This window comes from Pseudomonas sp. P9_2, from assembly GCF_034008255.1.
GTDB classification, from domain to species: Bacteria; Pseudomonadota; Gammaproteobacteria; order Pseudomonadales; family Pseudomonadaceae; genus Aquipseudomonas; species Aquipseudomonas synxantha_A.
Window position 1 is genome coordinate 342,957 of the sequence record NZ_CP125376.1, and the last position, 57,671, is coordinate 400,627.

The 57,671-nt window shown below is 58.7% G+C and carries 21 protein-coding genes (2 of these 21 cut by a window edge); 12 read left to right on the plus strand and 9 right to left on the minus strand.

Annotated elements, in window-relative coordinates; translation table 11 throughout:
• The 4 genes from QMK52_RS01615 to QMK52_RS01630 all read left to right on the plus strand — a co-directional run.
• Nucleotides 1–574, plus strand: partial view of an FMN-binding glutamate synthase family protein gene (locus QMK52_RS01615; protein WP_320403743.1) — the end only. The gene continues 1,046 nt to the left of window position 1, outside the view; the window shows 574 of its 1,620 coding nt (coding positions 1,047–1,620); the start codon falls outside the window, past its left edge; its stop codon occupies nucleotides 572–574.
• Nucleotides 575–586: 12 nt separating this feature from the next.
• Complete coding sequence (locus tag QMK52_RS01620; RefSeq protein ID WP_005785198.1) at nucleotides 587–871, plus strand: putative quinol monooxygenase; 285 nt, start codon at nucleotides 587–589, stop codon at nucleotides 869–871.
• Between the two features lie 60 nt (nucleotides 872–931).
• Nucleotides 932–1,228: a cupin domain-containing protein gene (locus QMK52_RS01625; RefSeq protein ID WP_005785196.1), complete on the plus strand. Its 297-nt coding sequence runs from the start codon at nucleotides 932–934 to the stop codon at nucleotides 1,226–1,228.
• Between the two features lie 132 nt (nucleotides 1,229–1,360).
• Nucleotides 1,361–2,500, plus strand: coding sequence for an OpgC domain-containing protein (locus QMK52_RS01630; protein WP_005785195.1), 1,140 nt, complete (start codon nucleotides 1,361–1,363; stop codon nucleotides 2,498–2,500).
• A gap of 54 nt (nucleotides 2,501–2,554) precedes the next feature.
• Here the strand turns inward: QMK52_RS01630 and QMK52_RS01635 are convergent, their stop codons facing one another.
• The 3 genes from QMK52_RS01635 to QMK52_RS01645 all read right to left on the minus strand — a co-directional run bounded on the left by QMK52_RS01635 (nucleotide 2,555) and on the right by QMK52_RS01645 (nucleotide 11,519).
• Nucleotides 2,555–7,729 (minus strand): dermonecrotic toxin domain-containing protein, encoded by a 5,175-nt coding sequence (locus QMK52_RS01635; protein WP_320403744.1) that lies wholly within the window; start codon nucleotides 7,727–7,729, stop codon nucleotides 2,555–2,557.
• 85 nt (nucleotides 7,730–7,814) lie between these two features.
• Entirely contained in the window at nucleotides 7,815–9,839 is a 2,025-nt protein-coding gene (locus QMK52_RS01640; protein ID WP_320403745.1) for a M3 family metallopeptidase, read from the minus strand.
• A 258-nt stretch (nucleotides 9,840–10,097) separates the two neighbouring features.
• A complete protein-coding gene (locus QMK52_RS01645) occupies nucleotides 10,098–11,519 on the minus strand; it encodes an amino acid permease (protein WP_005785190.1) in 1,422 nt (473 codons plus the stop codon).
• Nucleotides 11,520–11,968: 449 nt separating this feature from the next.
• Between QMK52_RS01645 and QMK52_RS01650 the strand changes: the two genes are divergently transcribed.
• The 4 genes from QMK52_RS01650 (at nucleotide 11,969) to QMK52_RS01660 (ending at nucleotide 26,579) form a co-directional block, all read left to right on the plus strand.
• A complete protein-coding gene (locus QMK52_RS01650; protein WP_320403746.1) occupies nucleotides 11,969–17,359 on the plus strand; it encodes a hypothetical protein in 5,391 nt (1,796 codons plus the stop codon).
• 119 nt (nucleotides 17,360–17,478) lie between these two features.
• Nucleotides 17,479–22,515 carry a hypothetical protein gene (locus tag QMK52_RS01655; RefSeq protein ID WP_320403747.1) on the plus strand — a complete coding sequence of 1,679 codons (5,037 nt, stop codon included), beginning with the start codon at nucleotides 17,479–17,481 and terminating at the stop codon, nucleotides 22,513–22,515.
• A gap of 269 nt (nucleotides 22,516–22,784) precedes the next feature.
• The gene (locus QMK52_RS27295; RefSeq protein WP_413817829.1) at nucleotides 22,785–23,297 is read left to right on the plus strand and encodes an ecotin family protein; all 513 of its coding nucleotides are present in this window, start codon (nucleotides 22,785–22,787) and stop codon (nucleotides 23,295–23,297) included.
• A gap of 183 nt (nucleotides 23,298–23,480) precedes the next feature.
• Complete coding sequence (locus QMK52_RS01660; RefSeq protein ID WP_320403748.1) at nucleotides 23,481–26,579, plus strand: transglycosylase domain-containing protein; 3,099 nt, start codon at nucleotides 23,481–23,483, stop codon at nucleotides 26,577–26,579.
• Here the strand turns inward: QMK52_RS01660 and QMK52_RS01665 are convergent.
• The gene (locus QMK52_RS01665) at nucleotides 26,566–31,203 is read right to left on the minus strand and encodes a hypothetical protein (protein WP_320403749.1); all 4,638 of its coding nucleotides are present in this window, start codon (nucleotides 31,201–31,203) and stop codon (nucleotides 26,566–26,568) included. The two genes, QMK52_RS01660 and QMK52_RS01665, sit on opposite strands and share 14 nt — an antisense overlap.
• Before the next feature lie 133 nt (nucleotides 31,204–31,336).
• On the opposite strand from QMK52_RS01665, the gene QMK52_RS01670 reads away from it, so the two are divergent.
• The 4 genes from QMK52_RS01670 (at nucleotide 31,337) to QMK52_RS01685 (ending at nucleotide 53,211) form a co-directional block, all read left to right on the plus strand.
• Nucleotides 31,337–36,415: a dermonecrotic toxin domain-containing protein gene (locus QMK52_RS01670; RefSeq protein WP_320403750.1), complete on the plus strand. Its 5,079-nt coding sequence runs from the start codon at nucleotides 31,337–31,339 to the stop codon at nucleotides 36,413–36,415.
• A 198-nt stretch (nucleotides 36,416–36,613) separates the two neighbouring features.
• Nucleotides 36,614–41,509: a hypothetical protein gene (locus QMK52_RS01675; protein WP_320403751.1), complete on the plus strand. Its 4,896-nt coding sequence runs from the start codon at nucleotides 36,614–36,616 to the stop codon at nucleotides 41,507–41,509.
• Nucleotides 41,510–41,554: 45 nt separating this feature from the next.
• Complete coding sequence (locus QMK52_RS01680; RefSeq protein ID WP_320403752.1) at nucleotides 41,555–47,800, plus strand: membrane-targeted effector domain-containing toxin; 6,246 nt, start codon at nucleotides 41,555–41,557, stop codon at nucleotides 47,798–47,800.
• 230 nt (nucleotides 47,801–48,030) lie between these two features.
• Entirely contained in the window at nucleotides 48,031–53,211 is a 5,181-nt protein-coding gene (locus QMK52_RS01685; protein ID WP_320403753.1) for a dermonecrotic toxin domain-containing protein, read from the plus strand.
• A gap of 99 nt (nucleotides 53,212–53,310) precedes the next feature.
• On the opposite strand, the gene QMK52_RS01690 is transcribed toward QMK52_RS01685, so the two are convergent.
• The 5 genes in view from QMK52_RS01690 to QMK52_RS01710 are tightly spaced (at most 59 nt apart) and all read right to left on the minus strand, a layout consistent with a single transcriptional unit that may run on beyond the window.
• A complete protein-coding gene (locus QMK52_RS01690) occupies nucleotides 53,311–54,546 on the minus strand; it encodes a hypothetical protein (protein WP_194440658.1) in 1,236 nt (411 codons plus the stop codon).
• Between the two features lie 36 nt (nucleotides 54,547–54,582).
• Nucleotides 54,583–55,065: a CS1 type fimbrial major subunit gene (locus tag QMK52_RS01695; RefSeq protein WP_065951769.1), complete on the minus strand. Its 483-nt coding sequence runs from the start codon at nucleotides 55,063–55,065 to the stop codon at nucleotides 54,583–54,585.
• Nucleotides 55,066–55,070: 5 nt separating this feature from the next.
• Complete coding sequence (locus QMK52_RS01700) at nucleotides 55,071–55,829, minus strand: molecular chaperone (RefSeq protein WP_194440176.1); 759 nt, start codon at nucleotides 55,827–55,829, stop codon at nucleotides 55,071–55,073.
• A gap of 59 nt (nucleotides 55,830–55,888) precedes the next feature.
• Nucleotides 55,889–57,115 carry a hypothetical protein gene (locus QMK52_RS01705; protein WP_242462647.1) on the minus strand — a complete coding sequence of 409 codons (1,227 nt, stop codon included), beginning with the start codon at nucleotides 57,113–57,115 and terminating at the stop codon, nucleotides 55,889–55,891.
• A 47-nt stretch (nucleotides 57,116–57,162) separates the two neighbouring features.
• On the minus strand, nucleotides 57,163–57,671 hold the final stretch of the coding sequence (locus tag QMK52_RS01710; protein WP_320403754.1) for a CS1-pili formation C-terminal domain-containing protein. It continues 2,014 nt past the right edge of the window; only the last 509 of its 2,523 coding nucleotides appear in the window; its start codon lies beyond the right edge, outside the window — the gene reads right to left on this strand; it ends in the stop codon at nucleotides 57,163–57,165.

A 57,671-nucleotide genomic window follows, 5' to 3' on the forward strand; every position in this document is an offset into this window, starting at 1 on the left:
CGCCCCCGTAGAGTTCACCGACCATATCGGCGTGCCGCTGCGTGAAGGCTTGCTGTTTGTGCACAACACCCTGGTGGGCCTGAACCTGCGCGACAAAATCAAACTCGGCGCCAGCGGCAAGATTGTCAGTGCGTTCGATATCGCCAGCGTCCTGGCCATCGGCGCCGATTGGGCCAACTCGGCACGCGGCTTCATGTTCGCCATTGGCTGCATCCAGTCGCAGTCATGCCACACCAACAAATGCCCGACCGGCGTGGCCACGCAAGACCCACTACGCCAACGAGCCCTGGTCGTGCCGGACAAGGCCCAGCGTGTGTTCAACTTCCACCGCAACACGCTGCACGCCCTGGCCGAAATGCTCGCCGCCGCAGGGCTCGATCACCCGTCGCAATTGTCGGCCAAGCACTTGGTGCGACGCATGTCGGCTACCGAGATCAAGCTGTTTTCGCAGTTGCATGTGTTCTTGAAGCCCGGCGAATTACTCACGGGAGACGTGAACGGCGAGTTCTATTCGCGCATGTGGCAGATGGCGCGGGCGGACAGTTTTGAGCCCCATGAAACGGCTGCTGCCTGAAGGACGCCCGCCATGTTGAAAGTCATTGCTGAAGACTTTATCAAGCCCGAGCATCTGGAGACCGTGCGCCCGTGGTACGCCGAACTGGTAGAAAAAACCCGCCAGGAACCGCTGTGCGTTGCCTACGATCTGTTTGTCGATCAAAAAGACCCAGGGCATTTTATTTTTATCGAACAATGGCCCGATCAGGCAGCGCTGGATGCGCACTGCCAGACCGAGCACTTCAAACGGTTGGTGCCGCAGATCAACGCGTATCAGGCCAAGCCGTGCAGTGTCGTGTTGATGGACGCTTTCTGAAAATACCCATTGCCTGCTGAACCGGACCACCGACGGCATCGTTGAAACAAGGAGATTCACATGCCGTTACTCGACTTCGCTGCAATCGCCGCGCAATTGCCCGACAGTTGGAAATCCACACGCTTGGGTCAGGTTGGCCCGGCGCGGATCAAAGTATTGCGCATGGATGAGCAGGCGTACGAGGAAGAAACCCACGACTACAACGAAGGGTTGTTGGTGATCAGTGGGTACTTGCACCTGTGCATCAGTGATCAAGTCATCAGGGTGGACGCCGGCCAGATGTACCTCGTGGAAGCCGGCACTGCCCACGGTGTGCTCACCGGCAGCCGGGGCATTCTGGTGATCATTGATGTCTAGAGACATTCAGTAATATCCAACCTTTGCAATTGCTTACAAATACCGCCAACCTGCGCCCGCTCGACGTGCGGCGTACGACAACGCGCGCGCTCACCTATCGTCATTCAACTACTTGTTCAAGAGCCCGCTGCCATGCTGAACGGACGCGACCCGCGCATCGATTTTTTTCGGGGCCTGGCGTTGATCTTCATTTTCTGGGATCACGTCCCCCACAACCCTCTCGGCCTGATCACTCTGCGCAACTTCGGCTTCAGCGACGCGGCGGAGGTCTTCGTGTTTCTCGCCGGGTTCGCCTCGGTGCTGGCCTACGGCAAGGTCATGCAGCGCGAAGGCTATTGGATGGCCTGCCTGAAAATCCTGCGCCGCACCTGGGTGTTGTATGTGGTGCATATTTTCCTGCTGGCCCTGCTGATGGGTATCGTGTTCTTCGCCAACAACCATGTAGAAACCCGCGACCTGGTGGCGGAGATGGGCCTGACGCACTTCGTCACCCACCCGCAACAGGCACTGACCGACGAACTGCTGTTGCGCTTCAAGCCCAACCTGATGGATCCGTTGCCGTTGTACATCGTCTTGCTGGCTGGTTTGTCCGTGGTGCTGCCGCTGATGGTGCGCGCGCCCTGGGCCGTGGTGAGTGTCTCGCTGGTGGTCTACCTGATGGCGCCGTGGATGGGCTGGAACTTGCGCGCCATTGCCGATGGCGTGTGGTATTTCAACCCTGTTACCTGGCAATTGCTGTTTGTGCTGGGGGGCGCCGCGGCGATTTACAGCCAGCGGCCCAGCACGCCCGAGACACGCCCCTTGCAGCGCCAGCCGCTGTTCGTTGCGGCGGCGCTGTATGTGGTGGTGGCCGGCGTGATCACGCTGTCGTGGCTCTGGCCAGAAATCCATGATGCGGTGATGCCCACCACGCTCAACAACCTGCTGTACCCCATCAGCAAGACCAATCTGTCACCGGTGCGCCTCGTGCACTTCCTGGCGCTGGCCTATGTCACCGCCAAGCTGTTGCCAAACCCGCAATGGACGCAAAACCGTCTGGCTGAACGGATTTGCCAGATGGGCCGTTATTCCCTGGAAGTGTTCTGCCTGGGCGTGGTGCTGGCGCCACTGGCGGACATGCTCAATGCCCTGGCGGATGACGACGTGGTCATGCAATTACTCACCGCCTTGCTCGGTGTGGTGCTGATGTCGGCCCTCGCGGCCTGGATGGAGTTCAACAAACACCTCAATCAGACGCCACGCCCCTTGAAGCGAGACAGGCCGAATAGTTAATGCCCGCCTCGCTGCGCAGGAGTAAACGGCCCGGGCGATGACCTGACGTTTTAGTCATAAGCCAACAGGTTTCTCTTTTCGACGCCCCAATTGTGCAATCAGGTAGGCAACGGAGTCGGCGTTGTTAAGTACCGTAAGGATGCGTTTAAGCGAATCGGTACGGAAAACTCGCCGCGCATCGGCGAGGGTTTTGGCACCTGTGACGCTGAGTAGCCTGTCGAGCACATGCTGTGTTGACGTGCCCTGGGTAGGGTCTGATTTGAAGCCCGTTGCAACATCGACAACCTGGAACAACTCATGAGTCGGCGTATTGAGCGACAGTCTTGAAAGATGGCGCTTTTCCAAGGCTGCTTTAGTGTTACTGCCCTCAGGGGTTTGCGGATCAATCAGGTCATCAAAGGGATGGCCTGAATGCACGTAAGCCAAGTCCAACGTCGCACAGACATGATGAGTGATTTCGTGAATGAGGGTGGTCGCACGGGCGTGGGCGCTGACATAGAACGGTTTTGTCAACAAATGACTGTATTTCAGACCCGGGTCGAAAAACGTCTCGGTCAAGTACACCAGTTGAAGGGGGTCGGGGACAATCGTAAAGGCCATCAACGTGTGTCCGCCCTGAATAGCCGGCAACCGCGAACGGCCTATGACAAATCGCGTTGAGTCCGAGGACGTCAGTGAGGGCTCCATTAACGCACTGCAGACCTTGTCGACGATCTCCTGAATTTTTTCAAGGTGTTCGACCTCGAGCGTCTGCAAGCCGAAAAACGTTTTGATCTGTTTGACCAGCTCAGGGGCAGCAAGGGGAGTTTGTGTGATCAGGCGCAAATTTTCCTGGGCGTTCTTTGCATAAAACGTCGCCAAGGCAAGTGCATCGGTGATAACCCAGGATTCTCGAGCGTAAAGCGCTCGTATCTCGCGCATTCCGCTGGCCAATACATTCATATTCGAGCGCGCAAATGGCTCGGAGTAGAAGCGATTAAGCAATCGTGCAATTGTCCGTCGCCCCGTCACCAATGGGCCAGCGCTACTGAGCATCCACTGTTGTCGAGGGTTGCGCTGTACCTCAGGGCCGACTTCGCCATCACCGATGATGCGCCAGCCCTGGCCATGCTTGATGACTTCGAACACTTTTCCTGCCACCGCCGCGTAGTAATGGTTGGAAGTCGATCGGTAAAGGTTGAGTGAGGTGTCTTTGATCAGGTTGGCCAAGCTCGGCTCAAGGACTTCGAAACGCTGGAGCCGGGTGCGCGAAGCAGCGGTAATGTCCAGCGCGGGCCAGGACACCACAGAGCTCGCAGATGTGGAAGGCGGCGGGATCGGCTCGGGTGCCGGGGGCACGCCGTCCTCTGATACGGGAGGCATGGAATCGCTCAACCCGGCAAGCGCAGCGACACCACCGATGAAATGACCCAGTGCCTCATGCCATTGGTGGCTTTGCAGCTCCTCGGCAGAAGCCTTGAACAGTTTATAGCTCTGCCAGATCACCAGGGGGTACGCCAGTTTGCCGGCAAAAAATACAGTGGCCGCCTGCACGCCCTCAGAGAACACGGCCTTGGCCGTATCCCAGGCAGTGCCTGCATCAGCGGCTTTTTGGCAGCCCAGCAGCGTTGTCAGCAGCTCGACATTGTCGGTGAACAGCTGTTTGAACAGCGCAGCGTTGATGGGGTTGCTTGCCAGCTGCAGGGTGGTGCTGGCCTGGGGTTGCTCCAGTGCGTTTGTCAGTGCTGCGAGGTCAATGGCCGGGACCACCTGCCGAACCCAACGCTGCAATGCGCCGGCGGCTGTCAACTCAGCACATAGTGCAGCCTCAACGGTATATTCCTTGAGGGTGTAGCATGGGCTATAGGGGGCATAAAGGACGTGAGGCCCCTTGTCACCGGAGGCGGATCCGATCAAATAAGCCCCGGGAATCTTGATGGTTTTCTTCCCGTCATCGACCAACAGTTCCAGAGGGCGGATCATGGCGTTGGCATCCACTACTGTCGCGCGGGCGATCGCATCGGGCATGTCCATGATCTGTTGAATGAGCCCGAAGGCCGTCGGTGAAAGCTGGTCTTGCAACTTCATGCCGTGAGCGTATTGCATCAATTGCCACGGCAGTTGCTTGGCGAAGCGCGTAGAGCGTTGCTCAAAGTCCGAGCTGGCAGGGCCCAGGAAGGATTTGATGTACGTTTGGTAAGCCGCGTTGATGTTCAACGCCTGTATCCGCGTTTTCAGCGTCTGCGCATCCAGGGTGGATGGCAACGGCGTTGTACCGGTGCTGGCGAAGAAGGGCACCTCATCGTTCCAATACGACTGATGACTCAAGGCGTAGTCCAGCAGGGACTGATTGCGGGCAGGCGTAGTGCCCTGCGCCGGCAGCCCGACTTCGATTTCATCAGGTGTGACGCTGTCCTGATCGTCAAGGTCCTTCAGTAAAGTGCTGAGCTTCTTGCGCGTGAACTGAACCAGGGAGTCGATCCCGTGCAGGTAATCCTGATTGTCGGTGACATTGTTTCGATACTGCTCCAGCAATTCGACGTACAGCTGTTGATCCTCAGCATGAGCTTTGCCCAACCATTGCAAACCCTGTTGCCGGATCATGGCCTGGACCATGTCCTTGGCACGCTGCACGTTGGTGGGCGCAAGGTCTTGTGTGGCTTGAACCTGCCAGAGCTTGCGCAGCTGTTCGACCGACAGCTGCATGGACAGGATTTGCGCCAGTTCATGGTCTTTTTGTTGCGCGTAGGTTCGTTGCAAGTGCTCGACGAGGTTGTCTTCGATCAGTTCAAGGGAACTGAATGCATAGCTCGGTTGTGCTTCCCAGTCCGGTGGCGCCAGGTTCGCCAGGAAAACCTGTCGCTCGTTCGGGATTGCCAGGCGTCGATTTATCTCTGCTTTGAAGTCATTCAATGAGGAGAAACTTTCCAGGCCCAACGCGGGTGTCCACAGCAGCGTGCGGCCGCAATATTGAGGATCAAGCCCGCCGCGCTCGGTCAGCACGAAACAGTTATTGAATACCAGCGGGGTATTCTGCCCAGTCGGTACGACCTGCAAAGAAAACGCATCAGGGCGGAACCCATTGACGCCAGGGCGTAAGTCTCTGGCGTAAATACCTAACACGGTCAAAAGCACTTCGTAGTCGAGGGGCAATAACGCATTGTTCCAAAGCCTGACTTGCACTTCCCCTGTCAAGCCCATCTCCATTGCCTTTCTCAGCAAGGGCTGCATGTTGGGGGACACGCTGTGGGTTCTACACAGGTACTGTTTAAACCCACCGACTGCACTGGTGATCAGCGTATTGAAGGCAGTGGCGTCCATACTTGAGACTTTAGTGGCGGGTTTGCCAGGAGCGGTTGAGTAGACATGAGTGTTAAGCGGATCAATGGGTGGACCCGCTTCGCCACATAAATGCGCCAAAAAATAGTCGACCATACTGCTCGATGAGAGCAGTTGAGGTTTGTCAGTGCCATTCGAAGGGTTGCTGTATTGGCGTACCGAGAGGCACGCAGCCTGCAAGTGTTGCTGCTTGATAGCGTACAGTCTGGTATTGAGATAGGTGATAACGGAACGCTCCAGCGAGGGGCGAAACGATAGGTGTTGTTCGATTTCGGCGGCGACATTTTCGAGTAAATGCACAGTTGTGCGCATTGCAGCAAGCGTTGGTGGAACCCTGGGTTCATTCACCGTCGCCGTCCAGGTCTCTGCCAACTGGGTACTCCAACGCCCCATGGGTTCGAAGGTCAGTAATGTTGGATCAATCATGCCACGTACATCCAGCACATGGTCGACCAGGGCGTCGAGGTCCATCGTGCCCTGGCTCAGGCGATACTGATCGAGGGCGTATTCAAGGTTGCGACCTTGTTTCTCAATGATGCCCTCCATGATGCGTTGGAAAATACCCCCGGTGATCGAGGCTGTGGTGACCTCGCAGGCCAACAGATCGACTTCGTTATAGCGTTCCGGCCTGGACAGGTGCTTTCTCCAGGCATCGGCATGTTGCCTGAAGTTGAGACCATCAAGAAGGTGGGTTTTGAGTGCTCCCAGTTCGGTAAACGATTGCAGGCCTTGTTGAGGGGTGTAGAGCAGCCAGGGCGAGCCATCGTCGCTTTTGTTACTGCTGATGATGAGTGTGCCTGCCAGCTCGGCGGGGGTCTGTTCAGGCTCACTCAGCAGTGCCTTTTCAACATTGATCGCAGGAGCAAGCGTTGTCGCGGGCAGCGCAGCCTTGAGCGGCAAGGCCTGTAGTTGCAGACGCTGCTCAACCGTAATCGTAGTTTGCTGTTGTTGCTCCAGCGCCACCGTGAAAAAGGCATTGGCCATGGCATTGGTAAAAAGTTGTAGCCGTGAGAACCCTGCGGCGGCCGGCAGCGCCCAAAATGCCTTGGGCTGTTGCTTCATATAGGCTTTCAAGCCCCGGGCCAATCCTTGGACTGATACGTCCCAACGCAACTGATCATCAGCGTCCTGAGTAGGCTGCTGGGGGTTGTAGTAGTGCCGGGTTTCACCCGCAGGCCAGCTATTGGCAACGAAATACCTGAGGACAGTTTCGCTCAAGGAGCGGGTGGTTGTGTGTCGGGACGTTGGCGAATCAGAATTGCCTGATTCGCTGGATGCGTCGATAACATAACTCTGCACTTGGATCTGGCGCTGATCGACATCCGTAAAAGACTGCGCCAACTTGGAGGAAATGTATTCATCCAGCAGAGAAGTGAAACTGGGCAGTTTGAGCAGCTCCTCGCGCATCAAACGAGCATTTTCGAGCAGGTTATTGGAGAGGGTCGTATGTTGTGCTTCGAAGACAGCGCCAGCCACGGTATGTGCGGTAATCGTCAGGGCTGCCGTAGGCGTCAGGGTTACTTGCTGGGAGATGGAAAGGTAATCAAGCAACGCCTGGCGCTGCGACGAGTCTTTGAGCCACGACTTCATTTGCGTCTTGAGGATTTCATGGCTTTCCAGCTTTTCCAGACCACGAGCGGGTGTATAGAGAACAACCCCGCCTTCTGGGGCGGGGCTCATGACGAATGCACCCGCCAATTCAATAGCCGGTTGACCGAGCACATTCAGTTGCAGGGTTTGGACGTGCATCGGCGCTTTGTGTGCCCTGCGCAAAGCATCGGTGGCCAGATAGACCGAGTCGAACCAGTCAAGGTCCTTGAGGGTAAAGTTGCGTGTGCGTTGGCGCTCGCTTAGCTGCGTGCGATCGGTTTGGGTTTCGCTGAAAAAATACGGTGGGGTGTCAGTGCTCATTGAGTGCTCTCCATGCCGGATTGGCTGCTGAAGATCACTCTGGCGTTTCAGGTTTCAGCCGAGGGGCTACATATGCACCAGCGCTTCATGCCCCGGTGGAATGCCCGACACATCCCGCGCCGTCCCCCCGAAAAAGCGCAAGTGCGCTCAACAGCGTACCGGTATCGCCCTCAGTGATGAACGCGTCCCGGAAGGCTTTCCCGGTCTCCGGGTTGAACAAGCCATCACGCTCAAACTGTTCAAAAGCCTGGCGGGCCAAGACACCAGACCACTTGTAGGAATACATCCTGGCCCCATAGCTACCCATCGGTTGTTCGAAACTGTTGATCGGGCGGGTGCCATCTGGCCACTGCAAATGCCCGACTTCAACGTTGGCATGGGTGAAAACTTCATGAGGTGTACGTCCGTCGCCGTAAGTACGGTGCAGCTCGAAGTCGACGAGGCCCGTGAGCAAAATACTGGCGCTTTCCTGACTGGTCTGGGTGTGAACAAATCGGCTCATTTGAGTGGCCATATCGTCAGGCAAGGGATCTCCTGTCTGGAAATGGCCGGAGAGCCAGGTCAGGAACGACGCGGTAAAGCAGAATTGCTCCAGCACCTGGCCGAAAAACTCCGTCGTATCATGGCTTAATTGGCCCATACCGGAAATCGCCCGGTAGGGAGCGGCGGTCAACAAGTGCTGCAGGCAGTGGCCGAATTCATGCAATAAGACCCTTAATTGCAAGTGATCCAGCAAGCAAGGCTGAGTCGCTGTAGGGGGTGGCAACTGACTGCGTAGCACAGCTATGGGACGTTGTGGACGCCCCTCGGCCGTCATCCGGTGATTGCGCAAACCTGAGGCGGCGCCAATCTCGCCGCCCGCCATGCGGCGATAAGGGTCAATAAACAAATGCCCAATGGGCTCGGCATACTCCCTGAGTTCGAATACCCGCACATCCGGGTGCCAGGTATCGACTGTGGTTTGTTCAATCAGCTCAACGCCGAACAGCGTTTTGGTGAACGCGCACAAGCGTTGCAGCACCGTTTCCAACGGGAAGTATTTGCGCACTGCGTCTTGGGAGACACCCGCCACGTCCTGGCGAATTTTTTCCGCATAATAGTTGTAATCCCAGGGTTCCAGCGCATCGACCCCACGTTGCGCGGCATAGCGCTGCAGTTGTTGGGCCTCATAGGCAAATGTCGTGCGTGCCCAATCAATCTGCTGACGAAGAAATGCAGTGACCTCATCGGTCGTCTGCGCCATTTGTTCCACCAACGCCAGTTCGGCGAAGTTGGCATAGCCAAGCAATTTTGCTTTCTGGTGACGACTGTCGAGCAACACTGTCAGAACCAGTTCATTGTCGGTGGCAATGGCGTCGGGACCGGTCCCCACGGCACGGCGGTAGTAAGCCACCATCATTTCCTGGCGCAAGGCTCGATGGTCGGCGTAGCTCATCACCTCCTGAAAGGACTGCTCGGAAAGGGTTAACAACCAGCCATCCAGGCTTGCGTCCCGAGCCGCGGCCTCCATGCGTGCCAGGGCCGCGCCAGGCAGTCCACTGAGCATCGCCTTATCTTGAATGTGCTTACGCCATGCGTCGCTGGAGTCTTTCACACGCCGCAGGAACTCTTGGCTGACTTTCTCGATTTGCAGGTTCAACGTTTTGAGCTGTAGTTGATTCTCAGGCGAAAGATCAAGGCCGGCCAAGTGGTACTTGCGCAGTATTTTATGCAATGCACTGTGGCGTTGTTGATTGAAAAGGGCTGCGGGCGGGCTATTGGCAAGTTGTCGGTGAAGCTGGTACAGATCATTGTTCGCCGCCAGCTCGGCGCTGTACTGCATTGCCATCTCATGACTGCGATGTGATGCCAGCTTCCATGCCGGCCCCTGAGGAACGGAGTCAAGCAACTCAATGATTTTGAGAAAGCCGTCCAGGCGTGCCCCCAGTTCTTCCACTGCTTGCACCAGGTCGTCCCACGTAGGGAATAACGCCTGGCTGGCAATGATCGTGGCGGTGGTGTTGCGGCTATCAGCGATGATTTGCTCAATGGCGGGAACCAAGTGTTCTGCTCTGATGGCAGAGAACGGTGGCAAGTCGTAGGGCAGTAGCAGGGGGTTGCTTTCAGGCATGAAATCACTCTTCAAAGGTAGCTGTCGAATCAGCCAGCCTAGGGAATGAATTATCGTTGGAGGGGTAGATAGATATGAGCAACGCGATAACGCGCGGAACCGGATGCCCCGCGTCATACACAGGCGCAGTGCTCGCGATATCAGGCCCCAGGGGCGGCAGGCGCCTCACCGCAAATAGAGGATAGTGCAGAAAATACGGAGGTCAAAAGCCCCACCCCGCGATAGAGCGGGGTGGGGCTTTTTGTCACAAGACACACATCAGGACGCGGAACGCACCGTCCCTTGAGCGACGGTCTTTGGCTGCAACCTGAACACGTAGAACAGCACGGTCAAGACCACCAGGAACACCGGGCCCACATACAGCGCCACACGGGTATCGGGGAAGTACGCCATCAGCCCCACCACCATCACCAGGAACGCCAGCGCCAGGTAGGAACTGACCGGGTACAACCACATGCGGTACTTGAGGCCAGCCGCCTCGGCCGGGCTCAGGCTTTTGCGGAACTTGAGCTGGGCCAGCAGGATCATCAGCCAGGTCCAGATCGCGCCGAACGTGGCAATGGAGGTGACCCACACAAAGACTTTTTCCGGAACCATGTAATTGAGCAGCACACCCAGCAACAGTACGAAGATCGACAACAGCAACGCCTTGCGCGGTACGCCGTTGCTCGACGTGGTGCCGAAGGTGGCAGGTGCCTGGCCGTTCTGCGCCAGGCTGTAGAGCATACGCCCGGTGCTGAAGATCCCGCCGTTGCAGGACGACAGCGCAGCGGTGATCACCACGAAGTTGATGATGCCCGCGGCGGTCTTGATGCCCAGACGCTCGAAGGTCATCACGAATGGGCTGCCCTGGGTGCCGATTTCATTCCATGGGTAGATCGACAGGATCACAAACAACGCCCCCACGTAGAAGAGCAGGATGCGCCAGAACACCGAGCCGATGGCACTGGGAATGGTCTTCTGCGGGTTCTTCGCTTCACCAGCGGTCAGGCCGATCATCTCCACGCCCAGGTAGGCGAACATCACCATCTGCAAGGACATCAACACTCCCGTGACGCCATTGGGCATAAAGCCGCCGTGGGCCCACAGGTTGGAAATGCCCAGCGCCACGCCGTCATTGCCAAAACCAAACGCGATGATACCGACGCCGCCGATCACCATGGCAATGATCGTGACGATCTTGATCAGCGCGAACCAGAACTCGAACTCACCGAACGCCTTGACCGCGATCAGGTTGATTGTGCCCATGCTGATCAACGCCGCCAGGGCCCAGATCCAGCGTGGGGTGTCGGGGAACCAGACGCCCATGTACACGGCCACGGCGGTGATTTCCGCCACGCAGGTCACCAGCCACAGGAACCAATAGTTCCAGCCGGTGAGAAAGCCCGCCAAGGGGCCGAGATAGTCTTGGGCGTAACGGCTGAACGAGCCGGCGACAGGGTTGTGCACCGCCATTTCGCCGAGGGCGCGCATGATCACCAGGATCGCCAGGCCGCCAATGATGTACGAAAGCATGATCGCCGGGCCGGCCATTTCAATGGCCTTGGCCGAACCAAGGAACAGGCCGACACCGATACAGGCGCCAAGGGCCATCAGGCGAATATGCCGTTCACCGAGTTCGCGTTTGAGCGGGCCGCCTTGAGCGGTCTCGCCATGGGGCAGTGGGTTGCCGACTGGCATGGGGTACAACCTCATCTTGTTATTGGATAAACCACTTGGTCTCACAGACAGGCCGATAAGCCTGGCAGTGGGGATGAGTCCGAGTCTGTTTCATGGACAAACCCACCTTGTAGGACGAAACCTACAAAGTCAGCGGGGCATGCAGTATAAAAACCTCGACACAGGGTTTTTCACTATAAAAAAACACAATTTCAGTGGTAGCTCGTGGGAATAAGCCGGCTTACGAAGGAGCTTTAACTGGTTTTATCCTGAAAGCCGCTGACCAAAACGGCGGCGAGTATTGCACAGCATTGGTGCATCGTCATGCCCTGCGATGGCGCAATTGCCGACGCCCGGCTCAAGTCCTTCACCCCATAGCGACACCCACCAGAAAGAAACGAGAACGGTCCCGCTGCAGCCTGCCTCCGTAAAAGGCACGCTCGGCCAGTACCTTCAACGAGATTTCACGGATGACTGACTTGACCACCAACGACAGCCCCTCCCCCATTACTCAGACCACCCTCGACCAAGGCAAGACGCAACGCCAGAGCAGTGACAGGCAAATGCTCCAAACATTGATCGAACACTTGAAAATCCGCTCGAACGCCCCGGCCACTCTTCTGGTCATTACCCCACATTGCTCCCTGGACTGCTGGCTGCAACTCTTTCGCGAGGCGCTCAACCGTCCGCAATTACTTGTCTGGGCCCAACGTCGCTCAATGCGCCTCACCGGCATGACCCTGCGCAACGGAGCGCTGTACGCTAAAAATGCGACCACGCCGAGCGTCACACTGAGCGACGACAGCGGTTGGCGGCGTTTTACACCACCGATTTTGCATATCGCCCACGTCATCGATCCAGACGCCATCGGCCTGCCCTGCCCGCCGCCCAAGGATCAAAACCCACCCCTGCAACTGAGCGCCCGGCAGGTCTTGAGGTTCTACGGCTACCCACAACCGCAAAACCGCATACAGCGTGAGATGGTGATCGAAGAAATGAGTCGCCTGTATTCGTTTTGCGGCAGCGCCGGTTCGCCCAGCCTTACAACCGCGTTCGAGCAATCGAACCAAGACCTGCGCGCTTTGGCTGAACAACTGATGGCCAGCATCATCGCCGCGGATCTGGACGAAACCGCGTTCAGCCCACACATGCTGGACCGGGCGCGATTGCAGTTAACGTCGCAATCGTTTTGCGCCAAAACCCTGAAAAGCGCGGCGACGTTACTCAAGGGCATCATCGAGCACCCGGGGTTTGAGGCATTGGACCAAACCCGTGACCTGCTACCTGACGAATATGATTTTGACCCCCGCATACAGACGATCAGAGGCGTAAAGGCCGATGGCGTGCCTGTCAACATCGGCCGTGAGCTACTGGCGCCGCTGTCGGCGGGCGAACCGCTTGAAAGCCTGATGGTCGTTGCCCGACGCCTGGACCTGAACATCCATGTCGACACCAAGATAAGCCAGGCGCAATTGCTCAGACTCCACGGCCTCGAACTGCCTGGCACCCGCGAGGCTGCCTGGGACCTGGTTGCACGACTGCGCCGCAGTGACCCCCTACTTATTCCTCCCAGCGGTGACCTGGCCAATGCCGATGTCGCCTTGATGGATCACCGCCAACGGCTCGCCATTGCCCATGATCGCGACACCCTGGCGGCAGCGGTGAGCAACATGCTCGTGAACAAAACACCCAGCCCCGCGCATGCCGCCCCCCTAGTGATGCTGACCGACACCCCGCTCCCTCACCCCGCCCTTACGCCCTCGACACCGCAAAAGCAGACAGACCTTAAAAAAGGGCTGCAGCGCTATAAACTCGACATGCCGATAAAACAGAAGGCGCTGCAAAAAAACCTGTACAGCCTGGAAACCACCCAACCCGCCTCCCCCAGACTGGGAAACTATTGGGCTGCCCTGGGCATGCCTCAACCGGACACACTAACCCTGTCAGCCGAGCAACGCGCCAAGGTCATTCGTGTCACCCGTGATTTTTTACCCAGCCCCAATACAGGTTTAATCGACCTGTTGGCCGCCGACCTGCTGGCGGATCACACCCTCCCGGCCGAAGCCGATGAACTGCTGCACAAATTACTCGCCCGCCCAGCGGTGCAAAGGCTGGCGGATCTGTTGATCAGCGCTGTGCAGTGGTATGGCCACGCAACCGATGAGACGACCAATCAAGCAAGCCGTGACGCCCTGATATTGGCCGCATTGATCCTTAACCTCGATCCACACGCCGGTGAAACACGCTATAGGGTGGCCGGCCTGAACCTCAATCACAGCGATTACTGGGGGCGGTACTACTCGCCATTACGTACCATCATCGAATTGCACCTGATCGACAGTGGCGTCGCGACCTCCGCCACCGCCGCGTTGGCCGCGCATCTGTTGCTAGCCGGTATCGCGCCTGAGTTCCTGGTCCAGGAGATTCCTGACTCGCTGTATTTCATGAGTTCTCACGCCTGGATGCTCTTCAAGCACGGCGTGATGCTGGCAGAAGCGCTCGCCTGTGGCTCATCCAGACACCTGACGTTCAATGACGTCATGACCCTGGCCATGCAAGAGTCGGGCAACCGTAGGCAACAAGAATGGCGCACACATTACGCGACCGGCAGCCTGATCGACTGGGCGGTTGCCCAGGGCGAACTGCAAGCCGCGCCCGCCGATCATGCCTATAGCGTGGATGAGATCGATGTCGTCAAAAAAAACCTGGACACGCGTATCGAGGCATTGCGCAAAGCCTCGACACTCTTCGCCACCCCGCTCACCACCCGCCGAAGTCTTGCACGCAAGGACCTTGAAAAAGCGTTCCCCAAAAACCGATTCCTCACGCGCAAATGCCTGCATTGGAAAGCCAGCCCCACCCAAGTCCCTCCCCCACACCTCCTGCCGGGTATAAACCCGCAATCATTGGTGGAGCTGCACATGAGTGGTCACTTGCAGCCCTTTGCAGCACAGTGGCATTCAACACGCCCAGGCATCGACCTGGCGAACATGAAAGAGCACTTCGCCAAACTGGCGGATATCAACATGCTGTTCCAGACGGTTTGCGAGACTCGGGTAAAGGCACTCAAGCAAGCCTACACCTGTGTCATTCAATACCTGCTGTCACAGCTGCCACTGGCCGATCGTTTGAAACTGCAAAAAGGCGACGTGCAACTGTTGGTGATGCGGCAACCAGCGAAAAAACCACCTCACCTGGAGGCGCTGAGCGAACGGATGGCCCGCACAGGCAGGCTCGGTTTTATCCTGAGCTGCAAGGTAAACGGCAATGTTCATTACTATGAGCTGTTTCCATTACTGAACCTTGTGTGCAAAAACGATCGTATTCCATCTGGCCTGGTACTTGGCGGTGTGTCCATGACAGTGACCACCGGCAATCCCCGTAGCATCCAACCGACCACAGTCATGTACTTGGGCAGCCGGTTACCCATTGACGAACAAGCCTACTTGACAGGTCGACCACCGAGGCCCGATCAGCATTCAACCGTGGTGCTGGATCAACTATGGCACTTCGAGGCCGCGCCGACACTCGATTCACCGTTGACTTTCGACTCGCCCAGATGCCGCAGCCTGGCGAACACCATCGTCGAACAACATTTCTTCCTCGATATCGATGCCTTGCTGGTACAAGCCCGGGAGTCGACCACCCTTGAGAAGAGAACACAAAACGCCGAGAACCTCTTCAAGGTGCTTTTAGGTTTCATACCTTTCTGGTCCTGCGCCCACGACCTGACCTCTGGCGAAATCAATCGCCAGGTAGAGGGGGCCTGGGGGTGTGCCTTCGATGCAATTGGCTTGTTCCTCCCAACCAAAGGCTTGCTGGTCGGCGGCGTAAACCGCCTGAGAAACACCGCCCCGGCCTACGTAAAACTCCTGCAAGTGGCCAAACTCAGTGCCCGCTACCTGAACGACACCCTCAACCCTCTCGACCTGGCGCCGTCCCTGGTGCGCCTTACCGGATATGGCCTGATACAGCTGAATCAATCAGGCCAACAGGCATTGAACACAGCACTGCGCAATGCCCGGCAGCAAAGCGTGCCTGGAACCGCCACCCCCTACACCCGGCTGATAGACAGGGCCGATGCAGGGCCGGCAACCGTGACGCACACTGATGGTTTGACTGACCTGCTGGTGATTAAACGCCCGCTCGCCTGGTATGCCTTCGACAACTTCAGCGCGCGACCTTATGGGCCTCAAATACAGAACTTGCGCCTCGCCAACGCCATTGCAGTCACCCCCGTCAGCACGGCGGACGGCTACAAGGCGCTGGTGGCGCAACCACTTTTCGAAACGCCGCCTTTGATCATGCAACGGGCCAATGCCACTGACCTGCTGGACCAGGACCGCGTATGGCGCCTGAGCCATAACACCCCCAGTCATCTGGACGAGTTGAACTCACCCACCTTTTTCAACCTCACCGACGAGCTCGATTCCGTATGCACGCCCGGCAGGCAAAAACGCAGCCCGATTCCCCTCATCTGCTTCACCAAAAAACTCTATCCGCACCAACGCTCGATCCAGAAGCGCCGAGTCCAGGCGCTGGAACATATCCGACTGATACCCGCCCCGCTGCAACTTGTGGGCAAACGCAAGCTGGTGATCAACCGCTGTGTCCATGAGGTAAACCCTCATGGCATCGGATTCAGGCTTACACCGTTACCTGCGCACCCTCCCCTGCAGTACAGGCCACAGACCCACGGCACGTTCATCAACGAGCCCGAATTCGGCCTGCCCAACGCTCAACTGGACATCCAGTTGAGTACCCAAAGCAGTGTCGTGAAACTCAAAGGCATTGTTGATGGCATCGATGACAACCGCACCCTGCGGGCGCTGATCGTTGACCTGTCTCCCCCCAGCGTGACGGTTGGCAAACACCTGGTGGTCGAAGCCGACGTGGGGGTTTTTTACAAGACGACCACCGTCGCGCCAGGCTCTGGCGACCTACAGTTTGACTTGCTCAATTACAGCCGGGGCGGCGACGAGAGCGCACTGATCAACGCCTACGGTGACCTGAAGAACCAATACCTGCACTCAGGGGGATTTATCGTCGACCAACCGCTGGTGACCCTGCCGACCCTGGAAACGCTATACCGACAGTTGTTCCAGCGCGGTTTTTCCGCCGAAAAGGTTGCACTCATCCGCACCAGGACCAACGCGCTTAAAAAACTCAAACAACGCGAGTTTTTGCTGAACACCTCCTCTGAAGGACGACGCCTGAACATTAACGTCGTCGCCGAACCGATCACGCTTGATACCTGGGCGCCCAACCCCATCACCCAGCCCAGCACCGATCAGATCAACCGCTACCTGGCCGAGCAGGCCTATGCCAGCACCCATGCACGCGTTGAAACAACCGGTATCGGCTCGGCCAACATCAAGGGCGTCACCCGAAGCGAAGCCCTTCGCGCGCAGACAGCCGAGCCCGTGGTGATGTGGGAATACAGCAAGATTGGCCATCCCAACTACACCGAAGTCATTCTCAAGACCGGAGCCGGCAATTGCGACCAGTTGGCCCATGTCGCCCGCGAGCAGATTCGTAGCAACGGCGGTACCGCGCAATTGTGGGGGACGAACCCACCCGCCCATGCATTCGTGCTAGTGGGGACACCGCCGGTAGGTCTGCACCAAACAGCCGACTTCAGCCAAGCGCAATGGGCGGGCTTATGGATTTGTGACCCCTGGACTTCGATTGTCTGCCCGGCAAACAAATACATGAGCAAACTCATCGCCACCATGGAAGCTTGGAACAAGAACAAGCTCTCGGTGTTATTCAATGACGGGGTTCAATATCGCTGGGGGCCAGCCAATGACGCCGCCTGGCTGAACTTGTTGAACACCAGCATTAAATACGCACTGACATAACTCCACCCAGCCTTTATGCAGGGTTAGCGGGCAACACGCGCGCAGAACTTGCACGACAGTCAGCATTAAAGACCGCGCCCCCTGCATAGCGGCGGTGATCACCAACGAGACATTTCCAAATGACAGACTTCCCACCCCCGCACAATCCTCCCAACCCATCGCTGCGCCAGGATGGCAACCAGCAAATGTTGAACACCTTGATCGAGCACCTCAAGGCCGGCCCGCACCCCCCATCGACTTCACTCATGGTGCCGCTCCATTGCTCCCTCGGCCGCTGGCTGCTGCTGTATCGCCAAGCGCTTGAGCGCCCGTCTTTCCTCACGTGGGCCGAACAGCAGGGCTTCAAGCCGATTGACGTGAGCGTGCGTAACGGGGCACTGCTTGCCAACGGCACAGCATTCACCCTTGAAGGTGCCAGCGGTTGGCGGCAACTCGCGCCGCCCATACTGGCCATCGCCCGGATCATCGACCCTGATGCGGTCGGCCTGCCTTATCCTGCCGATAACCTGCTGCTGAGCGCCCGTCAGGTACTACGGTTCCATGGCTACCCCCAACCGACCACGCTTGCCCAACGCGGCGTGCTGATTGACGCACTGGGCAGGACCGAATCTGCGCTCGCGGACGCGTTCGAGCGACTGAATCAGGATCTGCGCGCGGCAGCCAATGCACTGCATGCACAGATCATCGAAGATGACCTGAACGAACACACATTCAACCTGTTGAGTGTGTACCACTGCCGTTTCCCGCTGGCTGGTGGCTCGTTCTGGGCCGTGACCATGCAGACCGCCGCAACGTTACTCGGGGAAATCACTGAGCATCCGCAGTTTCTCGCCTTGACTCGCCCCGATGCACTGACCCCCGGCCTGTACGAATTTGACCACCAGCAACACTCGATCAAAGGCGTCGGCCCTTGGGGTCAACGGGTAGACATCAGCCATGAACAACTGTCGCAGCTGCCGCTGGGCGATCGCCTTGAACGCTTGCAAGCCTGCGCTGCGGCCATGAACCTGTTCGTCCATCAGGACGGCCAATTCAGCCTCGCACAGTTGCTCAGCTTGCACGACCTGCCGTTGCCCGATAATCGCGAGGCGGCCTGGAAGCTGATGGAACAACTGCAGCGCAGCGAACCGGTGCCGGTGCCGCCCGTGAGTGATCTGGCGCATTCCGACGTCGCCTTGCGGCAGTATCGACAACGCCTCGAAACCACCCGGCTCGCTAGCCCCCAGCTAGGCAATTACTGGGAAGCCCTGGGTATGCCACTACCGGGTGCGCTGACCCTTTCAGCCGAACAACGCGCTAAGGTGATCCACATCAGCGCCACGTTTGTCCCACAACCCAGCTCCGGTTTGTTCAACCTGCTGGCCGCCGACCTGCCGCCCGGGCCACCGGATGAACAACTGCAACAACTGCTTGCCGCTCCCCGTGCGCAGAAGCTAGCCGACTCGTTGCTCGGCGCCGTGGGCTGGTTTGGACACGCCCCCGGTGAAACGACCAGCAACGCCAGTCGAAACGCATTGGTTCTTGCCGCGCTGATCCTCAGTCTCGACCCGCAGGCCGCACAAGCGCGATACACCCTCGCCGGCCTGAACCTGAACCACAGCGATTACCATGGGCATCCTTATGCAAACCTGCGCCGCTCACTTGAGCTGCACCTGATTGAGGCCGCTGTTGCTACGCCTCAAACCACAGCGTTGGCCGCACACCTGTTGCTGGCCGGTGTCGCACCGGAATTTCTGGTGCAAGGCATCCCTGACTCGCTGTACTTCATGACCTCCCACGCCTGGATGCTGTTCAAACAAGGCGTGATGCTGGCAGAAGAGCTCGCCTGTGGGTCAACACGACAGCTGGCGTTCAGCGACATCATCGCCCTTGCCACCCAGGAGCCGGCGACGGACCAGGAACGTTTGTGGCGCGAGCATTACGCCACCGCCACGCTGATCGACTGGGCAACCGTCCACGGCGAACTGCAACCTGTGCAGACTTATCGAATCGATGAAATCGACGCCGTCAAAGAACGCCTGAAAGCCCGTATCAAGACCTTGCACGAAGCAGCCGAATCCATGCGCAGCAAGCTCATCACACGCCGCAGCCTGGCCTTGATGGACCTTAAGCGCGTCTTCCCCACCCACCGCGGGCTGAAGAAAAAATGCCTGCAAGAAGGGCAAGGCCCCTCTCGGCTCCCCTCCTACAGACCGACCACGGGCGTAAAGCTTCAGTCGTTGGTGGATCTGCATATGGGTGGCCACCTGCAGCCCATTGACGACAAATGGCGCTCAACCGACTCCAAACTCGACCTCTCCCTGCTGAAAAAAAACTTTGGCCAATTGCGCGATGTCAACGCGCTGTTCAGCGAGGCCGCAGGTGCTTACACCCAACGACTCAAAGAGGCCTATATCCGAGCGATCAGTTACCTGCTGTCGCAGTTACCCCTGGCCGACCGCAAGTGCTTACACGAGGGGGAGGTACAACTGCTCGTGGTGAGGCAAGCCGCCAGCAAACCGCAGATCGACGAAAGGCCCGGAGAAAAAATGGCCCGTACCGGCCGGTTCGGCTTCATCCTGCGTTGTACGGCAGGCAACAGCTTCCATGACTACGAACTGTTTCCCCTGCTCAATCAAGTGCAACAAAACACCCGCCTTCCCGCCATCCTGGAACTGGGAGGCCGCCCACTCAAAGTCACCACCGGCTCCCCCCACAGCACACGACCGATCGCGTATTTGCATGAGGGCAGTCGTCTGGCCATTGATGAGGACGCCTACTTCAAAGGCCACCCACCCACACCTGGCAGGTATTGCACCGTTATCGTGGATCGCCTCTGGCATTTCGCGGGGCTTGCGGCCACGGCCCGTCCGCTGGTGTTCGACTCGCCAAGAAACCTCACGTTGGCGAGCACTATCGTCAAGCACCACTTTTTCATCGATGTCGATATCTGGGTGGCCCAGGCCAAAGGCTTGACCACCCTTGAAGAGCGAAAAAAAAACAGCGAGCAGTTGTTAGAGGCGCTGCTGGGCTTCATACCCTTCTGGTCCTGCGGCCACGACCTCGCGTCAGGGGAAATCAAGCGTGTGCTCGATGGCACCCTCGCCTGTTTCTTCGACATGCTTGGCTTGATCATGCCGACCAAAGGCTTTATTACCAGCGGCTGGAGCCGCCTGATCAAACCCGCACCGACCTACTTGAAACTGCTGCAACTGGCCAAACTCAGTGCCACCTTTGTCAATGAATTGCTCAACCCACTGGAGGCGGTGCCATCGTTGGTGCGCTTGACGGCCCATGGCCTGGCCAGGTTAAACCACTCAGGCCAGCGGGCGCTGGCGGGCGCACTGCGTCATGCGCAACAACGGCTGGCCCATGGGACAACGATTGATTATGGCCGGCTGATCAACCGCGCCGACGTCAGGCCTGGCGTTCTGATACACCCTGAGGGGCTGACGCCTCTGTTGGCGATCAGGCGCGCCAACGCCTGGCATGCCTTTGACCCCTTCAGTGCAAGGCCGTACGGTCCCGCGCTGGAAGGTTTGCAACTGGACACGACGATGGCCGTCACCCCGGTCAGCTTCGCCGACGGCTTCAAGGCGCTCGTTGTAGAACCCTTTTTCGACACAACGCCCTTGCTCATTCAACGCGCCGACGCGACCGACTTGTTGGACCAAGGCCGCGTCTGGCGTTTGTCCCATAAACACCCCAGCCAGCTGGACGAACTCACCTCAGCGCCCCATACCAAGCTTACCGACCACTTCGACACGGTCTGCCCCGTCGACAGAGCAAAGCGCAGCCCGGGAGTGCCCCTCATCTGTTTTACCAAAAGGCTGTACGCCTTTAAGGATTCGATTCATAAACGTCGAGTCCAGGCGCTCGACCATATTCGCATCCAGCCAGCACCGATGATCGATGGCAACAAACGCCAGTTGGTCTATTACCGAAACGTGCATGATGTCACCCCGTACTACGACAGCTTCGAGCTGACCCCTCACCCCCAACCCTCAGCATTGATCTACCAACCGCAGGTCAGCGGCAGGCGCGTAGACAACGAGCCGCAGTTCGGCTTGCCCGAAGACGACCTGGACAACCTGCTCACCCGTAAAACCCAAGTGGTGGAAATCGACGGGCTGGTGAACTTCATCAATGACCGCAGAACCCTCCGGGCGCTGGAGATCACCCTCCCCAACACGACAACGCCTTACTGGGTGGCCGAGGCCGATGTGGGTGCTTTTTACCGGGCAGACGCAACGCCCAGCGGTGCCGACACCTTGCAATTCCACCAATTGAACTTCAGCCAAGGCGGGGACGATACAGCCCTGATCAGGGCCTATTGCGATATCAAAATGCAGTTCTTAAAAGCCGGCGGGATGATTCCCGACCAACCGCTGGTGACACTGCCGACCCTCGAAGTCCTGTACCGACAGTTGAGCAAGCGCGGATTTTTGCCGAAAAAAATCGAAAATATCCGCAAAAAGGCCAGCACCCTGAGGGTCATCAAGCAGCGGGAACTGCTGCTTAACGCCTCGGACGAGGGAAGGCGCCTGGATATCAATGTGGTCTCGCGGCCGGTGCAGCTGGACATCTGGCCACCCAGACCCGCCACGGGTGGCCCGTCCAATAAATACTTCGCAGAGCAAGCCAACGCCAGCACCCAGGCAGTGGTGGATAGAACCGGCCTGAGATCCAACAACGTCGTCGGGGCGACCCCGGATGAAATCCTGCGACTGCAAGAAGCTGAACCCGTTGTGTTGTGGGAGTACAGCCAGATCGGTCACCCGAACTACACCGAGGTCATTCTCAAGACCGGTGCCGGCAATTGTGACCAAATGGCCCATGTGGCGTGTGAAATGATCCGAACCAATGGCGGCGTCGCTCATGTGTGGCGCTGCCGGGGCCATACCTTTGTGGTGGTGGGTACGGCCCCTGCGGGCTTGACCCAGACCCTGGATTTCCAGGGCACCGACTGGGCGAACCTGTATATCTGCGACCCCTGGGCGTCCATTACGTGTGAGGCGCAGGACTATATGCGGCAACTGAACATAAAAATGAGAGTCTGGTACCTGGAGGACAAGCTGGTGTTTTTCCATGATGGCGTGAGCCGTCGCTGGGCACCGGCCAATGACTCGACCTGGCTGAACATACTGGAGACCAGCATTAAATATCCGCTGCCATGAACACATTTTTTCCCAACCGGCCCGAGGCCAACCCCGCTGTAGACTGGCCGCGCTCAGCCAAGGTCGCGTGGTCACAAGTGGCCAAGTTGCTGCACCTGCCAGGCCAGAGTGCCGACGGCAGCACCCTGGCCACGCAACTTGAAAAATACCGCCACTCTCCCGATGGCCTGACCGTGTCGGGCGCAGGCGTAATTAATTACCGGAGTCAGCAGAGGCAGAAGTCGTTAAATCGCCTAGTCGTTCAACAACCGAACTGAAAAGGCAACATCATGGACATTACCCAATCCGTTATCTCTGAAATAGTCACTGCCGTCGTGGCAGCGCTTGACTCCACGCCCACCATCGAGCCCCCCATAACCCCATGCGTTAATTCACCTGGGACACCTAATCGACCTGAAAACGCGTGGGTTCCCCCCACCTATAGAAAACATATTTTCTGGCTGGATAAACGCAACAACGAAGAGAGTCTCGTCGTTGTTATCCATGGAGGGATACTCATGGACAATGACTGTGCCGACTACATAGTAATGCCCGGAGTAGGCGGAGAGCTTCGTATGACTGACGCAGGCTACTACCAGATCGACCGCCCCCATCCACAACACTCCCATCTGAAGAGACCGCGCCTGACCTGCGGTTCCCTTCCCCGCAGAAGGCATCCTCTGTACCTGCACAATAACGTTCTGAACTACTCCAGTAGCAATCCGATAGTCATTCATGCACACGAAGACATTAATGTCTCATACGTGGTACAGGAGAAAAGAGCCGAAGCAACCACCGGCTGAGCCCTCACAGTACACATTCGCTGAACAAGAAGCGGCGCATGGGCCTGGGCGGGCCACAGCGGCCTGGTGTTACGCAGGCGTTACTGGAACGGGGCCAGGCTTGCAACAAACCTCATGGCACCGGCAATCAGCGTCTACGCTTCAGACAAGTCCGATCAATCTGCAAGCAGGGATCAATCGACTATGGGCGCTCTGTGGCAAACCGGTCCCGTCAAGGCTGAACTCGACAACGACAGCCCGCCCCCAGCACCTTTGCCCAAAAAAACCAGGCCCTGGCGGCGCCTGGGTTGGCTGATCCTGTTAATGGCCTTGATCGCCCTGGGTTTTGCCGCCAACCGGGAGATCCACACTGCCCGTTGGCAGGCTCGCGAGTTCAGCCAGTGGGCCGCCAAATTGACCTACAGCTTGGCTCCAGGCGCCAGCGATGCCATCGTGTATCCCGGCGCCGGGCCGTTTGACCAGCGCCTGGGCTACAGCGCCCTCGGCGAATTCCTGCCTCGCCTGCTCAAGCGCAACTACCTGATCCAGTCCCAGGTGCGCTTTTCCGAGGCACTGATGGATTACAGCCAACATGGCCTGTTCATTCCCTACGCCGAGAAAATCCAGGCCGGGTTGACCATCACCGATTGCCGCGCCGCACCGCTGTATCAGTTCAACTACCCTACCCAGTTGTATGCGCGTTTCGATGACATACCGTCGCTGATGGTCAACAGCCTCCTATTCATTGAAAACCGCGAGTTGCTCGCCGCTGAACCCGCACAGGCCAACCCGGCGGTGGATTGGCCGCGCTTTGCCAAGGCTGCGTGGTCACAACTCGCCCGTCAATTGCACTTACCGGGACAAACTGCGGGCGGCAGCACCCTGGCGACCCAACTGGAAAAGTATCGCCATTCGCCCGACGGCCTGACCCTGTCGGGCAGCGAAAAAATCCGCCAGATGCTCTCGGCCAGCGTGCGGGCTTACCAAAATGGCCCGGACACCCTTCCCGCCCGGCAAAACGTCGTGCGCGATTACCTCAACAGCGTGCCTTTGTCCGCCGTGCCTGGACACGGCGAAGTCCATGGCATGGCCGAAGGTTTGCGGGTGTGGTACGGCGCCGACTTCGCCCAGGTCAATCGAGCCCTGCTCGATACGGCATCGACGCCAGCCAGCCGCGCCGCGCGTGGCCTCGCGTTACGCCAGGTATTGTCGCTGATGATCGCCCAGCGCCGTCCTTCCCATTACCTGGCCAAGGGACACGACGAACTGGCACGACTCACCGACAGCCACCTGCGCCTGCTCGCGCAGAACGACGTCATCGACCCAAAACTGCTCCAGGCCGCGCTGGCAGCGCGAGTCACCTACCGCGACTGGCAGCAACAGCCGACCGTCCAGCCCATCGACACCAACAAGGGTATCAGCGTCGCCCGCAGCCGCCTCGCCGCGCTGCTCAACCGACCGCTGTACGACCTTGACCGCCTGGACCTTTCCGCCACCAGCACCTTGCACGGCGAGCTGCAAACCCAGGTCACCGACTACCTCAAGCAACTGGCCGACCCGACCTTCGCCGGTAAAACGGGCCTGCTCGGCGAACGCCTGCTGACGCCCGCCAGCACATCCCAGGTGCGTTACAGCTTCACCCTGTTCGAGCTGACACCGGACGGCTCACGGGTACGTGTACAAACCGACAACACCGACCAGCCCTTCGATATCAACGAAGGCAGCAAACTCGAGCTAGGCTCCACGGCCAAGCTGCGAGTGCTGACCACCTACCTGCAAATCATCACCGAGCTGCACGACAAGTACGCCGCACAAGCACCCGCCGCACTGAAGAAAGTCGACATCGCCGAACAGGATCGCATCAGCCGCTGGGCCGTCGACTACTTGATCCAGACACCGGATAAATCCTTGGCCAACATGCTCGACGCCGCCCTCGACCGCACTTATTCGGCCAGCCCCAACGAAGGTTTTTTCACCGGTGGCGGCCTGCACCACTTCCACAATTTCCGTAACGAGGACAACGGCCGCAACCCGACCTTGCGCGATGCATTGCGCGAGTCGATCAACCTGCCGTTCATTCGCCTGATGCGTGACCTGGTGCGTTTCAGCACCTATTCGGGCGCCAACAACAGCGCCGAGTTGCTCAAGGACGACAGTGACCCGCGCCGCCAGGAATACCTGGCCGACTTCGCCGACCGCGAGGGCACGACGTTCCTGCGCAAGTTCTGGAAGAAGTACCAGAAGAAAGACACCCAGGCCCGCCTCGACACCTTTCTCGACGGCCTGCGCCCCACGCCGATCCGCCTGGCCGCCGTGCACCGTTACTTGTTGCCCAACGCCAGCCAGGGGAGCTTCGACCTGTTCGTGCGTGCGCACCTGAACGGCATCAAAACCGGTGAGAAACTCACCGACGAGCGCCTGCAAAATCTCTACAAAGCTTACGGCCCCGGCAACTATGACCTGCCCGACCAGGGCTATATCGCCAAGGTGCACCCTCTGGACCTGTGGCTGATGGGCTACCTGCTCAATCATCCCGAGGCAACCTTCAGTGAGGTGGTCAAAGCCAGCCAATTCGAGCGCCAGGAAGTCTACAGCTGGCTGTTCAAGAGCCGCCATCAGAGCGCCCGTGACAGTCGCATCCGCACCATGCTCGAGGTCCAAGCCTTCCTCGATATTCATCAGCGCTGGCAGGCGGTGGGCTATCCATTCGACCATCTGGTGCCCTCGCTGGCCACAGCTATCGGCAGCTCCGGCGATCGCCCGGCGGCACTCGCGGAATTGATGGGGATCATCCTCAACGATGGCGTACGTGCGCGGGTGGTGCGTATCGACAGCCTGCACTTTGCCGCTGATACACCGTATGAAACCCAGGTGATCAACGACCCCGCCGAAGGCAAACGGGTGATGCCGCTCGAAGTGGCGCGAGCACTGCGCGGGGCCTTGTCCCAAGTGGTGGATGCCGGTACGGCCAAACGCGTGGCTGGCAGTTTCAAGCTGGACGACGGCACACCGCTGGCCATGGGCGGCAAGACCGGCACCGGTGACAACCGTATCGAAGCCATCGGCGCCGGCGGCCGGGTACTCAGTTCCAAGGCGATCAACCGCACCGCCACCTTTGTGTTCTATATCGGCGACCGGCACTTCGGCACGCTCACCGCCTTCGTCCCGGGCAGCTCGGCACAAAACTTCAAGTTCACCTCGGCGCTGCCCGTGCAGGTGCTCAAAGGCATGGCGCCCATTCTGCTGCCGTACCTAAAGCCAGGCAGCCACACGCTGTGCCAGCCCGTGGCTAGTCAACACTGAAAAACAGGCGTCGGGCAAAAGGCCGCGTGATCTTTGCCCGGTCAATTTCCAGGGTCTGGCGCACACGCCCGGTCTGGCCACTGCGCATACGTGTGAACGCCTCGGCCTCGACCCGGGCCTGGGCCTGGCGTCCCAGGCGCTCCTGCTCGGGGCTCTTGAGGTGGGGATCGCCCTCATAATGATCTTCCGGCCCCTGGGCCCTTTTGTAGTGGAAGTGTGCGTAGCACAAAACCCGGCCGGTCTTCCTCGCGTCAACGACCGCATACACCTGCAGATAATCATCAACCGTGTCCTTGAGCAGTACACGCTGCCCCTTGCGGTAGATGAGCACTTCATTGTGGCGCTTGAGAAAATCGACGTGGTCCTGAGTGGTGGGTCGCAGCCGGGTCGCTTTAATCCGTGCCGCCAACCCGGCAGCCTTCAGTCGGGCGTCAGCCAGGCGTAGATCGCGCGCCATCGCCAGTGCCTTGGCTTGCTGCACAGCCACCAGTCGAACGGCTTCCATACCCTGACGCCTGCGGTCAATCGCCTCGGCGGTCCAGCGGCGAGTCTTGGCCTGCGCCTCGAGCAAGTCCTCCAGGGAAGACGGATCGTTGACCCGCTCAATCAGCACCTCCACCTGCTGGATCGCTCTACGCTCATCATCCAGCAGTGCCTGACCCTTTTTCAGCAAGCTACCAAGCTGCGCATCAGGCTTTGGCGTCGGCGTCACCGGCTCCCAAATCCCGTCCTGGCCCTCGGTAAACGTGCCGATGAGCTCGCCGCCAGCCTCATGCAACTCTGCGGTGACGGGCGCCAATGACGTGGCTTCATTGATCTGCGCCACATACATATCGTGATTACGAGTACGGATAATTTTTTTACGCCGGGTGCCTTGGGACACTGATGCGGGTGCAGTCGGCCGTTCTGCCTGGGGTTCAGGTTGCAAGAGGCTCGCCAGTTCTCTTTCGACCTGTTGGTGCAGGCTGGCAAGCAGCTCCTGCAGTTTTTGCAGGTACTCCAAGTCGAATTTTTCCGGCTCCATGGCACGCCAGAATTCAATCTGATCGTCGACTTGCGCATAGACTTGGTCAATATTCTTCAGCAGTTCAATGCGTTCTGCCGGCGTTGTTTGCAGCAGTTGTAAGTCCGCCAGAGAGCGAGTGGCACGGCGTGCACGCTTGACGGCTTCGTTGACAGCGTCGAAGAAATCGTCGCTGAGCTCAGGTCCCGCAACATCGATGGAAATTCCCCACAAGGTCGTCAGTTGCAAGACTTGCAGATCCTGTATCAAAGGGCGCCCGGCTAGCGTCAGCGCTTGGGCCTTGTCCCGACCTAGTCGAGGAACACGGCTCAACTCATCCAGATACCCGACCTCCAGGGTTCGCCAGCGGATGCCCTTTTCTTGCACAGCCGCCAACTCACGCATGACGGTGCCCAGCTTGGCATGATCCTGGCGGTTGATATCCGATTCGGCTTCTTCCGGGGTTTCCTCACTCAGCCGGTCCAACAGCGGCCTGAGCCTGGCATTGCAGTCCACTACGTGTCGTCGAGACTCTGTATCCAATAACTGCGCGGTCAGAATCACTGACTCCAACACTCGGCAAAGCTCTACTTCATAGCCAGGGCGAGGGCCCAATTCCCGTAGGCGCTTGAGTAGCTGCAACTCCCGCTGTACATGCTGGAACTTGCTGCTCATTTCCCGACCATAGCGCTCCCATGCCTGGGTACGTTGCGGGTCAGTGATTTGCCCGGCGGGCCGGGTCGCCAACGTGCGTGCCAGGTGCATCGCGGTGTTCGCCCTGGCGCAGTCCGCCTGGGCATTTCTATAGTCAGCCTCAAGTGCTGAGAGGATGGCCGGCTGCGCGTGCCGGGCTTGCTCAATCACCTCGTCGGCATTGCCGCCCGCCAACCGCAGTCTCAAGTCAAAGTCCCACCGCCCCTGGCCCAGGTGCCTGAGCCAAGGTCCAAGGGTGGCGCCATCAGCGCTAACCACCCGGACCACGCCTTGATTGATTTGCACCCGGTACAGCGCCCCTCGAACCAACGCCTGCCATTGCACAGGCACATGGGAGGTATCACGCAACAATCCCTGGGTAGCACCACTGGGCTCGGCGTTGTCCAGGGCAACCGGCCAGGGCGTCGGGAAGGTCTTCAGGCGCAACGGCTGGATCAACGCCCGCTGTTGCGGCGTCAGCACGTCGCGGGCATTGGCCCAGCGGGTGGGCGTGTAGAACGTCGCCGGCGGGGCAACAGGCTTGAGCGGCACAGCCCGTTGCACGGGTTCGACACCCGCCAAAGGTGCAAACACCGGGTGCTCCAGCGCCAAATGCTGTTGGGCATCCTGGGGCGCGGCCTGATGAGCCACAATCGCCATCAGGTTCACCAGCATGTCGGTGAGGACTGCACTCCTCGCTTGCCCGTCGTGACTCTGCAGCCCTTGGATATCGCGCTGCGCGCTGTCGACTAACTGAGCCAGCCAGCCCCCCAGCATCAACGGCCCATTGAGCAACGGCAGCACAGTGCCCAGTAGCAGCCAACCGACCTGCTTCAAGTTGGCCCAACGCTGCTCGGCATTCGACACCGACTGGCGGTCTGCCAGGGCTACCAGTGCCTGGGTCGTGGCGTTGAACACCTGCTCCGTCGGGTCGGTGGTGACCACCTGTTTGCTCAGTTGTGCCGGTGCCGGCGCCTCATACACGCTGAACTCATCGCCCGGTAGAACGCGGCGAATATGCGGCTCATGAAAGCCATTGTTGGCATAGATCGCCTGGCGCGCAGGCGCAAGCCAGGTCAACACATTGTCCTGCAGGGCACCTGGGGTCTTGATCGCCGTAAACAGAGCCTCCAGCGATTCATATTCCAGCAGCATCGGGCTGAACAGTGGCCGGTACAACAGGTGCGGGCCGACTTGCCCCTGTTGCGGCCCGATAATGAACATGTTGGCGACCACATCTGCTGCGGCCTGCGCCGACGCCTTGAACGCCAACGTCCACAACGCGACCGCCTGCCCACCGACCTTGCGTTCGGCGGCACTCGCCTGCAAGGCTGCGAGTACCCGCTGAAAACCGCTGCGGGTCACACCGTGCTCGCCCTTGATCTTCGATTCCAGGGCCAACATAGGCAGTTGCACCCGCAGTTGCCGGCTGAACTGTTGCCGACGACGGGCGGCCCCAGCCGTGTCGTCGATCAGTGTTTTTTTCAGCAGGGCAGGATAGGTTTGTCCCACATCCGCCTCGTCCACACAGCGCTTGATCAGGTCGTACGTCAGCCAGGTCGGTGCCTCTGTGTCGTTGAGCGTGATGCGCTTGGCGGTGTGCGGGAAGCCGGCAAGGTTTTCCAGGGCCAGCTCGGTCAGCGTCACCGTGACAGGGTCCACTTCCCCGGCAATGAACCCGCCAGGCACCGGCACGGCTGCCGCGATCACTCGATCAAAGGTCAGCGAAACGTCACCCGGCTGCAGGCTCTTCGCACCAGGTTGCCTCCTCAAGCACTGCTGTAACTGGCGGTCAGCGTACTGGGTAATCGACTCGATACCCTCAAGAAAATCCGCTGCCCCGCTTTCATGCTGGGCCAACACCCACTGCTGCAACAACTGGGCGTAGGCAATGCTGTCCTCAGGGCTCGCCTGGGTCAGCCACCCCGGCATGACCTGGCGCAAACGCTGCTGGGGCGCGCTCAGTTCACAGATAAACCAACGCCTGGGATCAATGATGTAATCGAGCAACGCTTGGCACGCCTGCGGCGTACGCCGCACCGTGCGCTGGATGCTATCAATCTCCAACAGTTGGCGTGCCAGATAACTCGACGCCAAGGCATCGAACGGGTCGCCTTGAGACTCCAGGACGAACCACTGCTCAGCCACTCCCGTCAACACTGGGCTCGTGTAAGCCGGCAACAGAGCGCCGATGTCGTCCAGACTATCGAGCGCGTGGATACCGCTAGCCGGGCTGAACAATAAGGTGGTCGAGGCATGACTCAAGACCAGCAGCGGCAACATCTGCGTTTGATCACCCCCCTGCAGGTGTACGGTGCGCACCTGCAACGGGCCGCCATGCAGGCTCCATGCAGCGGTCGGCCGCACCGGGCGTAACAAGGCCTTGGGGAACAGCGCAGCGAAACGTTTTTCGTCCATGCCAGGGGGGATCGGTGAGTCGTAGAGCAACGCCAACAGGTGGTCGGACAGATAGCCCCAACGGCCCCTGTTTATCGGAAGAAGCTCACGCCACCATGTTTGCAAACGATTGGAAAAAGACTTCAGAAGCACGGCGCCGCACTCATTGATCAATTTCTCCAGCTCAGCCAGGGTCGGCCCACTCGGCGCAAACACCTCGCGAACCCGACGGACCACAACCTGATACTGCTCGACCAGCAATGTCGGCCTGGCACTGGCCAAGCGCTGCACCACTAATTCGGGCAAAGGCTGGTAAGTGTAGGACGGCAATGCAGCGGAGCTGTCAGCGGTAGGTGTGGCGATATGGATCAAGCCGGCCATCCACTGCTGCGGCGCAAAATGCTGGTCCAGATAGGCTTGGGCAGCCTCTTGCGCCACAGTGAGCAGTGACGGCGGATCGCGGAACAGGGTCTGGATCTGGTCAATATGGGGTTGGCGCAGGGAAGCGGGGCTGGGTTCGGTCGAGGTCATGACAGGGTTTCTCGGTGTGATAGAGCCATCGACGCTACAGACTGCCCGACACCCAGTGTCGATAGACAGTTACTGCCAGGTGCTCCCCTGCGCAAGCCTAATCTGAGTGCCCGTCCCACTACAGACATACGCCATGACCGCCATTGCCCCCTCTACACACGAAGATAAAGGCCAGCACTACGACGTCATTCGCAAGGCCTTGCCCGACTGGATCACGACGCTGTCGGCATCACGTGTCAGCGCCTTGAAATCCAGCCGAAAAGCTATTGCGGCCTGGTACAAAAGCGCCTCGCCCCACCAGCATCAATTATTGAAAACCGCGATTGCCGAACATTGGAAAACCCAAACCCTCATTGACCAGAAACTCGCCCCGGCCACCGACCTCAAAGGCTTCGCCGAACCGTTGTTGAAAGCCGCGCTGATACAGCAATACAACCTCGATGTCGATGTCCGCAGCACCTACCTGCGGCTCTATGCTCCGGCCAACCAGGCATGGTGGGTCGTGGATTTCAGAGGTGGTGTGCAAAGCCGCACGGTGTCGCTACTGGACGCGGCGCTGCACAATTTTGCCGACAACGAGACATTCACCGCCGATTCGCAATTCATCACCCAGCCCGACGCCTTGGGCCATTTCGAAGTCCTGCCCCTGAAAGCCCGGCTGTCGATCCAGCAGTTCAAAACGCTGGTTCGCGGCCTGGACATCGGCGCCCAGTACCAACAGCACCTTGAGAACTATCTCGGCCGCACCGCACCTGTGGTCGAAGGGGTACTGCGCGCCCAGGTGTTACTCAACCAGCAGGCCGCCCTCACGGTGGCCGCTCGCATGGCGTTGATCAAGGGCGATATCCAGGCGTTGGATCATGCGTTGATCACAGGTTGGGTCAAGGGCCAGCAACACCTGACGCTCGACGGCAAGGCCGCGCACTGCCATGACCTGAGCCTGATGGATGCCACCTTGACCGGCGTGGTACTGATTGCCGCCGACCTGGAAGTCAGTCGCCAGGCATCGCCCGTGATCGCCTATATCCCGGATGACCCGCAGCACCCACTCAAGCGCTACGCCTCGACGGTGGAGTTCATGCAGGCACTGACGGGGCAACTGCGCCAGCCCGACTATCAGCAATTCTTCAGCCGGTTTGTCGAGCATCAGTACCAGGGGCATTTTTTCAACCAGTTGGGCACGCGTTTGAGCCAGGTGAAATGGCATCAGCACGCGCCCGGCGATCCACAGCCGACCTGGCGTGAAACACCCATCGACAACCCCAACCTGCAGTTCAGCGTGACGCGTGTACGCACGCCACTGTGGGAGCACCTGTATCAGCAAAGTCTCAATAAAATCCTCAACGATGCCCGTGAACTGGCGATCGCAACCGCCTACGCCGACCGCATGGCACGTTGGGCCTGGTGGGACAATCTGGAAAAAATCTTCTCGGACATTCTCAACGCGGCGCTATTAGTAGTGACCCCCTTCGTTCCGTTTTTGGGCGAATTGATGCTGGCCTATACCGCTTACCAACTCGCCGACGAGGTGTTCGAAGGATTGTTGGATTGGGCCGAAGGCCAAGGCATAGAGGCCATTGAACATGTGGCAGGGGTGACGGAGAACGTGGTGCAACTGATCGCGTTCGGCGCCGCCGGGCAACTGGCCCATCTTAAGCTATCCCCCTTTGTCGAGGGTTTGAAGCCTGTGACGCTGGCTGACGGCAAAACCCGTTTATGGCATGCGGACTTGAGCCCCTATGAACAAAAAGCCGTAACCCTGGCCCCCGGTTCGAAAGCCGATGCCCATGGGTTTCACTCGCACGCCGGCAAAAAAATCCTGCGCCTGGAGAACAAGCACTACGAGGTCAGCGAGGAAACCGACACCGGCCGGCACCGGATCATCCATCCACAACGCCCGCACGCCTATCGTCCCGAGGTGGCGCTTAACGGTCAGGGTGCCGTCGTGCTGGAGGGCGAAGAACCCAGGGCCTGGGACGACTCACAACTGCTCCAGCGCCTGAGCCCCATCACCGCCACCTGGCCACCTGCACGCCTGCAACAGTTATACGATATCAGTGGCACCGAACCCGGCGCGTTGAGGCATATGTACGCCGAAAACCAGGCACCGCCGCCGCTATTGAGCGATACCCTGAATCGCTTGGAACTGCGGCAGCAGATCGACGCTCTCAGCGAACCCTCCGCCGACAACGGTGAAGCCGCCTATTGGTCCGCCGACATGGTAACGCGAATGCCTGGCTGGCCGGCTGATAAAGCCGTCGCGGTGTTCGAGGCCGCCGACCTGAGCGGCGAGCCGATGCACCATGGCGCAATGCAGGCAACTCAGGAATCGACGCTGACCATCAGCCGTGAAGCGTTATTGGCAGGCCGGCTAATCCCACGAGTCGTAGACTTTCTGGACACAACCGAGCTTGCCGCTCTACTCGACCAGCCCTTGCCCGCCGACAATGACGCGCGGGTGCAAATCCTGCGTGAACAGCTGAGCCGTTACATAACCACACGCAAGGAGGACATCTTCGAGCACCTGTACGGTTTCAAACGCCAGTCGAAAAGCGCCCACGGGTTACTGCTGCAACGCCAGTTCCCCGAGCTGCCCGACACGCTGGCCCAAGTGATACTGAACCAGGCCCGCCCGGCGGAAGTGCAGTTGATGAATGACGAGAAGCGTTTGCCGCTACGGCTCAAGTATCAGGCCAGGGAATTGCAGTTCGAAGCACAAACCACCCACGCCTACGAAGGTTTCTACCCGGGCAACGCGCCCACACCCGATACCGAACGGCTGCTGCTCAATGCCTTGAGGATTCACAGCGACGCGTTCGCGAACCTGCGCCTGAGTATCCGCGAGCAAGTGCCCAGCGGGCAACTGCGTTGCCGTGTCGGTCCGGACGAGGCGGCGACCGATACGCTGCTGGTATGCACAGCGCCAGGGCGATATGCACGCCATGAAGCCAGCGGCGATAACACCTGGGACCTGTATGAAGCCGTGCTGCAAGCCGTACCCCCTGGCACCCTGGGCTTTGCACCGGGTGACGGCGAGGCATTGCGCCAGTGGCTCACACGCACCCTGCAACCACCCGCCGAACGCCGCGCTGTGTTGGCCGAACCGCCGGTCTTCACCGTCGCCCCCCTGGAAATCCAGGATCTGCTGCAACATCCAATAGTCAGCGCCCTGCGCCGTAGGCTGGGGCGTGCCAGCGTAGACGAGCGCCTCAAGGCTCTGTATCCGACACTTTCCGAAGAAGATGTAGCGGCCTATGCCCTGTCGCTGGACTCGGCCGAGGGAAAGCGTCTGCTCACTGAGCTTGAAACCCAGAAAAAAGACCTGCTCGATGCACTCGAAAATTGGCAGGAGCTGCCAGCCGCCGGTACCCGCAAGCGTCGCGCAGCACTGCCGGAGCAACTGTTCAGGAAACGACTGAGCACACTCATACAGCAGAGTTGGGAGCAATCGGCCCAAGGTTACGAAACGGACTTCGGCGAGCGCCGAGTGGGTAGCGAACTGGACCTGCGTGGAGAAACCATCTACGGGTTTCTACAAAACTTTCCCCGATTGGATACCGCGTTGAACCACATCACCAACCTCAACCTGGCAGGCACCGACTTCACGGATGCCGACAGCCCGTTCCTGCACAATTTCCCTAACCTGCGTATGCTGGATATCACCGGCAAGCACCTGATGACCTTCCCTGCGGCCGTCAGCGGTATGCGTCGCCTCACCCATCTGGGCCTGTCCGAAAACCCGATTCGCTGGCGTGCGCAAAACCTGGAACACCTCAGGCAATTGCAGCACCTGAAGGTATTGATCCTCTCGCACAATGAACACCTGGTCACACCGGCGGACATTAGCCGCATGCCGGAATTGTGCATACTGGCACTCAACAACACTCAGATTCGTGATTGGCCGATAGGGTTGTTCGAGCTGCCTCGCTCGCCCGACTTCAACCTGAACTTGCTGAATACGCCAATCACCCAAGTACCGATTGTCGAACCCGGTTCGGCGCAAGCCGAACTGGTGACACGTGCACGCCTGGACAACAACAAGCTGGAACGCGACGCCGAGGATCGGATGGTCAGTTACCGGCGTGCCGCGGGCCTGGATCCTTATCGCACCTATCCCCCCCGAGGCCAGCTGGACAGTCAATTCTGGCTCGAACACCTGACACCCGAAATACGCCAGGGATGGCAGGAAATCTGGGACGATCTCGAACGGGAACATGGCTCACAGGGTTTTTTTGAAGTCATCAGAAGCCAGCGACCACCCGCCCCCGAGATCGTCCACGACCCGGCCGACCTGGTGCGCTACAACCAGAACCTCAGACAATTGCGCACCAATGTCTTGCGCCTGCTAAGGGCCGCCGACAGCGACGAACAAACCCGCACCGCGCTGTTCAACCTGAGCGCTATGCCGACCCACTGCGCCGATGCGGGCGCCCATCTGTTCAACGCCATGGGTATCGAAGCCATGAAGCTGGAGGCATGGCGCGAGCCGACCCCTCAAGCCCGGACCGATGCGCTGGTACGGCTGGCCAAGCAAAAGGCCCGGTTGGACAAGGTCAACCAGATCGCCAAGAAAGACATCCAGACTCGCCTCAACACCTCCACACTCAATGAGGATGGCAGCGAAGGTCCCCCTTTGCGGCTGACCACCGATGTGGTCAACGGTGTTCCGGGCACCCTGGATGAAGTCGAAGTGTACAGCGCCTACCAGACCGGCCTGAAGGAGCGTCTGGATCTGCCTTGGCTGGCGGATCACATGCTATACCGCCATGCTGGCAATGTCGCAACCTCGCAACTGGTCAATGCCTACAACAAGGTCATCGAAGAGGAGCAAGGCGACGGGCTAGTGAACCAAATGCTTGAGCAGTATTTCTGGAAAGACTACTTGGTCAATACCCGTCCCGAGGCGTTCCGACAGATCAAATGCCAGCATCAACAGGCCAGTGAAAGCATCGACGACTTGCGCCTGGCTCAAAACGCTTGGGCCGCCAATGAACAACTGCCACCGGAGCGCAAAAGCTCGACCACCAGTACCCAACTCCGGCAGCGCCTGCTCGAGCTGGCAGACGCGCTGAATGTCCCCCATGAGCAAGTCCTGACTCGCGAGCCTATGACGGATGCACTGTACTTGAGCCTGTTTCTCAAGAGTTTCTACGACGAACAGGAACTGGGCCGCCGCCTGACCCGCGAGGCCATGGTTGCCGCCGGGTTGTAACCCTCACTCCCATTGCACAAGCGAGCTGGAACCAGGCGCGCCTCTGGTTCCAGCAAACCTCAGCTGAATGCAGAGATGAAAGGCCCATGCTGTGGTTATGTATGGCCGCCCCTTTACCCTGGGTAAGTAGTGTAGGTCGAGTCGATCGTTCGATTCACATGGGGTGCCGTCACCCTATCTCTACAGGAAACCCAGGTTATGTCGTCACTTACCCTTCCGCCAGCCGAAGACTTGCTATATCGGTTACCGGCATGTCTCACCGCCATTGAACATCTGCTCGATGCCCAACCGGACTTCGCCACGCTGATGGCTGCCCATTTGCGCCAGGCACTGGCCAACCTTGTGCCCGGTACCCCGCTTGATCCCGATGCAGTTTTCCTGAACGAGTATGTGTACGCCCCCCCGACAACGGACATTCCAGACCGCCTCGAATCCAAGCCCCGTGTCACCCGAACGCATAACCTGACCCAGGTTATGCAAGAGGCTATTGCCACCGGCAAAATACCGACCGAGCATGCCAAGGCACCGCAAACCGGCGTAGTCGAGCAGGCCGTGGGCTTCTACACACGCGCTCACGACACTGGTCGCGACGGCGAAATATCGGCGCTTGAGGTCACGGCCTTCAATCAACTGATCAGCAACCTGCACCATGACAGCCTGGCACTGTACGCGCGCAGGCTCGATGTGTTCTGGACGTCTACCCAGGCAACCACCGGTGCGCTGAGTGTGTTGGAGGCCATCAGTCAAAAACAACGCGAAGTGTTCGTGCTTGAGTCGGACCTGAAAACCCACGACGCCCTGCAAGAGGTCACAAAGGCCGAGCAGGCGTTGCAGAAAAAACCCACGGACGCTCAAGCCCTGGCGAACGTTGCCGCAGCCAAGGCCCACCTGAAGATACACACCGAAGGCCGGCAGTTGATCGACAACCTGGTGCGCCATGAGACCTCGGGCACTGCCACACGGCCACAGGTGGTGACGATCACCCTGTACTCAACGCGCCAGCCCGAATGGTCGGCGGCGCTGAACGGCTGCTTCGTACTCACCGAACAATTGCACGGGACGCGTCCGGCGGTCCTCTACACCCCGCAATTCGGGGTTGAGGTATTCGAGCATTTCGTCACCTTGGAGAACACCCTGCGCAGACGCCTGGTGACGGGTGCCGATAAAAGCCGGCTGCTTATCAACATTGCGCTCAGCCAGCGGCACCTTGCCGACGAAGGATTACGCAGTGGGCAGCACTTGCGCTACACGCCGATTACCGGCCCTGTATTCAGCACGTGCCTGCAAGCCCAGCGTGACCAGCAAGATGCCGATATCGACCAAGCCTTCAGCGCCACCCCTACCACGTTTGACACCTTGGCGACCGCACTGAGCGCGACCCTGGCACTGCCGCTCAAGGGTAGCCCAAGCTTGCGCGCCCGCCTGCCTGCGCCGGTAGACCCAATGACCTTGCCCGTCCTCGCCCACACCCCGCCAGACCCTGAACAACAGGCGCAGTTGATACAGCTTTGGAACTCACTCAACCAGCAGATCGAATACGTACTGGCCCCAGACAAACACCCTTCGCTGGAGGGCGTGTTGTCAGCCCTGCTCAAGGAGACCTTCCCGCAACTGGCCCACGAAACCAAACCGGTCGATTTGTATGTCAACCGCTACCGCACCGACAGCGACGGCCAGCGCCATTTTGAATCCTCGCAAACCTTGTTGGAGGCGCTTTGCACCTTATTGCGCTGGGAAGATGAACCCCAGGAACAAGCGAGCCACACCGAAGGCGTCTTCAGCAGCGCCACGGCTTTCAGCGCTGCCGACCAGATCCCCTACACCGGCACACTGACGGCCCTGGCAGAAGCCCTGCTGGCCAAGTTGACCGCACACATCACCACTTACTGGCAGACGCCCATAGCGCCTGAATTGGCCTGCCCACAAGCCAGACTGATAGAGGTGCACCGTCAAGCCCTGGAGGTGCAGGCGCGCCTGGGTATGGCCGACAATACCTTGAGCCCGCAGGCCAAACGGCTGATCGATCACGCGCTGCACTACCCGACCCAGGCCCGTCGTGAAGCCCGCTTCAGCCACGCAAACCGGCCAGGGGTGTATCAATTAACACTGAACACCGGTGACGCAGAGGGTGCGCGCCTGCCCGGCAGCTTCGTCCTGACCTCCAGCGACGACTCCCGCCCGGTACTTCCCCATTGGCCCTACAGGCACAAAAACCTCAGTACCCATGAAGCTGGAGCGGGTACGGTAGTGCTGTATACCCCGAGCCAGGGCTTTGAAGAATTTGCCACCCTGCAAACACTGCACGACACCCTCAAGGCACGCATCGATAGCGGTGGCGACACGGGCAGGTTATTGATCGCCAGCTTGCCGCTGCTGGTACTGCGCGGCAAAACCGGGTTATGGGGCAGTGACCTGCGCACCACCTTTGCACCGATAGCCCGTGATTTTGTCGCCGACAGCATTCAGGCATTACTGGACAAGCAGCAGTCTGATATCGAAGCCATCCTGGGCCTGAGCGAGGGTGAACCGGATCCCCAGAGCAACGGCCGTGTAGAACTGGTCGAGCTGTTGGACATGGCAGAGGCCTTTGTGGCACGCAACCAGCGGCTGCTGGAGCATTGGCGGCCAGACTGGGAAAAGCGCCTGAACCCAGCGGACCAGAAGGCACTGCAAGACCAGCTACGCACCGCAGACGAGAAACAGAACGAACTGAGCAAACAATGGAACGCGCTGATTCCCACACTGGCCGAGTATGCCAGGCAACAGGTGCTAGTGAAGATACGCGCGTTCCTGCCAGACTATCCCACACAGGGCATTGACCCCGACCAGACGATGGTCATCCGTACCACGCGAACCCGAATCAGTGGCGGTGCCGGTTTTGGCTCAGTACATGAAACTGTGAGGTCGAGCCCCATAAGCCTGACCAACCTGCTGCTGAAAAACAACAAACCATGGACCAGGAGCTTATCGTGGACAGAAGACGACACGTTGGAAGCCACCCTGACCACCTCGCAGGGCAACTGGCTACGTGACGCCCAAGGTAAAGCCATCACCGTGGACAAGGAACGCCTCGAACTGTGGGTCAAAGAGCTGAACATCGGTCACGCGTACACCGAGAACGTCCTCAAAAAACACCTCGCCCCCCAGACCGCGACGGCCGTGAAAAAAGCCTGGATGGCGAGCCAGGCGGCGACCCTGGACTATGCAACCTTGTTGGCCCGCCTGAGTCCGGATGCCTACAGCACAGTATTGGCCAGTGACCCCGCCCAAAAGAAAGGCGCCGCCTGGATGGCGGCAGTGCTCGCCGCTACCGACCCCAAGGCACGCCAACCGGTCGACGGGCAGACAATCATCGTCAATGCCCTGATGTTCAACCCCGCCAACGACGCTCCCGAGGGACGCGGCGGGCAAACCGTGAACGGCGTTTTGATACTCTCCACCGCCGTCGATGAAATGCTGGTGCTCTATACCCCGCATGCGCCCGACAGCGTGGAGCTCAGGGAAGTCGCCAGCGAAGCTGAACTGATCAAACTGATGCGCACTTCGGCCTGGCAGGCTTACCTGCAGGCACGTTTACCCGCCAACACCCGCTTGCTCAATCATCGCCTGATCGCCTATCCAGGCGATGTACTGGAGGGGCTGTACCGGCAAAACCACCTGTATTTGCTGGACAAAACCGATACTGAAAGCGTGACCAACGAGGAATTGACCTACCAGTCCACGCTTAACAAAGTGATGTTCAGCGTTGAAGTCGTGATGACGGTGCTAGGTGGGTTCCCCTGGGCCGGGCATCTGACATCTTCCGCCTTCAAGTGGCTGGGCCAGATGGGAAGTACCACGGTCCAGGCTTTACGCAAAGTGGGGCAAATCGTTGCAGGGTTGGTTATACGCAGGAGGAGCGGACAGGTCCTGTTCGAGTTCGCAACAGCCACCACCACGGTCAGCGGAGCTGCACGCACCGCCGGTATTGGTATCAAGCCGTTACAGATGCTACTCAGGCCCGCGAAAAACACGCGCAAGCCCGACCTGACGGCCTATGAGGCAGCCTTCCAACAAGAGTCTCCCGCCCTGGTGGTCAAGGATGGCATTCCGGCCGGCTCGTCTCTGTCCGAAGGCACAGGCATCTATCGCACCACCAGCAATCCCCCCACTTGGTTGGTCCACGCCGCCGATGGGCAAGGTAAAGAGCAGGTGTTTCGAATTCAGAACTCGTTCAACCTCTACGACCCCCATGGGCTGGTCGTCCCGGTACTCACCCCTCGCGGCGGGGGCACGTCTTTCAAGCTGCGCAAACTGGCCAACCAATCCTGGGCATTGGACACGCTGAACCGTGTGCCCGGCGGAGGGCCAAAAGTCGACAGCGCAGTCACCGTTGCTCTCAGGGACTGGAACGCTCACGTCGCCGCCAATGCCCAGTCAGCCAACCCCCTGACAACGCTGAACCCCGCAGACTTTTTCAAAAGCCGAGCGGTCGCAGTCAAGACGTGGAACAAATATGTAAGGCAAAGCGGCGAAATAAACGCGGCGGGACTAGCCAGACTCAGGCCAGCCCCCACGCAAGGGTACGAACCTTTTACAGACGAGCTTTTCAGCACCTGGGTAGGGCTCGGTGATGAAACCACGGCAGCCGCAGACGCCTTTGTAATCGCACATCGTATTAGTCCAACCGTGTGGGCGAGGTACGTTTCAAGGAGCGGCAAGTTGACCGAGCCAGGCATGACCCGTTCAATAAGATTAGCCCATCTCTCATCGGGCGCGAAAGGCAAGATCACCGACCAACATATTCTGGACTGGGACAGGTTGTACCTGCGACCGGAAATCCCTAGAACCACCCCCATCACCAAAGCGGAGGTGGTGAAATATGCATTGGATAACGGCTTTCACATCGACTCCTGGATGAAATACGTATCCCCCAAGGGAGGTGCTTTCTTGAGGCATAACGCCGGTCATGCAGCGCGCCTTGATCGCCTGGGAATTCCCGCTACAGCGCCACAAACAGCCCCTATCGACTTATCAGTATCAGGCCCCGGCCTGATCGCACCCGGGAGCGACACTGTTCGACTGAATCGCCAGTCATTACCGACGCTACCTTGACCGGCTCCTTGAATAGTTACCGCCGACACAACCCGCCCAAACCTCATGCTGATGGTTCATTCCATCAGCATGAGAACCTTGACCATGAGCACGCCGAGCCCCGCTCCAACCTTATCGACGTTTCAGGAAATTCGTACGCACCTGCTTGAAATCGACCCTGACCTGCGCACGCAAACCCAGGAGCCTGTCGCATTGCCGCCCGAATTGCTTGCGCTGGAAAAACTCAACACCAACCTGATCAGCGCCAACAACATCCTGCTGAACAGATCACGCAGCTTGTTTGAAGCACTGACGCAGGCGGACCTCACCCAAGAAGCCGGCAAAACCTTGCTCGCCCAGCTCAGAACCGACTTGGACACCCACCTGCAAGGTCTTGATGAAGTCAGCACGGTCGGCGATAAAGGCCGTAAGAGCTACCTCACCCAGGCGGCCGGTCTTGGCGCGTTGGAGCAGCAAGCCAAGCTGGATGTGCGCGATTACCTGCTAAGCCCTGCCGAACTGCGCATGGTTGAAGACTGCTCCCGAGGCCCGGCCTTTCGCCCTGGCATGTACTCGCTCACTTTCAGCTACCAGGACAAAACCGTGGAATTTGCCGGGGCCTTCGTTCTTACGAGAAAGTCCAGCCCAGTCGTGGACAACCTGACGTCGGTAGAAAACCTCGGTCAGGTCTTGTTGTTCACGCCAAACAGGGGGCTGGAGGCCTTCGACTCTCTGGTGCAGCTCGACCAAAGCCTCAAGGCGGCTTTGGCGCTACCGGCAGGTCGAGCGGAGTTCTGCCGACACTTGCCTGTACGTTATCAAACGCTGGATGTCGTCGATATCTGGCCCTTGCAATTGCTGCCCATTGACGGCGAGCCACTGTTCGAACACACCTACAACGCGATCATCGACAAGCGCAGCCAGGACATCGAATGGGCATTGAGCCTGGTTGAAAACCCGCTGCACGACGCAACGCTGCTCAAGTCAGCATTGGACAACGCGGTGACAGCAGCGCTGCCAGACTTGTCGTCACGCTTGACGTTCAGGCGCCAACAGCTACTCGAACGCAGCGTCTATAACAGCCTGCCGGATTGGTATCGCAACGCGGCAGCGACGGACCAGCAAACCCTGAGTCGTTGCATACAGGACTACAATCAGGCTCGGGCTACCTATATCGAGCTACTGGGGCCTGTCGCTTCGCCTCAAGCCCTGACGGCTTTCCAGTTGACCGAATATCTGGACGAAGTGCTTGAAATCCACGACCTGGACCCGCGCCATCTGAACATCACCACCCGACGCAACGTCGCCAATCTCGGCACCTATGAGCAGACCCGCAATCTGGTGCAGTTGAGCTACGACGGGCTGCATACCGGCGACGAGTTACCCGACTCTGACTTTTTGGCCAATACCACCCTCACTTATGCGAACGCGGCACTGCAAGGCGAGCATGCCGATCTGGATGCGCAGGGTCTGCTCAACATGCTTCGCGAACCAGGCCTGCAACCGCGCCTGGACTTTGCCGCGCTACAAAAAGAAATGCAGGCCAAGACTGAATTCAAAAAGGCTGCTCGCGACGTGTTTGATCATCGCCTGGTGTTGCTTGCCTTTGTCGCCCGGTTGCGCGGCGACCTGAGCCAGGCAGACCATACCTTGTTCGAAACGTTGCGGGCCGGTACGAACCCGCTCCTGTGCGCACGCACCGTGCTGCTGCATGGTGCGCAACTCAAAGACCTGTGGTTATTGCGCGAGGAAGATGCCAACGGCCAAATCCGGCGTTTGCTGTTGTGCACCCCGGATTCGCCACGCGAGCGACAGTTCCTGGCATTCACCACCGAGCGCGAATGCCAGACGCATATCCTCGGCTGGGCCGATGACAAAACGCGGTTAAAGGGTCGCACCATGAGCGACTACCTGTTGGAACAATGCCCGCTGCGTTTTCGCCCGAAGATGCGCACGTTCCTCGCAGGGTTGGGCTTCAAGTCCGACGCAAAGGAACACGAAGAGGTGACATTCGGCCCTGTGTGCTCCCACAGGGTCTGCCTGGACGCCATGGTCGTGCATGCGCAAAGCGCTGCACAGGACGACTACGACTACAGCACGCCGCCATGGTATCGCTCGGTCCAGGCGGCAGACCGAGTCCGTTTGACCAGCCTTGCCGAAGATACCGCAGGTGCCTTGCGCACCTATAACGCCCTGCCCGACTCTGAAGCCAACTTCATTACCTTCGATACTTATCTGCACGACAAGGCCAAACTCAGCCTGAATACGCTGCTGGGCCGCCCTCAGAATGATGTTGACCCGGACACCGTATACATTTCGGCACCGTGGCCGCTGTTGGGTGACCTGCCCAAGCCCATCACCTATACCCGGCTGTACAGAGACGGTTACACGGATAACATCGGGTTCATCGACCCGAAATTCTCCACCTCGGCCACGTTCAGCGGGCCGGAGGGCATCGACCTGGGGCCCCTGACCCCGCAAAACGTGTCACGGTCGGTGACCGGTGTATGGATCGGTCAACGCTACACCGACGAAGTGCGCGCCAAATTGCAAAGCGCGAGCAGCCCCGGTTACGCCAAACGCCGCGACGCCACCTTGGCGATTACACAACTGCAGATGAAATACGCGGCGCTCGATTGCTGCCTGCGTGGCCTGATCGCCCGGGTCGACTTGACCTGGCTAGAGCGTGCCATCGACAGCCTTGGCAGCACGGTGGCTGCGACCCGCACCACTTATCAGGTACATCGCCTGACGATTGACGGCGATTGGGTGATCGGCAACTACCTGTTCAGCCATGCAGGCAACCCGGTTTTGCTCTACACCCCCAACGCCCCCGATGGCATCAGCTTTCGTGAGGCAAAGCTGTTCAACTACTGGCTGAAAAAAGTCGACGGCGTGTCGGGTTACCTGCAAGGGCGGGTGCCGGTTCAATCCCAAGTACGGATCGGAACATTTCTGAAGACTGCCCGCGACGGATTGCCCGAGACGATTGACCGTACGACCCCCAGCCCGGCGCGCTATGACCGCACAACCCCCGCCACAACCCTGACCGACCTGCGCAATGACTTCTACAACATGGTGTTGCAGCGAAAAATTGATGATGTGATTGCCACCACGGTCAATCGCACGGAGATGATCACGGGGATTCTATGGACGTGCGTCGAACTGGTCACCGTCATCGCCACCATCCCTTTTCCCGTATTGAGCCTGGGCCTGGGTGGCTTGCTGGCGTTCAAGGACGCGATGCTCGCCATCAGTGCCTACCAACAGGGGGACACGGCTGGCGCCTTGAAACACTACATCGGCTACCTGGCCAATGTGGGCGGTGCTGTACTGTTTGACTTTCGCCCGGCCCTTAAAGCACTGCCTGTCCGGCCGGTGACGAAAGCGATAAAGCAGGCCACGCTGGTCAACGATATTGACCCTGGGATTGCTGCTGGAATGCAACCGGTAATGTTCAAGGGCAAACCGCTCTGGATCAAGAACACACCAGATTCTCTGGGGCGACATCTGCTGTTTCGCTATGACCCAGTCACCGGGCAAATGCAGTCGACTACACGTTTGGTCATCAAGAACACCGATGGCAATTGGGTACGCTCCGGGATTAAGGGAGGAGGGAGCAGACAGACGCATATGCCACTGCAGGAGGAGGTCGACCAGTCACTGGTGCCCTACGAGATTGCGCCCGAGCAAGGGAGGTACTTCAGAAGCGCGCTCGACCTTGAGTACCTGGAAACCCTCGCCCACCCGGACGACGTCCTTCAAGAGAACGCATTTCCGGCGTTCTATGTTCATTTGAAGCCTCTACGCGACAGCTATTCCAAACAGGTGGATGAGCTGGCTAAAGATGCGCAAGCGCTTTACACCTCGCCTCCCGCGCGCCCGGACCGCACCGGCTTACCGGAGCTAGCGCAGGATTCCAACCGGTCTACTGCGCTTGTCACTCTGTTCCGACACAAAATGAGGCTGATCATTGGCGCACCCAACGCCAGCGTTGCCAGTAAGCAATTACTGATCGAAAGCCTGCCGGCCTTGAGAGCGCAAGGACTCAGGCGTGTGTGCATCGAAAACCTGCCGGCAGATGTCTTCCGGAACAAACTCAAAATCATCAACGGCGAAACCCCGGGCAATGTCCCGTATGCCTTGAAACGGGTCAAGAAGCATTTGGAGCAGGTCGACACAAGCTTGGGCTGGGACAAGAATGCGCCTTTTACCTACCGTAAACTGATGATTGAAGCCCACAAGAACAAGATCGCGATCGACGGCGTGGACGCCTCGAGTTCTTATCATATGGAACACGTGCTGGAGCTTTCTAACTTAGAGCGGTTTGCTCCGCGCACCAACCAACTTAGAAACTTCTATTCCCACAAAGCCCTTAGGCAAAACGAAGATGGCTGGATCGCCCTGGTTGATGAGGCTCGAATAGGGAGCACGAACGAGGTGCCGGGCCTGGCCGATTTGCAGAATGCCGTCGCCCTGCGTGTGGAGGAGGTTGCCCCAGGCCAAGTAGAGAGCATCCTGCCTGATACATTCTCCCCCTCGCTATCCCGGGGTGACTACAGGCTGACAATGGCCCCAGCCTCACAAACCTTACCGACGGCAGATCCCTCGAGAGCGGTACAAGTCCCCCCATCTGCCTCTCATTACAGTGAGTTTGATCTGCCCGAGGTGCATAAACCAACGCTGAACGACATGCTGCTTACACGTGACAGCTTTAACACGCCCCGCCCACCTGCAACTGGAGCCCCAGACCATTCGGCATTCGAGGCTTTCAAGCAAAAACGCAGTAGCCTGGGTGAAACCGCCCAAAAAGCTTTTGCCGAATACACGCCACCTCCACGCGCCGACTTCGCTGACCTTGCCACGGCGACCACTGAGGAGGCGTTTATCGAGAAACTGTGTAAAAAGATACGCGGACTTTTCATCGGCGAAGTCCATTCTCATACCTACAGCAAACGGTTCCTGATCAAGTATATGAAGCTGTTGAAGCAGAAGGGCGTCAAGACATTGTACGTGGAGCACCTGCTCACCGACCTGCATCAGGCAGAGCTGGATCTTTTTAACCTCACGAGCACAATGCCGGAAAACCTGAAACGTTATCTGAAACAGCTAGATGCCCGCCGAATGCCCCGTTATACCGGCGACGATACTTACACCAATGTGGTCAAAGCCGCGAACAAGGCAGGCATTCGCGTGCGTGCGCTCGATTGTACGGCCAGCTATCACGTTAAAGGCATGAACACGAACAACGCCCGCACGAACCTTTTCAACTATTTCGCCAATGAGGTAATCAAGGCCGACCAGTTGGCACAGGGCCCGCATAATTGGGTAGCGCTCATAGGCGACTCCCACTGCGATACGTTCCTGGGTGTCCCGGGCATCGCGCAACTGCAGGAAGCGGTCAGCTTGAGGATACTCGATGTCCCTCCCTCCCAGGCATTACCTCTGCAGCGGGGAGGATGGACTATCGTCGGGCCCGAGCCGGGCGCCTCCGGAACAAGAGCCCTGCGCAGTGATTTCAAGTTGCACGTCGGTATTGCCGGTACGCCCGCGCTGCCGTCTAGAACTGCAACGGATCAGGCATGGCTGAGAAATGTCGACGACTTCCTGATCGAGCAACCCTCAAACACCGAAGCCAATGTGGTCTACCGCACCCCTTTCGGAGGGAACGAGAGCGCCCCTATTAGAATTGACGACACAGGGAAGTTCTTTATTGAAGAGTTTCCGCTATTGAAAGATAAACGTTTCACAACGTTGGAACAGGTAAGCCAGGCACTTAGTGGCGATGCGTATATGTCCCACGTTTCCGCTGCGAGCCTGCCGAGCGCACAGCTGAACAAGGCCAAGTACGCCCTGATCGAACGGCCTTCATCTTTTGAGACCTGGTTGGTCCACAATTCCGGAAACGGAGAGATTGTTCGCACGCCTATTGAACAGGACTTCATCAATAACAAGTTCTTTATTAAACGTTGGAATATGGATAATAGGCGCTTCCAGACGGTCGAACAGTTGATCGAGGCACTTAAGAAAGAAGTCAATTTGACATTTGTCCCCGCTACGGCTTCGCCCCGAGCGCGGTTGGTATCGGCAGGTGACTTCGTGGTTGAGCAACAGGCTTCGTCGCCTCAAGCCACCCTACTCCACCGTTCCGGTGATTTAAAAATATATTCCACCCCTATTAAAAATGATGCTCAGCGGCAGTTCTATATTGATAATGATCATTGGTCGAAGTTGCAAAACAAACGTTACGCAACACTGGATGATTTGATTGATGCCCTCATAAAGGTCGTGGGTTTGAAAGCCGCTTTGTAATGCCGTGATCGGTGTTGGCCCTGCCCGTTCCTGGGGCGGGGCTTTATTGACCGTTGAGGGGCAGACCGGTCTACCATCGCGACCCGTTAGTGGCTCCACGCACTACCGACCACAGACCGTGCGTCAGCGGCAAGGGCGATGTAGTGGTTATGTAGGCCTGCCCTTTTCGTGGGGGTGATTAGTGTAGATCGAGTTGATCATCCGACTATTCATTCAAAGGCACCACAACCATGCTACTCGAACGCCCCTACCTCCACGCTGCCAGCCACGCCAAACAGGGCATTCATTTTGATTTTATCCAGCGTGCAATTCCGGATTGGCTCAGCACTGCCACACTGACCCGCGTTCGCGCAGTGCGGGCCGCCAGCCCTTCTGTCTATACCCGCCTAAAGGCTTTGGACGTGCCTCCAGACCCTGTCCCGAGAGAAGCGATGGCCGAACATTGGGCAGCCAGGAACGCCTTGGATGAACAACTCAAATACATAAAGGACGTGTATGCATTCGCCGAGCCGCTGCTCAAAAAAGCCTTACGGGAATACGGCAATATTGATGTAAAAAACACCTTTATTCGTCTTTATGCCCCCGCTAAAAACAGCTGGTGGGTCATTGGCGTACACAAAGGTGTGACCAGCCGAACCGTGTCGTTGTTGGATGCGGTACTGCACAACTTTTGCGCCCGTGAGCAGTTTGCCGACTATGCGTTTTTGTCCAGCGCCGACGCTCGCGGCCAGAGGAACATCCTGGCGCTGACCTCCAACACCAGCGGCCAACCCTTGACGGCGCTGGGTTTCAAAACCTTGTGCCGCAGGCTCGATATTGGCCGGCAATACCAAACACGGTTATCCAGCATCCTGGGCTTCAGCAACAAGCTTCAGGCCGAGACCCTACGGCTCAACGTGATTGCCTGCGACAAAGCCTCGCTTAAAAATGCCGCCTGCATCGCCTTTTCACAGCAGCACATCAAAGCCGATGCGAGGCGTTTGCTCTTTGATATCGTCGAAGGCAAGCCCACCCCATCCCTGGGTGGCATACCTGTGGAGTACTACAACCTGAGCCTGCTGGCTGCCCGGTTGAGCGGTGTCCTGCTGATTGCTGCGCCACAAGGCCGCGACAAACACCTCGAACGCTTGATCGCCTACATCCCCGAGGACCCCGAGCATCCGTTGAAGGAATACGCCTCGCCGGTCGCGTTCATGAACGAGTTGACGCGTCAATTGCGCGACAGCCCCTCGCCCCTCGATGCAACAGGCCAAACGCCGACCAAGGCGACCTACCGGCAATTCTTCAGTCAATTTATCGACCACAAACAACGCGGGCATTTTTTCACTGAACTGCAAAGCCGCCTGTACAAAGTGCAGTGGCATCAAAAGTCACGCGCCGACAGCGGCCCCAGTTGGCAAACCCTTGCGGTCGACACGCCGCAGTTGCACTTCAGCGTGCAAAACATCTTTGACGATTACCAGAACCGCCCACCCTCAGGCCGCTCCGAGCCCGATACGCTGTGGCATTACCTGTACCGGGTCAAACTCAACAAGATCGTCAACGATACCCGGGAAATTGCCATCACCACCGCCTATGCAGACCTGATGGCACGCTGGGCCTGGTGGGACAACCTGAGCAAGATCCTGTCGGACATCTTCAATGCCGCGCTACTGGTGGTCACCCCGTTCGTGCCGTTCCTGGGCGAGTTGATGCTCGCCTACACCGCCTACCAGGTGGCCAACGATGTGTTCGAAGGTATCGTTAACTGGGCGCAGGGCAAAGGGCTGGAAGCCATCGGTCACGTCATGGAGGTAGTGGAGACGGTGGTGCAATTGGGGGGATGGGCGGCGGCCGGAGCGATCGGCCAGCCCCTCGCCCTCAGGCTATCGCCCTTCGTCGAAAGCCTGCACCCGGTGGAGCTTGCCAGCGGCGAAAAACGCTTGTGGGCCCCGGATCTTGCGCCTTACCAGCACAGCATCAGGCTGGCCAAAGGCATCGAGCCTGACGCACAAGGCTTGTATCAGCATGCTCAAAAACACTGGCTGGTACATGCTGGCAAACACTATCAGGTCAAGCCTGACCCGCACCTGCCCTACCACCGGATCGTGCACCCCAACCGACCGCAAGCCTACCGACCGAAAGTACGCTTCAATGGCAACGGTGCCTGGGTGCATGAAGGCGAACAACCGCGCAGTTGGGACGATGACACGCTGATGCGCCGTACCAGCCCCGCCACCCAGGCGCTCACGACCGAGCAGCTCGAACAGATCCGTATCATCAGTGGCAGCGAGCCCGACCATCTACGCTACCTGTACATGCGCAACCAACCAACCCCGCCGCTACTGGTCGATACCCTCGAACGCTTTCGCGCCGGCCGATTTGCCGAAGAGTCGGCCAGCAGGATACGCACAGGCCAGACACCCGAACCGTATTCCTACTGGTTCGAACAAGCCGTCACAGAGCTCCCCGGCTGGCCGCCAAGCAAAGCCCTGGAGGTGTTTCACAACAGTAACCTGAGCGGGCAGTCGCGCAAATACGGGGATGCCACCGCCCTGCCAGGCGATACCCTGACCATCAGCCTGGCCGACGTAATGGCGGCCAAACTGCCTGAGCGTGTGTTGGGCTTTCTCGAAGAACAGCAGGTCAATACGTTGCTGGGCGAAACCTTACCCAAGGCCCAACGGACCCAGGCGCTGCGCAATAAATTAGCCAATTACGTGGATGGCTTTGGCGGCCACATTGCCAACAGTCACTATCAATCGGGCCAGGCCAGCAGCGATCCGCACGTAGCCCTGCTGCGCCAGACCTTTCCCGAGCTGGCGCTGAGCAGCGCCAAAGCGCTGCTCAAACAGGCATGGCCTGAAGAATCAAAGGCAATGACCGATGAACAGCGCCTGCCCTTGCGCCTCAAGGGCCTGGCTCGAGAACTGGATTTCGACAACAAGGCCTGCCGTGCAGTCGAAGGGCTTTACCCTCCCCTGCAACCGTCGGCGCAAAGCGAACGGTTGCTGCTCAACACCCTGCGTTTACACAGCGACTCATTCAGTGACCTGAAAATCGATATACGTGACAACAATCCCACCGGCCCCCTGCGCTGCAGCGTCGGGGAAAGCCATGCTCCCCAGGCGCGCACCCTGGTGCGCAACGCTCAAGGGGCTTATGAAGTGTTCGATGCCGCAGCCAGGCCGCTGAACCACACCGCCGACCTGTACGAGTCTGTGCTCTGGACCCTGGCGCAGGTTCCGCAACGCACCCCACCCTATGCCGTCGGCGAAGGTGAGCGGTTCAGGCAGTGGGTGATCAAGCACAATCAGGCACCGGCCGAACGACGCCTGGCATTGGCCGAACCGCCCGTGCGGATGCAACCCGCCGCCGAAACCGAAGTGCTGCTGGGCGGCGGCGCATGCTGCAAGATGAGCCGAACCGACAGCGATAACACGCGGCCAAAAACGATTGCCGAACGCATCAAATTGCTCCTCCCCAACATGAGCGAAGACGGCGTCCGACGCTTATCCAGCACGCTGGGGACGCTCGAAGGCGAGCAGACACTGGCGCAGATGGAGTCGCAAAAACAGCAGCTATTCCAGCAGCTCAATGCCTACATCAAGGGCCCGACCCACAGGGAATCGACACTGTTGGAGCCGGAAGTACGCAAACGTCGATCCGAAGTCGCAATACGCCTCTACGAAGGCTGGAGCAACGGCCTGACGGTTCACCTGGACGAAAGCTTCGACCATCGTGGCGGGATCGCCCTCGATTTATTCAACACCAACATGCCCGATGAGCTACCTACCCTTAGCGTGCCGCTGAACCACATCAGCGACGTGGACCTGCGCGGTTGCGCTTTTTCAGACAGTCACGCCGCCTTTCTCAGCAACTTCCCTCATCTGCGTGACTTGGACCTGAGCCATAACCAACTCACCAAGCTGCCCGAGTCCCTCGGCAACCTCAAACGCCTGCGGCGATTGCACTTGGAAAAAAATGCTCTGGTGCTGGATGACTCGGCCATTGCCACGCTCAAGCGCCTCAAGCGCCTCAAACAACTTGAGATGGCTGGCAACCCATTGGGGCAACCGCCGGATATCAGCCAGATGCCAAACTTGACCTTGCTGAACCTGCGCGACACACACATCAAGGATTGGCCTGCCGGACTTGTGGGCCAATCACGCGCCCGGGGGGTCCAACTGGACCTGAGCGAGAACCCGATTACCCAGTTACCCCATGTGGCGCCAGGCTCGGATGATGCCGACATTATCGCTCGCACACGCCTGGACCAGAGCAAGCTCACCTCGGACTTTCAAGACTTACTCGCCGAATACCGCGAGTCCGTGGGGTTGGACCCGCTGCGCTTCTACGCCCCCAAAGGCGAGAGCACGCCCTGGCTCACCTACATCAAGCCTGAAGAGGTTGAACGCCACCGGCAACTCTGGGATGAGATTGAAAAAGAGCCGGGCTCCCAGGGCTTGTTTGAAGTGATCAAGTCCCTTGAGGAGCCGGATGCGTTTCAAGCCGAGGAGGACCGCTTGGCCTACCATAGCAATCACCCTGAACTGAGCCAGAGAGTCTGGCGCCTGCTCAGAGCAGTGGAAGCCGACAGTGAATTGCGCGAACGCGTGTTCAAGGATACCCGCTACCCTGGACTGTGCCCCGATGCGGGCGCGCTGATCTTTCAGAAACTGGGCATCGAAGTACTCGCCAGCGAAGCCTATCGGACCAGCACATCACCGGCGGAGCTTGAGGCCAGGCTGGTGGTATTGGCCCGCGGAGCCGCGCGCGATGCTTATATGGGCAAAGCCATTGGTGAAGATATCGCCCAGCGCCTCAAACCCAAAGAACAGGGGGGGAAGGGGCAACGGCTATGGTCGCAGGTCGTCGACGGCGAGCATGGAGAGGTCGATGAGGCCGGCATTCATCTGGCCTATCGCAGCACACTGGCAGACCGACTGGACCTACCGTGGTTATCGACCCATATGACCTATCGTACCCTGGCTGATGTGACACCCGAACAGATCGAGAAAGTGGCCAACGCAGTCGCCAGGCTTGAAGAAGGTGACGGGTTGGTGAATCAGATGCTGCTGGACAACGGCTGGGAGCGTTACCTCGAGCAGCACAACCCAACCGCCAAATGGAACAATGACACCGCCTTCGACCTGAAATATGCTCAACTCGACGAACTGCAAGCGCTGCAACAGCAATACGCAGGCTCGCAGGACCTGCCCGCGACGGATAAAGAAACCCTACGCGCAAAACTGCGCAGCCTGGCTCAAGCGCTGGAGTTGGATGAGACCAGCGTGTTATCCGGCGCCTTCATGAGCACCACGCAATACGACACCACACTCAACGAGCTGGGATACCGTCATAAACAGTGGCTACGGGACCTGACCCGCGCCGCTTTGAAGCGGGCTGGGGCACGTAAAAACCGGACTTGATAGCGGGCAAGCATTCCTGCCGTTCACGCCCCAGCGAAGCTGCGACTGCAACTTCGCCGGGGCTTGGCCTGGATGTTTAACTTCATCCAGACGCAAGGCCTAAACCTCCGAATCCCAGACGACGGTCACAACGCCTGTATAAGTGCTGCCTGGATGGTTAAGCATGTCTTTCACATCGTCTCGCTCGATCTCAAAGTGCAGGGTGCCAGGACGATTGTTTACGTAGTGCTGGGCCTGGAACAGTTCGCTGCCCGAGCCGTCCAGGCGCAGGGGCAGTTTGTTCACCGCCTGGCCATGCTGGTCGTTCAAACCAAACGGCAAGCTGACCCCCACCTGCAACGGCACTTCATCCCCCGCGCCATTGCGCAAGCCGCAGGTATTGCCAATCGCCAGACCACATTCGAGGTTCATCTTGAAGCGCCCGCTGGCGAAGATACTGAAGGTCTGGTCACGGAACAGACGCGACGGCTGGCGCCCACGGTTGAGCCAGGCCTGCCAGCCGCCTTCGGGCAATAGTTCGACGCGGTTGCCGCCGGGCGGGAGGGTCACGGTGAGGATATGCTCTACCTGCAAGATGAAGTTGAAGGTGACGATATTGTCGTCGACCACCATTACATCGCCGAAATCAAAATCGAGCCCTGGTCCTATGCTGTATGACAGCGTGCCCCGATATTCACCCGCACTCATGCCCAGCGGATTGGGAGTTCTGAGTTCATAACCATACTCAAGGTGACGATAACTCATCCGCGGGATATCCAGCCCTGGAGTTACCGAACAGGCCCCCGCACCTTCCGGTACGATCCAGAAGAACAATGCGAACGTAGTTGACGCCGCCAGGTAGTTAACGCCCTGGCATGGAGGTGCTCCGTTATGCCAATAGTAGCTCCAGCCTTTATCAGTGGTGGCCCAGGCACTGACACCTGGTACGTCCCAACGCGTACCAATACCCGCGATGCGCATTTGCACGGTTTCAGTTTCACCTGTCTCCATGTGGGTCACCTGAACATCGCGCCAGGAAGATGGAACTTTGAAGTAAGCCCCCTTGCGCGGATCTTCATGATAGGCCCGAATGGGCTCGACCAAATTGGCCGAGAAGCCCTCGTGCCGGATACTGAACGTGTTCAACGCCTCGCACCTGGCGGGTACATGCCAGGCGCATACACCACTGTGGGGTGTGGTGTTCTTGAATTTGTTGCTCATGGGGTTGGTCGGGTCTGGACGGAACATTGCCGTGACGTCTTGAACCACGGCTTGCGCGGGCAGGCTCATGCTGCCCAGTACCAACGCTATCCCACAAGGTGCCAGCAGCTTTCTGATCACACACAGCAACGTCATATTCATACTCGTAAACCAATTTTGAGCGCCACGCGGTCAAGGCGCCGGAAAATCAAACAACAGGTGCACCGTGCCGTAATACTCGCCGCCCTTGTAACCGTCCGCCGGTTCGATGGCGGCAATTTCCAGCTCGGCACGGCGGCCGGCACGTGCCTCGTCGGCGCTGAGGACCAGGGTCGAATCCAGCGTCAGCGGCACCCGGTTGAACAACACCTGCAGTTCGATACGGTTGCGGCCACTCAACAGGTAAGGCGTATCACCCAGGCGCGCGGCCACCCCGCCATTGATGTTCTTCACGTCGAAGTTCTTGCGCAGGCGTCCCAGCCGGGCAGTCGCCAGGTCCCAGGCCAGCACTTGGTCATGCCCCATCCAGTCGGGCTCGGAGGGCAGCACATAAGCCTCATGGATCGGGATGGTCACCGACACATCAAACGTGTGGCGCTCCTGGAACGCCAGCGCCCGTTCGCCCATCAGCACAGGCGCCATCAGTACCGCCAGTACCGTTAGTTGCTTGAACATAGTCATCACCCGTTACTGCTGATCGACATCGGTTTTTTGTTGCGGCCTTCGATCATCTGGAAGTTGAACTGGCGCTCCGGCTTTTTCTCGAGCACCAACTGGCGACCGGGCAGGATGTGGTGCTTGGTGGTGGCCTCACAGTCGGTCTTTTTCGCCACCGAACAATCGCGGAACTCATCGAGCACCACCACGCTGTTGCCCGCATTACGCAGGGTGTACTGGCTGCTGGTCTCGCTGATTTGCGTATCGAAACGGGTGTCCTTGGGCCTGACGAAAAACACCGTGCCGTAGCCCGCCATGACATTGACCCCGGCCGCCAGCGCGTCTTTGTACTCGGCACGCTCTTGATCGGTCACGGCAAAGTCATCTTCCTTTTCCGGTACCACCGGGATGAAGCGCACACGAAAGTAACGCTCGGTGTCGCGTTCGCCCATGTACAGCAACCGTGTGCCCTGACGCCCACCGGCCGGTACGATCAGGCGCGCCGGGCTGGCCATCAGGCCGTCGCGATTGGTGGTGCTGCCTTTGGCGTCGGTCATCGATGCGACGGGCACTTCCCGGGACGTGCCGTCGGCGTTGTAGACGATCTCCAGCACATTGACTTTGATAAATGCGGTACTGGTGCCGCCGTTGTAGACCCGCTTGAGGTAAGAGCTGCGGTCGCCGTCCAGATAGTCATAGACCACCCCAACGTTGATCGCCGGCCCCGCATAAACGCCCAACGACATCAGGAACAGCCCCACCGCTAACACTGCATGTTTCATGTTTGATTACGCCTTATAGATTGAACCCAGCCAACGGCTGATATGCGGCCAATGCCCACTCAGACTTCTGAATCCCAGATCACCGTGACCACGCCGGTGTAGGTGCTGCCGGGTTGCTTGAGCATCTCTTTCACGTCGTCTCGCTCCACGGCAAAGTGCAGGCTTGCGGGACGGTTATTGACGTAATGGCCAGGCTGGAACAGCTCGGTGCCAGTGCCGTCAAGACGCAAAGGCAACTTGCTCACGGCCTGGCCGTACTGGTCTTGCAAGCCAAAAGGCAAGGTCACACCGACCTGCAGCGGCACTTCGTCCCCCGCGCTATTGCGCAGGCCGCAGGTGTTGCCGATGGTCAGGCCGCATTCGAGTTGCATCTTGAAGCGGGTACTGGCGGAAATGACGAAGGTCTGGTCGCGGAACAGGCGCGATGGTTGGCGCCCGCGGTTGAGCCAAGCCTGCCAGCCGCCCTCGGGCAATAGCTCCACGCGGTTGCCCCCCGGTGGCAGGTCCACCTTAAGGTTGTGCTCTACCCGAAGATCGAAGTTGAAGGTCAACACATCATCGTTTGGAAGGTACAAGTCACCAAAATCGAAATCCTGATACGGCCCGACACGGTAAGTAATCGACCCTCTGTAATCCCCCGCTTCCATATCCAAAGGATTAGGCGTACGCAATTCGTACGTGTACTCAAGCATGCTGAAACTGGAGGTGGGCACATCAAACGGCGTCACCAGATTACAAGCACCGGCGCCTTCCGGTACGAGCCAGAACCACAGCCTTAACGTGGGGGCAGCTGCCCACATGCCGGTGTACTGGCACGGAGCCGGTGCTTGCGTCCAGTTGGCGGGTAACGAACTCCAGGCCTGAACGCCCGGCGGATTAGTCGTATTGAAGCGGCTGCCAACCCCGGAAATACGCATTTCCACTGTTTTTCGGTCGCCCTTGGATGAAACCACCTCAAAACTTCGCCACTCGGAGGGGACCTTGAACATCAAACCTTGACGCGGGTTTGCATGGTTGGCCTCTATCGGACCGCTGGCGACAAAGTTGATATCCCAGGTTCGAATACTGAAAATCCCCAACGCCTCGCACCTTGCCGGCATATGCCCTGGGCATACCCCGCTTTGTGGGGTGGTGTTGGTGAACTTGTTTACCATCGGGTTACCGGGGTCAGGGCGGAACTCAGCGGTAATGTCTTGCGTGGCAGCCAAGGACAACGGCGTAAACGCACACAATGCTGCGGCCACTGACACTGCTCGCCAAGTCAGGTTCTTGATTGGATTGCTCATCCTGGTCAACTCATGCCTCTGAACACACATCGTTCTGGTTAGGAAGTTCATCCGGCCGCCTCGGACGCACGACCGACCTCGGCCAACGTATCCGGGGTGCAACGCAAGTCGCCAATCATCAACACGTCGTTTTCGTTCGGCGCATTGCTGGGGTCCAAGCGAAACTGGCAAAGCAACTGGTTTTGGTAGCGCACTTGCAAGGTGGGTGCGCTGGAACTCATTTCCATCGAGAAGAACCCGTCCACTTCGCTGACCCCACGGCTGGCATGGTTGATCACGTGATGGCCCTTGAGCGGTGCACCGCGTTCATCCAACAAGCGGCCGAGCACGGTGACGGTTTTCATCACGGTGATTTTCCGGTAGTCCACGCCGCCTTTGTTCAGGTGATAGCTGGCGCGGGTCGGCTGGATATTGGCGGCGGGCGGATGATTGCCTTCAAAGTCGAAGCTCACACTGCTGCTCTTGTAGGCCGAGACCGGTACGTAATTGCGCCCCGGACGCAAGATGGCGCCGCCACCGCCGAGGTCGTCGGCGCGCAGGGCGATGTCGTCGAGGT

What these genes read in the sequence shown, in the direction of transcription:
- QMK52_RS01675 (WP_320403751.1), top strand. Translation starts at nt 36,614, where the DNA reads ATGTCGTCACTTACCCTTCCGCCAGCCGAAGACTTGCTATATCGGTTA.
- QMK52_RS01625 (WP_005785196.1), top strand. Translation starts at nt 932, where the DNA reads ATGCCGTTACTCGACTTCGCTGCAATCGCCGCGCAATTGCCCGACAGT.
- QMK52_RS01620 (WP_005785198.1), top strand. Translation starts at nt 587, where the DNA reads ATGTTGAAAGTCATTGCTGAAGACTTTATCAAGCCCGAGCATCTGGAG.
- QMK52_RS01635 (WP_320403744.1), bottom strand. Translation starts at nt 7,729, where the DNA reads ATGAGCACTGACACCCCACCGTATTTTTTCAGCGAAACCCAAACCGAT.
- QMK52_RS01700 (WP_194440176.1), bottom strand. Translation starts at nt 55,829, where the DNA reads ATGAAACATGCAGTGTTAGCGGTGGGGCTGTTCCTGATGTCGTTGGGC.
- QMK52_RS27295 (WP_413817829.1), top strand. Translation starts at nt 22,785, where the DNA reads ATGGACATTACCCAATCCGTTATCTCTGAAATAGTCACTGCCGTCGTG.
- QMK52_RS01640 (WP_320403745.1), bottom strand. Translation starts at nt 9,839, where the DNA reads ATGCCTGAAAGCAACCCCCTGCTACTGCCCTACGACTTGCCACCGTTC.
- QMK52_RS01685 (WP_320403753.1), top strand. Translation starts at nt 48,031, where the DNA reads ATGCTACTCGAACGCCCCTACCTCCACGCTGCCAGCCACGCCAAACAG.
- QMK52_RS01630 (WP_005785195.1), top strand. Translation starts at nt 1,361, where the DNA reads ATGCTGAACGGACGCGACCCGCGCATCGATTTTTTTCGGGGCCTGGCG.
- QMK52_RS01645 (WP_005785190.1), bottom strand. Translation starts at nt 11,519, where the DNA reads ATGCCAGTCGGCAACCCACTGCCCCATGGCGAGACCGCTCAAGGCGGC.
- QMK52_RS01650 (WP_320403746.1), top strand. Translation starts at nt 11,969, where the DNA reads ATGACTGACTTGACCACCAACGACAGCCCCTCCCCCATTACTCAGACC.
- QMK52_RS01660 (WP_320403748.1), top strand. Translation starts at nt 23,481, where the DNA reads ATGGGCGCTCTGTGGCAAACCGGTCCCGTCAAGGCTGAACTCGACAAC.
- QMK52_RS01695 (WP_065951769.1), bottom strand. Translation starts at nt 55,065, where the DNA reads ATGTTCAAGCAACTAACGGTACTGGCGGTACTGATGGCGCCTGTGCTG.
- QMK52_RS01680 (WP_320403752.1), top strand. Translation starts at nt 41,555, where the DNA reads ATGCTGATGGTTCATTCCATCAGCATGAGAACCTTGACCATGAGCACG.
- QMK52_RS01690 (WP_194440658.1), bottom strand. Translation starts at nt 54,546, where the DNA reads ATGACGTTGCTGTGTGTGATCAGAAAGCTGCTGGCACCTTGTGGGATA.
- QMK52_RS01665 (WP_320403749.1), bottom strand. Translation starts at nt 31,203, where the DNA reads ATGACCTCGACCGAACCCAGCCCCGCTTCCCTGCGCCAACCCCATATT.
- QMK52_RS01670 (WP_320403750.1), top strand. Translation starts at nt 31,337, where the DNA reads ATGACCGCCATTGCCCCCTCTACACACGAAGATAAAGGCCAGCACTAC.
- QMK52_RS01655 (WP_320403747.1), top strand. Translation starts at nt 17,479, where the DNA reads ATGACAGACTTCCCACCCCCGCACAATCCTCCCAACCCATCGCTGCGC.
- QMK52_RS01705 (WP_242462647.1), bottom strand. Translation starts at nt 57,115, where the DNA reads ATGAGCAATCCAATCAAGAACCTGACTTGGCGAGCAGTGTCAGTGGCC.